55 protein-coding genes, 2 tRNA genes and 4 rRNA genes (1 of these 61 cut by a window edge) are annotated in these 57,167 nt (G+C 54.5%); 26 read left to right on the forward strand and 35 right to left on the reverse strand.

Going from position 1 to position 57,167, the window contains the following annotated elements; all coding sequences use genetic code 11:
* Positions 1-22: 22 nt before the first annotated feature.
* The 8 genes from tldD to csrD all read right to left on the reverse strand — a co-directional run bounded on the left by tldD (position 23) and on the right by csrD (position 12,289).
* Positions 23-1,468, reverse strand: a complete 1,446-nt coding sequence (tldD, locus tag SOM40_RS20920; RefSeq protein WP_166184272.1) for a metalloprotease TldD — start codon at positions 1,466-1,468, stop codon at positions 23-25.
* 86 nt (positions 1,469-1,554) lie between these two features.
* Positions 1,555-5,352, reverse strand: a complete 3,798-nt coding sequence (gene yhdP / locus SOM40_RS20925; protein ID WP_320531063.1) for an AsmA2 domain-containing protein YhdP — start codon at positions 5,350-5,352, stop codon at positions 1,555-1,557.
* 44 nt (positions 5,353-5,396) lie between these two features.
* Complete coding sequence (rng, locus tag SOM40_RS20930; protein ID WP_261644882.1) at positions 5,397-6,866, reverse strand: ribonuclease G; 1,470 nt, start codon at positions 6,864-6,866, stop codon at positions 5,397-5,399.
* Positions 6,856-7,449: a Maf family protein gene (locus SOM40_RS20935; RefSeq protein WP_261644883.1), complete on the reverse strand. Its 594-nt coding sequence runs from the start codon at positions 7,447-7,449 to the stop codon at positions 6,856-6,858. Before SOM40_RS20935 ends, rng begins: the two co-directional genes overlap by 11 nt.
* Positions 7,450-7,458: 9 nt before the next feature.
* Positions 7,459-7,947 carry a rod shape-determining protein MreD gene (gene mreD / locus SOM40_RS20940; RefSeq protein WP_032614566.1) on the reverse strand — a complete coding sequence of 163 codons (489 nt, stop codon included), beginning with the start codon at positions 7,945-7,947 and terminating at the stop codon, positions 7,459-7,461.
* Entirely contained in the window at positions 7,947-8,963 is a 1,017-nt protein-coding gene (gene mreC, locus SOM40_RS20945) for a rod shape-determining protein MreC (RefSeq protein ID WP_106994872.1), read from the reverse strand. The genes mreD and mreC overlap by 1 nt, the downstream gene beginning before the upstream one ends.
* Before the next feature lie 62 nt (positions 8,964-9,025).
* Positions 9,026-10,069: a rod shape-determining protein MreB gene (gene mreB / locus SOM40_RS20950; RefSeq protein ID WP_000913396.1), complete on the reverse strand. Its 1,044-nt coding sequence runs from the start codon at positions 10,067-10,069 to the stop codon at positions 9,026-9,028.
* 279 nt (positions 10,070-10,348) lie between these two features.
* Positions 10,349-12,289, reverse strand: coding sequence for an RNase E specificity factor CsrD (gene csrD, locus SOM40_RS20955; protein WP_320531062.1), 1,941 nt, complete (start codon positions 12,287-12,289; stop codon positions 10,349-10,351).
* Positions 12,290-12,473: 184 nt separating this feature from the next.
* On the opposite strand from csrD, the gene acuI reads away from it, so the two are divergent.
* The 13 genes from acuI to SOM40_RS21020 all read left to right on the forward strand — a co-directional run bounded on the left by acuI (position 12,474) and on the right by SOM40_RS21020 (position 24,590).
* A complete protein-coding gene (gene acuI / locus SOM40_RS20960; RefSeq protein ID WP_320531061.1) occupies positions 12,474-13,448 on the forward strand; it encodes an acrylyl-CoA reductase (NADPH) in 975 nt (324 codons plus the stop codon).
* A gap of 77 nt (positions 13,449-13,525) precedes the next feature.
* Positions 13,526-14,527 carry a protein-methionine-sulfoxide reductase catalytic subunit MsrP gene (gene msrP / locus SOM40_RS20965; RefSeq protein WP_166184284.1) on the forward strand — a complete coding sequence of 334 codons (1,002 nt, stop codon included), beginning with the start codon at positions 13,526-13,528 and terminating at the stop codon, positions 14,525-14,527.
* Positions 14,528-15,127: a protein-methionine-sulfoxide reductase heme-binding subunit MsrQ gene (gene msrQ, locus SOM40_RS20970; protein ID WP_312189184.1), complete on the forward strand. Its 600-nt coding sequence runs from the start codon at positions 14,528-14,530 to the stop codon at positions 15,125-15,127.
* 233 nt (positions 15,128-15,360) lie between these two features.
* Positions 15,361-15,813 carry a type II 3-dehydroquinate dehydratase gene (gene aroQ, locus SOM40_RS20975; protein ID WP_166184288.1) on the forward strand — a complete coding sequence of 151 codons (453 nt, stop codon included), beginning with the start codon at positions 15,361-15,363 and terminating at the stop codon, positions 15,811-15,813.
* Positions 15,814-15,835: 22 nt separating this feature from the next.
* On the forward strand, positions 15,836-16,306 hold the full coding sequence (gene accB / locus SOM40_RS20980; RefSeq protein WP_106994879.1) for an acetyl-CoA carboxylase biotin carboxyl carrier protein: 471 nt from the start codon (positions 15,836-15,838) through the stop codon (positions 16,304-16,306).
* A 10-nt stretch (positions 16,307-16,316) separates the two neighbouring features.
* Positions 16,317-17,666 (forward strand): acetyl-CoA carboxylase biotin carboxylase subunit, encoded by a 1,350-nt coding sequence (gene accC, locus SOM40_RS20985; RefSeq protein ID WP_106994880.1) that lies wholly within the window; start codon positions 16,317-16,319, stop codon positions 17,664-17,666.
* A 109-nt stretch (positions 17,667-17,775) separates the two neighbouring features.
* Positions 17,776-18,021, forward strand: coding sequence for a YhdT family protein (locus SOM40_RS20990; RefSeq protein ID WP_320531060.1), 246 nt, complete (start codon positions 17,776-17,778; stop codon positions 18,019-18,021).
* The gene (gene panF / locus SOM40_RS20995; RefSeq protein ID WP_320531059.1) at positions 18,011-19,462 is read left to right on the forward strand and encodes a sodium/pantothenate symporter; all 1,452 of its coding nucleotides are present in this window, start codon (positions 18,011-18,013) and stop codon (positions 19,460-19,462) included. Before SOM40_RS20990 ends, panF begins: the two co-directional genes overlap by 11 nt.
* Before the next feature lie 11 nt (positions 19,463-19,473).
* Positions 19,474-20,355 (forward strand): 50S ribosomal protein L11 methyltransferase, encoded by an 882-nt coding sequence (prmA, locus tag SOM40_RS21000; protein ID WP_261644888.1) that lies wholly within the window; start codon positions 19,474-19,476, stop codon positions 20,353-20,355.
* Between the two features lie 377 nt (positions 20,356-20,732).
* Positions 20,733-21,698 (forward strand): tRNA dihydrouridine synthase DusB, encoded by a 966-nt coding sequence (gene dusB / locus SOM40_RS21005; RefSeq protein ID WP_106994884.1) that lies wholly within the window; start codon positions 20,733-20,735, stop codon positions 21,696-21,698.
* A 23-nt stretch (positions 21,699-21,721) separates the two neighbouring features.
* Complete coding sequence (gene fis, locus SOM40_RS21010; RefSeq protein ID WP_000462905.1) at positions 21,722-22,018, forward strand: DNA-binding transcriptional regulator Fis; 297 nt, start codon at positions 21,722-21,724, stop codon at positions 22,016-22,018.
* 199 nt (positions 22,019-22,217) lie between these two features.
* Positions 22,218-22,382, forward strand: a complete 165-nt coding sequence (locus SOM40_RS21015; protein WP_166184294.1) for a DUF2556 family protein — start codon at positions 22,218-22,220, stop codon at positions 22,380-22,382.
* Positions 22,383-22,508: 126 nt separating this feature from the next.
* Complete coding sequence (locus SOM40_RS21020) at positions 22,509-24,590, forward strand: putative bifunctional diguanylate cyclase/phosphodiesterase (RefSeq protein ID WP_320531058.1); 2,082 nt, start codon at positions 22,509-22,511, stop codon at positions 24,588-24,590.
* Between the two features lie 14 nt (positions 24,591-24,604).
* Here the strand turns inward: SOM40_RS21020 and envR are convergent, their stop codons facing one another.
* Positions 24,605-25,252, reverse strand: coding sequence for an acrEF/envCD operon transcriptional regulator (envR, locus tag SOM40_RS21025; protein ID WP_312079556.1), 648 nt, complete (start codon positions 25,250-25,252; stop codon positions 24,605-24,607).
* A gap of 394 nt (positions 25,253-25,646) precedes the next feature.
* Between envR and SOM40_RS21030 the strand changes: the two genes are divergently transcribed.
* The 7 genes from SOM40_RS21030 (at position 25,647) to SOM40_RS21060 (ending at position 35,022) form a co-directional block, all read left to right on the forward strand.
* The gene (locus SOM40_RS21030) at positions 25,647-26,786 is read left to right on the forward strand and encodes an efflux RND transporter periplasmic adaptor subunit (protein ID WP_313824603.1); all 1,140 of its coding nucleotides are present in this window, start codon (positions 25,647-25,649) and stop codon (positions 26,784-26,786) included.
* A 10-nt stretch (positions 26,787-26,796) separates the two neighbouring features.
* Complete coding sequence (locus SOM40_RS21035) at positions 26,797-29,910, forward strand: efflux RND transporter permease subunit (RefSeq protein WP_320531057.1); 3,114 nt, start codon at positions 26,797-26,799, stop codon at positions 29,908-29,910.
* A gap of 319 nt (positions 29,911-30,229) precedes the next feature.
* A complete protein-coding gene (locus SOM40_RS21040; protein ID WP_106994889.1) occupies positions 30,230-30,451 on the forward strand; it encodes a lipoprotein in 222 nt (73 codons plus the stop codon).
* A gap of 416 nt (positions 30,452-30,867) precedes the next feature.
* The gene (locus SOM40_RS21045; RefSeq protein WP_106994890.1) at positions 30,868-31,893 is read left to right on the forward strand and encodes an amino acid ABC transporter substrate-binding protein; all 1,026 of its coding nucleotides are present in this window, start codon (positions 30,868-30,870) and stop codon (positions 31,891-31,893) included.
* Positions 31,894-31,961: 68 nt separating this feature from the next.
* Entirely contained in the window at positions 31,962-33,143 is a 1,182-nt protein-coding gene (locus SOM40_RS21050) for an amino acid ABC transporter permease (RefSeq protein WP_320531056.1), read from the forward strand.
* Between the two features lie 9 nt (positions 33,144-33,152).
* Positions 33,153-34,256, forward strand: a complete 1,104-nt coding sequence (locus SOM40_RS21055) for an amino acid ABC transporter permease (protein ID WP_320531077.1) — start codon at positions 33,153-33,155, stop codon at positions 34,254-34,256.
* A gap of 7 nt (positions 34,257-34,263) precedes the next feature.
* Positions 34,264-35,022: an amino acid ABC transporter ATP-binding protein gene (locus tag SOM40_RS21060; RefSeq protein ID WP_106994893.1), complete on the forward strand. Its 759-nt coding sequence runs from the start codon at positions 34,264-34,266 to the stop codon at positions 35,020-35,022.
* Positions 35,023-35,126: 104 nt separating this feature from the next.
* On the opposite strand, the gene rrf (SOM40_RS21065) is transcribed toward SOM40_RS21060, so the two are convergent.
* From rrf (SOM40_RS21065) to SOM40_RS21090, 6 genes are all read right to left on the reverse strand, one after another.
* Positions 35,127-35,242 (reverse strand): 5S ribosomal RNA (gene rrf / locus SOM40_RS21065).
* 38 nt (positions 35,243-35,280) lie between these two features.
* A tRNA-Thr gene (locus tag SOM40_RS21070) sits at positions 35,281-35,356 on the reverse strand.
* 14 nt (positions 35,357-35,370) lie between these two features.
* Positions 35,371-35,486: ribosomal RNA gene (rrf, locus tag SOM40_RS21075) — 5S ribosomal RNA — on the reverse strand.
* Between the two features lie 96 nt (positions 35,487-35,582).
* Positions 35,583-38,490: ribosomal RNA gene (locus tag SOM40_RS21080) — 23S ribosomal RNA — on the reverse strand.
* A gap of 218 nt (positions 38,491-38,708) precedes the next feature.
* Positions 38,709-38,783, reverse strand: a tRNA-Glu gene (locus tag SOM40_RS21085).
* A gap of 87 nt (positions 38,784-38,870) precedes the next feature.
* Positions 38,871-40,410 (reverse strand): 16S ribosomal RNA (locus SOM40_RS21090).
* Together the 16S, 23S and 5S rRNA genes with 2 tRNA genes alongside form the textbook arrangement of a ribosomal RNA operon.
* Before the next feature lie 472 nt (positions 40,411-40,882).
* Here SOM40_RS21090 and SOM40_RS21095 point away from each other — a divergent pair.
* Positions 40,883-41,437: a gamma carbonic anhydrase family protein gene (locus SOM40_RS21095; RefSeq protein WP_106996063.1), complete on the forward strand. Its 555-nt coding sequence runs from the start codon at positions 40,883-40,885 to the stop codon at positions 41,435-41,437.
* Here SOM40_RS21095 and SOM40_RS21100 read toward each other — a convergent pair.
* The 6 genes from SOM40_RS21100 to dprA are packed head-to-tail and all read right to left on the reverse strand — an operon-like array spanning position 41,413 to position 45,196.
* The gene (locus tag SOM40_RS21100) at positions 41,413-41,661 is read right to left on the reverse strand and encodes a DUF1488 family protein (RefSeq protein WP_106996064.1); all 249 of its coding nucleotides are present in this window, start codon (positions 41,659-41,661) and stop codon (positions 41,413-41,415) included. The genes SOM40_RS21095 and SOM40_RS21100 overlap by 25 nt on opposite strands.
* Positions 41,658-42,476 (reverse strand): shikimate dehydrogenase, encoded by an 819-nt coding sequence (gene aroE, locus SOM40_RS21105; protein WP_106996065.1) that lies wholly within the window; start codon positions 42,474-42,476, stop codon positions 41,658-41,660. Before aroE ends, SOM40_RS21100 begins: the two co-directional genes overlap by 4 nt.
* 4 nt (positions 42,477-42,480) lie before the next feature.
* Positions 42,481-43,053 carry an L-threonylcarbamoyladenylate synthase type 1 TsaC gene (gene tsaC / locus SOM40_RS21110; protein ID WP_106996066.1) on the reverse strand — a complete coding sequence of 191 codons (573 nt, stop codon included), beginning with the start codon at positions 43,051-43,053 and terminating at the stop codon, positions 42,481-42,483.
* On the reverse strand, positions 43,046-43,600 hold the full coding sequence (locus SOM40_RS21115; protein WP_225760090.1) for a DNA topoisomerase family protein: 555 nt from the start codon (positions 43,598-43,600) through the stop codon (positions 43,046-43,048). The genes tsaC and SOM40_RS21115 overlap by 8 nt, the downstream gene beginning before the upstream one ends.
* Before the next feature lie 26 nt (positions 43,601-43,626).
* The gene (gene smg / locus SOM40_RS21120) at positions 43,627-44,100 is read right to left on the reverse strand and encodes a DUF494 family protein Smg (protein WP_032614670.1); all 474 of its coding nucleotides are present in this window, start codon (positions 44,098-44,100) and stop codon (positions 43,627-43,629) included.
* On the reverse strand, positions 44,072-45,196 hold the full coding sequence (gene dprA, locus SOM40_RS21125) for a DNA-protecting protein DprA (RefSeq protein WP_320531174.1): 1,125 nt from the start codon (positions 45,194-45,196) through the stop codon (positions 44,072-44,074). Before dprA ends, smg begins: the two co-directional genes overlap by 29 nt.
* 127 nt (positions 45,197-45,323) lie before the next feature.
* Between dprA and def the strand changes: the two genes are divergently transcribed.
* From def to mscL, 5 genes are all read left to right on the forward strand, one after another.
* Positions 45,324-45,833 carry a peptide deformylase gene (gene def / locus SOM40_RS21130; RefSeq protein WP_106996069.1) on the forward strand — a complete coding sequence of 170 codons (510 nt, stop codon included), beginning with the start codon at positions 45,324-45,326 and terminating at the stop codon, positions 45,831-45,833.
* Between the two features lie 25 nt (positions 45,834-45,858).
* A complete protein-coding gene (fmt, locus tag SOM40_RS21135; protein ID WP_106996070.1) occupies positions 45,859-46,806 on the forward strand; it encodes a methionyl-tRNA formyltransferase in 948 nt (315 codons plus the stop codon).
* A 52-nt stretch (positions 46,807-46,858) separates the two neighbouring features.
* A complete protein-coding gene (gene rsmB, locus SOM40_RS21140; protein WP_320531173.1) occupies positions 46,859-48,145 on the forward strand; it encodes a 16S rRNA (cytosine(967)-C(5))-methyltransferase RsmB in 1,287 nt (428 codons plus the stop codon).
* Between the two features lie 22 nt (positions 48,146-48,167).
* The gene (gene trkA, locus SOM40_RS21145) at positions 48,168-49,544 is read left to right on the forward strand and encodes a Trk system potassium transporter TrkA (RefSeq protein WP_320531172.1); all 1,377 of its coding nucleotides are present in this window, start codon (positions 48,168-48,170) and stop codon (positions 49,542-49,544) included.
* A gap of 148 nt (positions 49,545-49,692) precedes the next feature.
* Positions 49,693-50,109 (forward strand): large-conductance mechanosensitive channel protein MscL, encoded by a 417-nt coding sequence (gene mscL, locus SOM40_RS21150; protein ID WP_032614681.1) that lies wholly within the window; start codon positions 49,693-49,695, stop codon positions 50,107-50,109.
* Here mscL and SOM40_RS21155 read toward each other — a convergent pair.
* The 14 genes from SOM40_RS21155 to rplR form a co-directional block, all read right to left on the reverse strand.
* Entirely contained in the window at positions 50,077-50,322 is a 246-nt protein-coding gene (locus tag SOM40_RS21155; protein ID WP_106996072.1) for an alternative ribosome-rescue factor A, read from the reverse strand. The genes mscL and SOM40_RS21155 overlap by 33 nt on opposite strands.
* A 55-nt stretch (positions 50,323-50,377) precedes the next feature.
* Entirely contained in the window at positions 50,378-50,803 is a 426-nt protein-coding gene (gene zntR, locus SOM40_RS21160; RefSeq protein WP_320531171.1) for a Zn(2+)-responsive transcriptional regulator, read from the reverse strand.
* Between the two features lie 2 nt (positions 50,804-50,805).
* On the reverse strand, positions 50,806-51,174 hold the full coding sequence (locus tag SOM40_RS21165; protein WP_320531170.1) for a DnaJ family domain-containing protein: 369 nt from the start codon (positions 51,172-51,174) through the stop codon (positions 50,806-50,808).
* Positions 51,175-51,280: 106 nt separating this feature from the next.
* Entirely contained in the window at positions 51,281-51,664 is a 384-nt protein-coding gene (gene rplQ, locus SOM40_RS21170) for a 50S ribosomal protein L17 (RefSeq protein WP_001216368.1), read from the reverse strand.
* A gap of 40 nt (positions 51,665-51,704) precedes the next feature.
* The gene (locus SOM40_RS21175; protein WP_002919219.1) at positions 51,705-52,694 is read right to left on the reverse strand and encodes a DNA-directed RNA polymerase subunit alpha; all 990 of its coding nucleotides are present in this window, start codon (positions 52,692-52,694) and stop codon (positions 51,705-51,707) included.
* A 25-nt stretch (positions 52,695-52,719) separates the two neighbouring features.
* Entirely contained in the window at positions 52,720-53,340 is a 621-nt protein-coding gene (rpsD, locus tag SOM40_RS21180) for a 30S ribosomal protein S4 (protein ID WP_032614687.1), read from the reverse strand.
* Between the two features lie 33 nt (positions 53,341-53,373).
* Entirely contained in the window at positions 53,374-53,763 is a 390-nt protein-coding gene (gene rpsK / locus SOM40_RS21185) for a 30S ribosomal protein S11 (protein ID WP_003863312.1), read from the reverse strand.
* A 16-nt stretch (positions 53,764-53,779) separates the two neighbouring features.
* Entirely contained in the window at positions 53,780-54,136 is a 357-nt protein-coding gene (rpsM, locus tag SOM40_RS21190; protein ID WP_003031135.1) for a 30S ribosomal protein S13, read from the reverse strand.
* Between the two features lie 146 nt (positions 54,137-54,282).
* Entirely contained in the window at positions 54,283-54,399 is a 117-nt protein-coding gene (rpmJ, locus tag SOM40_RS21195) for a 50S ribosomal protein L36 (protein WP_000868187.1), read from the reverse strand.
* A gap of 28 nt (positions 54,400-54,427) precedes the next feature.
* Positions 54,428-55,762: a preprotein translocase subunit SecY gene (gene secY / locus SOM40_RS21200; protein WP_032614690.1), complete on the reverse strand. Its 1,335-nt coding sequence runs from the start codon at positions 55,760-55,762 to the stop codon at positions 54,428-54,430.
* Positions 55,763-55,769: 7 nt separating this feature from the next.
* Entirely contained in the window at positions 55,770-56,204 is a 435-nt protein-coding gene (gene rplO / locus SOM40_RS21205; protein WP_032614692.1) for a 50S ribosomal protein L15, read from the reverse strand.
* 3 nt (positions 56,205-56,207) lie between these two features.
* Positions 56,208-56,387 (reverse strand): 50S ribosomal protein L30, encoded by a 180-nt coding sequence (gene rpmD, locus SOM40_RS21210; RefSeq protein ID WP_003863301.1) that lies wholly within the window; start codon positions 56,385-56,387, stop codon positions 56,208-56,210.
* A gap of 6 nt (positions 56,388-56,393) precedes the next feature.
* Positions 56,394-56,894: a 30S ribosomal protein S5 gene (rpsE, locus tag SOM40_RS21215; RefSeq protein ID WP_106996075.1), complete on the reverse strand. Its 501-nt coding sequence runs from the start codon at positions 56,892-56,894 to the stop codon at positions 56,394-56,396.
* A gap of 14 nt (positions 56,895-56,908) precedes the next feature.
* Positions 56,909-57,167, reverse strand: the 3' portion of a protein-coding gene (gene rplR / locus SOM40_RS21220) for a 50S ribosomal protein L18 (protein ID WP_032614694.1). 95 nt of this gene lie beyond the right edge of the window; 259 of the gene's 354 nt are visible here — the last part of the coding sequence; its start codon lies beyond the right edge, outside the window — the gene reads right to left on this strand; the stop codon is at positions 56,909-56,911.

The raw sequence follows: 57,167 nt of genomic DNA on the forward strand, positions 1-57,167 counted from the left end.
AGAGGGAATTTCGGAAGGAAAATTACGCGGTACCGCCGACGGTGAGGTTATCCACCTTCAGGGTCGGCTGACCGACGCCCACCGGCAGGCTCTGGCCCTCTTTACCGCAGACGCCAACGCCGTTATCCAGCTTCAGATCGTTACCGACCATCGAGATCTGCTGCATCGCTTCGATGCCGGAGCCAATCAGGGTCGCCCCTTTCACCGCTTTGGTCACTTTGCCCTTCTCAATCAGATAGGCTTCTGAGGTCGAGAAGACAAATTTTCCGGAGGTGATATCCACCTGGCCGCCGCCGAAGTTTGGCGCGTAGATGCCGTACTCCACCGACTCGATGATCTCCTGCGGCGTGGATTTACCCGCCAGCATATAGGTGTTGGTCATACGCGGCATCGGCAGGTGCGCGTAGGATTCGCGACGGCCGTTGCCGGTTGGGGCCACGCCCATCAGGCGCGCATTCAGTTTGTCCTGCATGTAGCCTTTCAGGATCCCGTTCTCAATCAGCACATTGTACTGACCCGGCGTTCCTTCATCGTCGATAGAGACCGAGCCACGACGATCGGACATGGTGCCGTCATCGACTACGGTGCAGAGTTCAGAGGCCACCAGCTCGCCCATATGGCCGCTGAAGACCGAGGTGCCACGACGGTTGAAGTCGCCTTCCAGACCGTGACCCACCGCTTCGTGCAGCAGCACGCCAGGCCAGCCTGCGCCCAGCACTACCGGCAGGGTACCCGCAGGCGCCGCCACGGCAGAAAGGTTGACCAGCGCCATTCGCACCGCCTCTTTCGCCCAGGCATCCGCGCGCACTTCGCCCGCTTCCAGACCGAGGAACCATTCGTAACCAAAACGACCGCCGCCGCCGCTGGAGCCGCGCTCGCGTTTGCCGTCCTCTTCCACCAGCACGCTGACGGAAAGACGAACCAGCGGACGCACGTCGGCGGCCAGGGTGCCGTCGGTTGCCGCCACCAGAATCAGCTCATACACGCCGCTCAGGCTGGCAGAGACTTCCTGCACGCGCTTATCTTCCGCACGGGCTACTTTGTCCACCCGGCGCAGGATATCCAGCTTCTCTTCGCGGCTCATGCTTTGCAGCGGATCGACGCTGGTGTAGAGCGCAGAGTGCTGCACTTCGCCCAGGGTTTTAACGCGACCATCACCGCTGTCGCGCACGATAGTACGTGCCGCCTGCGCGCTCTGCTGCAGGGCAGTCAGGCTAATCTGATCCGCATAGGCAAAACCGGTTTTCTCACCGCTGACTGCACGGACACCGACGCCCTGGTCGATGTTATATGAGCCATCTTTAATGATGCTGTCTTCTAAAACCCAGGATTCGTGATAGCTCGACTGAAAGTAGAGATCGCCGTAGTCGAGACGACGTTCGGTCAGTTGACCAAGAATGGAAAACAGGTCCTGATGGCTCAGGCCGTTCGCTGCCAGCAGATGTTCACTTACCAGGTTCAGACTCATCGTTTTGCTACTCGTTCGTTGCCGTCCACAGGACGTATCTAAGATCTTATCTATTGAGAGTGAGGCAATTAATTGCCCGCGTCAAATCATTGCTGTGCATCTTTGCGTGGCTGACGCAGCACTTCATTAATCTGCGGTTTATCCACCGGGCCGGTGATGTGGTAACGCAGAATGGAGACTTTGCTCCACAGCGGCCCCAGCACTTTACTGGCGGCAAACACCGCCGCACCGACGATCGGGTTCACGGCGAAGGCCGCAGCCACGCCAACGGTGGCGGAAATTTCCGGTGCCACCACCGCTTCCATATCCAGTTCGCGACGCACCAGATTGACGGAGCCTTTCATGGCGATATCCGCTTCCAGCCCGTCGACCAGGGTGTCATCGGTATGCAGGACACCGTCTTTGATCCACGCGGTGCTGCGGATCGAATCGAAGTAGAAGCCTTCGTTAAAGGTATCGCTGAAGTCAAAGCGCAGCTTACGCAGCAGGGCGTCGAAGCTGAGCAGGCGCAGCAGCTGACCCGCATGGCCGGTGCTCAGATCGGCAATTTCACCTCTGCCAAGACGGGTTTTGAGGATGCCGTTCAATGTGGCTTCATCAGGCTTCCACGGCTGGTCGCGCCAGTGCAGATCGTAGTCGAGGTCAAACGACGAACCGCGAATCGGGGTGCTCACACCGAAATAGTTCGATGCCGCATCCAGCTTGTTGCCTTTGATTTGTCCTTTCAGAGAGGTGCGCTGCTCGTTGGCGCCGTTCACCCACTCGCCGTTGGCGGTCAGGCGGCCGAAGCCGGTATCAATCAGCCCGCCCGCCAGGGTAAGGGTGTTGCCCTTAATGGTGAAATCACCGTTGATACGGCCATATTTCTGCCCCCACAGCCAGCACTCGGCACAGCGCAGCTGTAAATCAGGCCAGCCGCTGAAATTGACCCGCGTGGTGCTGGCTAATGGCGAAGCGACGTTGCCTTTCCCGGCAGTAGCGGTCGCCGGATTGAAATAGAGGTAGCGGATCTCCGCCTGCCATGGCGCAGTGTCGCGCATCAGCAGGGTGGCATTGATCTCCCGCCCCTGCGCCTCGACTTTTGAACCGTTCAGGGTGGGCTGCGAGACGATGCTCAGGTTATTCCACTGCTGTCCACCCAGCGCCAGGGCGGGAGTACGCACCGTGATGTGCTGCGGGAATTGCGCCGTATCATCCACATTTTGCCCGACACCACGCTGGAACAGCGCTAGCCATTCAGCACCATCCATCGGCGGCAGGTTGAGTTCGATGCCCGACTGCTCCGGCAGCGGCGGCAGCGTGCGGCTGTCGGAGGTCCAGATAGCGCGATCCAGCGTCAGCTTGCGGTTAAGCAGCCAGCGGCTGTTAAAGTGATTCTTGCCGCCAGCGTTGCCCGTCAGGGTAAAGCTGTTGAGATCCCCGTCGACGTTCAGCTTCACCGGCAGCGGCTCGCCCGCGCTCTTCTCCAGCGGCGACGGCAGGTCGCTGCTGACGTTCTTCAGATCGCCGCTGATATCCACCTTATACCGGGCATCGCCACGATAGGGCAGCTCAATCGCCACCTTACCCTTCCACGGCAGGCGGCCTTCCAGCGACTGGCTGATGGTTTTTGGCAATACATCCATCCGCGAAGGCTGCCAGCTGGCATCCAGATTGATCCCAACCTGATAGGCTTTCTCGCCCTCGGTGGTAGAGAAATCGATATTCACCGGCTGATTAAACCAGCTTGCGGTCAGCGGCCCGCTTTTCAGATCGCCATTCACGAAGCTGAACTGCCCGCTGAGATTGTTAATGGTGCTGTTCAGCGGCTTAATGAACAGGCTGTTATTTTTCAGTCTGACGTCGCCTTCAGCGGTGGTCATGGTGCCGTCCAGCGGGATATCCAGATGTAAGCGAGCATTCACATCGCCATCCAGCTGGAGCTGCTGGAGCGTGGCACCCAGAGAGTCATCCAGCGGCGTCTCGTCAAAGTACGGCCCAACGGCTTTCCCGGGCCCGTTGATATCGGCATCGATCAGCAGCTTTTCTTTCGAATAATCCGGGATCACCGCCGTCAGGTTACTGGCTTTCACTCCGCCCAGCGCCACGCCGTCGGTCTTCATCCACAACCCGTCATTGATAAAGTTAAGCTCAATATCGAGGTTTTTCAGCGCCGGCCACTCGGGCTGGAAGGCGTAGGTGGCATTGCGTAACGGCACCAGAACCTGGAACTGGCCTTCGTTGTACTTATAGGGGAACAGGTGCGGGTTGCCGCCGTAGACCAGGGTGGCGTTATCGGCCTGCCCACCCTGAATCGCGCCGCTCAGGTAGTCCACCAGCGCTTTGCCCATCAGGTTTTCAGGAAAATAGCGCCAGGCCTGTGACCCGTCGTCGGTGCTGATGCCCGCCAGTATCCCCAGCCAGGGCTCATCGCCCGCCGGCTGCAGATAGCGGAAATCCCCCCGGGCATGTACCGCTTTGGCTTTGACGTCGATGTTACGCCCGTCGAGCTGGAAACCTTTCTCGTTCTTCAGCCAGTGGAGGGTGGCGGTACCTTTCTCCACCTCCAGCGGGGCGCGGAAGACGGTTTCATAAGGCATTTTCGCATCGCGAATGTTAGCCACCAGGCGGCCATCTTCCACGCTGCCCTGCAGCGTGCCGCTGAAATGCTCTGCCCCCGGCAGCAGCTCCCACTGCTTCCAGGCAAGATCGGTCCAGGCGATGTTGAAGCGGGTCTTTTCTGTCGCCTGCAACGGAATATCCAGCGCCAGGGTGTTGATTGCCCCTACCGGCTGGGTGGCCTGCCAGACGTCGCCCAGCGCCGGGGAGAGCTTCGCCGCGATGGTTCGCAGCCCTTCCAGGCCTGACAACTCCAGATTGCTGGCGCGAATACGCAGCTCGTCGCTGCGTTTACTGTCGACGCCGCCGACGTCCTGCGCCGGGATCCAGGCCAGGGCCAGGGCTCCACGCGGCCACGCCTTATCGTCCATGGTAATGCGGGTATCCGGGATGGCAAACTGCCAGCCCTCTTTCGCACGGGTGACGTGCGCGGTGAGATTATCAACCGAAAGCTGATGCTGACGCGCCTTTCCCGGCCAGCTGGCGCCGCCCTGTTTCAGCCAGATATCGCCACTGGCGAACTGGCCGTTGGTGAGGGTCATCCAGCCTTCAATACTGAAACGCGCGGTTTCCAGCTGCATGTTCTGTTGCACCCATTCACCCAGCCAGGGTTTGACGTCAACGTCATCGGCCTGCATCCACAACTTGCCGTTATTCAGCAGGCCATTGTCGTCGCGCAGATCCATCCGCACCTGCATCACGCCATGCTGTCCGTTCAGGCTGGAGAGGCTGACCTGACCTTCCGCACGGTGCCGCTCTTTGCCGTTGAGCCAGGTGAGCTGCGGGATCGCCAGTTCGGCGCGCTGCCCGGAGAGGGTAATAAAGCTGATCTCACTGTCGCGCAGATCGAAATGATCGAACTGGCGCAGGAACAGATCGCTGATGCGGTTGGCTTCGAAGCCTTCGCCCTGGTCGTCGCTGCGTAGCGGGGTGTTGGTCAGAAATTGCAGCTGATAAAAGGTGAGATCGCGAAACTGCCAGCGCAGGTGCAGCAGGCTCTGCCACACGTCCAGGGCCAGGGTCACGCGCTTGATTTTCAGATGGCCGCCGTCATTCAGCTGCGCATTGATATCGCGCACTTCCAGGGTCGGGCCGAAGTTCTGCCAGCTCGCGTTGAGCTGGCTGGCCGCGACGGGCATGCCGGTCGCGGATTCGATTTTTGCCAGCAGCTCAGGGCGCCAGCTATCCAGATGCGGCAATATGAGACGCAGCCCGCTTACGAGCAGCGCGACAATCACAATCAGCGTTGCCCCTGTAAGCAGTAAAATCCCCGGCAATCGCCTCACGCGTCTCTCCTTGTCAGCCGTTCTTGTCTCGCAGTACCTGCGGATTACATCATCACCACGTCAAACTGCTCCGGGTTATAGAGCGGCTCTATCTGCACTTTTACCTGTTTGCCGACAAAGATTTCCACTTCTGCCAGCGCGTGGGACTCTTCCCCTTTCAGGGCTTCCGCCACCGAAGGAGAAGCATAGACCAGGAAGCGGTCGGAGTCGTAGGCGTGATGCACACGAACGATCTCACGCATGATCTCGTAGCAGACGGTCTCCACCGATTTCACCGTACCGCGGCCATGGCAGGTCGGGCACTCGTTGCACAGCACATGCTCAACGCTTTCACGGGTGCGCTTGCGGGTCATCTCAACCAGGCCCAGCTGGGAGAAGCCGTTGATGCTGGTTTTCACGCGATCTTTACTCAGAGCCTGCTCCAGGGAGTGCAGCACGCGGCGGCGGTGGTCTTCGTTACTCATATCGATAAAGTCGATGATGATGATGCCACCCAGATTGCGCAGACGAAGCTGACGCGCAATGGCCTGCGTCGCTTCGATGTTGGTGTTGAAAATGGTGTCGTCCAGATTGCGGTGACCAACAAACGCCCCGGTGTTGATATCCACGGTGGTCATCGCTTCGGTCTGGTCGATAATCAGATAACCGCCGGACTTGAGCTCGACCTTGCGCTCCAGCGCGCGCTGGATTTCATTTTCAACATCGAACAGATCAAAAATAGGCTGCTTGCCGGTGTAGTGCTCAAGCAGGCCCGGCATTTCCGGGATGTACTCCGCGGTAAACTCGAGCAGCGCGTCATAGGTCAGACGGGAATCAACGCGGATGCGGTCCAGCTGGGCATCGGCGAAGTCGCGCAGAACGCGCTGGGCCAGTGCCAGCTCTCCGTACAGCTGATAGCGGGTCTGGTTGCGTTTTTTACGCTCCATCACTTTGGTCCAGACGCGTTTCAGGTAGGCGGCATCCGAAGCCAGATCGTCTTCGCTGATCCCCTCCGCCGCGGTGCGAATAATGAATCCGCCCTGCTCATCACAGTACGCGCCCACCACCTTTTTCAGGCGCTCGCGCTCGCTTTCGCTCTCGATACGCTGGGAGACGCCAACGTGCGATGCGCCAGGCATAAAGACCAGATAACGGGAAGGTAAGGTGATGTCGGTAGTCAGTCGCGCGCCTTTGGTGCCCAGCGGATCTTTCACCACCTGCACCATCAGATCCTGGCCCTGACGCACCAGCTCGGAGATATCACGAACGGTAAACTGTTTTTGCTCTTCACCCGCCACGCATTCGGTGTGCGGCATGATGTCGGAGGCATGCAGAAATGCCGCTTTATCGAGGCCAATATCTACAAATGCCGCCTGCATACCCGGCAGGACACGACTGACACGACCTTTGTAGATATTGCCTACTATTCCGCGCCGCGCTTCACGCTCGATGTGAATTTCCTGGAGAATTCCGCCATCGATATAGGCCACACGGGTTTCCGAGGGCGTTACGTTTACCAACAATTCAGCCGTCATAATTATCCCTTCCCTCACGCAGTGAGTTAAAATTGCTCAGCAACTCATACGTTTCCACCAGCGGTAAGCCGACTACGGCGTGATAGCTGCCATTGATCTTCCTGACAAAACAGCCACCCAACCCTTGAATACCGTATGCACCTGCTTTATCCATAGGTTCACCGCTGGCGATATAACCGGCGATATCTTCTTCTGTGAGTACTCTGAACGTGACATCAGTAACCACCAGGCAATCGAGCACGTGCTGGCGGTCTGCCAGCGCGACGGCGGTCATGACCTGATGCGTATGGCCGGACAATTTGCGCAGCATCGTAAACGCATGCTCAGCGTCGTGTGGTTTCTCGAGGACTTCACCATTGAGGATCACGATAGTATCTGCGCCCAGCACCGGTAAATCACGCGGCACCTGCGCCACGCCGGCCTGCGCTTTCTCCCGTGCCAGACGGGAAACATACTGTTGTGCGCTTTCGCCCTCGGCACGTTGCTCTTCAATGCCGGTGACGATGCGTTCAAAAGATACCCCTAACTGCGTCAGGAGTTCCTGACGGCGCGGGGAGCCGGAAGCGAGATACAAAGACGTCATAGAAACCTTTTATTGCACGGCAAATTGCTGGCGAACCTTACGCATCAGCAGGAACAACCATGGCCAGAGCACACCGTTAACTACACTACTCCAGAACACTTCCGGACGGAAAGAGACGTTGATCACTAAAAACTCTGCCCAGAAAACAATGATATCCGCGGCCATGGATAACAACATCACCACCAGCGCCTGTTGCCAGAGCGCCAGATTACGAAAGAGCTGGAATTTCAGAGCGACCAGGTATGCGATGATACTCATGGACAGGGCGCGTACGCCAAGCGTTGAGCCACTAATCAGATCCAGTATGGCACCCATCACAAAACCTGTGCCCACATTTACGCGGTGCGGCAGAGCGAGGATCCAGTAGAGCAGAATCAGCAGCACCCAGTTTGGCCGGAAAACGAGAATGTCGTCCGGCCAGGGCATCACTTGCAGTAACAGCGCGATCAAAAACGAGAGCCAGATAACCCAGCGTCCCTGGCTACGGTAGCTTGCCACTATTGCCCTCCCGGGGAGAGTTGCGGTGGCGGTGGCGCATCAGGCAGCGGCTGGGTCAGCCCGGTTGCCGGCGCAGGTACTGGCGCAGGCGGCCCCATTGAGTTTGGCGCAGGCAGAACCTGCGGCATCATCTGCATCAGACGTTCATTTGCCACGCGATGCACATCTTCCGGGGTCATCGGGTTAGTCCCGTTACGGTCGGCGCCCCACAACAGCAACAGATAGCGCAGACGCTGCAGACCCGCCGTTGGACGGGCCTGAATCACGGTATAGGCGCGCTGAGTGTCCAGCTTCACGGAGGAGACTACCCCAACCGGATACCCTTCCGGGAAACGACCGCCCAGACCTGACGTCACCAGCACATCGCCCACGCGAATATCGGTATTCGCCGGCAGATGTTCCAGCTGCAGATCGTCCGTACAGCCGTTACCGGCCGCAATCACGCGGATATCGTTACGCAGCACCTGGATCGGCAGCGCATGAGTGGCATCGCAAATCAGCAGCACGCGGCTGGTCAGCTTGGCGACCGCGACCACCTGACCGACAACGCCTTTATCGCTGATCACCGGCTGGCCTTCGTACACGCCATTGACGCTGCCCTTGTCGATCACCACCTGATCGCTATAGGGATCGTTAACGGTGGAGATCACCTGGGTCACCATCTTCTGCTCGTCCTGACGCAGCGGGGAGCCCAGTAGCTCACGCAGACGGGCGTTCTCCTGCTTGTACTGGCCCAGCATCAGTATTTCGCTGTTTTTCAGCAGCAGTTCCTGGCGTAACGCGCGGTTTTCAAGTTCGAGTTGATCGCGTGAGGACAGGGTTTGCGAGACGCTGTCGAGCAGTTCACGGGGACCATTTGATACAAAGTAGAAAGGACTGACGGCGGTATCCATGTACGTTCGGATCTGGCTGAACGTACCGAGGCGGCTATCGGCAATAATGACACCAAGCGCTACCAACACCCCAAGGATCAGGCGAAACTGTAGCGACGGGCCACGGCTAAAAATTGGCTTCATAGGCTATGCGTACTCTCGCGTCAGAGAGAAAGGGTAGCCATCCGCTACCCTTTCACACCTGACTACTCTTCGCTGAACAAGTCGCCGCCGTGCATGTCGATCATTTCCAGCGCCTTGCCGCCGCCACGGGCTACGCAAGTCAGTGGATCTTCAGCAACTACGACAGGAATACCTGTCTCTTCCATCAACAGGCGGTCGAGGTTACGCAGCAGCGCACCACCACCGGTCAGAACCATACCGCGCTCGGAGATATCGGAAGCCAGTTCCGGCGGGCACTGCTCGAGGGCAACCATGACGGCGCTCACAATGCCGGTCAACGGCTCTTGCAGCGCTTCGAGGATTTCGTTGGAGTTCAGGGTAAAGCCACGTGGAACGCCTTCTGCCAGGTTACGGCCGCGCACTTCGATCTCGCGCACTTCGTCACCCGGGTAAGCAGAACCGATTTCGTGCTTAATACGCTCTGCGGTGGCTTCACCGATCAGAGAGCCGTAGTTACGGCGAACATAATTAATGATGGCTTCGTCGAAGCGGTCACCACCAATACGTACGGAAGAGGAGTAAACCACACCATTCAGGGAGATAACGGCCACTTCAGTGGTACCGCCACCGATATCCACCACCATGGAGCCGGTCGCTTCGGAAACCGGCAGGCCGGCACCGATGGCGGCAGCCATTGGCTCTTCAATCAGGAAGACTTCACGCGCACCAGCGCCCTGAGCGGATTCACGAATAGCACGACGTTCAACCTGGGTAGCGCCAACCGGCACACACACAAGAACACGTGGGCTCGGACGCATAAAGCTGTTGCTGTGCACCTGTTTGATAAAGTGCTGAAGCATTTTCTCGGTCACGAAGAAGTCAGCGATAACGCCGTCTTTCATCGGACGAATGGCAGCGATATTACCCGGCGTACGACCAAGCATCTGCTTAGCGTCATGGCCGACGGCCGCTACGCTTTTCGGTGAACCAGCACGATCCTGACGAATGGCCACAACTGAAGGCTCATTCAGTACGATGCCTTGTCCTTTTACATAAATGAGGGTATTCGCGGTACCCAGGTCAATGGACAGGTCATTGGAAAACATGCCACGAAATTTTTTCAACATACTAAGGGATAATCCTGAAAGCTGGGGCGGAAAACAAAATCCGCTTACTTTACCAACCACACGCAGCAGCGACAAGGCGCAAAAATCGCCTGCTACGGTGAAAATTTGTGCAGCACGCTTCCTTTGTTACAAATCGTCGCCTGACTCCCTCAGGGCTGAGAAAAAACAGCGTTCCTCACGTTCATTTGTAACCCGATAAAGGTCGTTTACTGTCGTGTTGTGCGTCATACATCACGCTACAGGCGCGATATTCTACGTGAAAACTTACCAAACGGCAGGTTAAACAGAGTATCTTTGCGAATATTTTTTCACATTGCTGTCAAGAGGCTGAGAGGCTGCAAAAAAATCGCCTTGACCCCCTGTAACTCCGCGCTCTGTCAATGTCTGCCATTCGGTTCGGGACCTCAGACCTGTGGCAAAAACATGGGTTTGCGTTCCCTTGCAGGCTTCAACCAGACTCTGCACCAGCAGCTGGTTTTCCGTACGTTTTTCGATATTCCTTACCAGCCCCGGATGTAGCTTCAACAGCTCTACCTCCAGCGCCTTGATCCAGCTGGTGCTGACCAGCGTCAGACCCGCCTGCGTCACCGCCACACGAGCCCCCAGCGCATTGATCAACCGAACCACCGGCTGTAACCGACTGATGTGTTGACAAACATCCGCCTCTGCAAGTTCAAAAATAATGCGTTTACGCTGCGATTTTTCACATTGCATCAGCACATCGCGTAGCCAGCGCTGGAAACGCGGGCGGATAAGCGACTCCACCGTCACCTGCAGCGCCAGATGCTCTTCGGGCCAGTAGGATAAGAATGGCATCAATCGGGAGATTTGCTGACGGTCGTACTCTTCCGACAGGCCAAACTGCAGCACCATTGGCAGATACTCCGCCGAGCCCACCTCTTCATTGCCGTCAAAGATGCGGCACAGCAGCTCCCGATGGTGAACCTGGCCGTTAACCAGCACCGATGGTTTTTGATAGATCCGCGGCCCGCCGCGGGTGAGCATCTGCTCAATCAGGGTGCGCCAGCGCACGTTGCCGCGCCCTTTCTCTGGCAAGGAGTCATCATAAATCGCCCAGCCATTAGCCCCCTGCAGCACGGCATTGCGGGTGGCGGCCTCAGCGTGCTCCATCACCTGCTCGGTGGTCTGGCCGCCGCGCCAGGCGCAAATGCCAATATGCACCATATCATCACGATCGAGCATTTTGCTGGGGGGTAGCGCATCCACCGACTTTAACAGCAGGCTGGCAATGCTTTCTGACTCTTTCAGGGAGCGATGCGGCAGCAGCACGGCGTAATCACTGCGGTGATAGCGCGCCAGCAGTGCGCCGGGATAGCGCATCATAAAGGTGGAGAGCATGTTGATGAGCATAAACAGATGCTCCTCCGCCACCGCCCGTCCCCAGTTGTCCTTCAGCAGATCGAAGTCCGGCAGACGGACAAGCATCACCACCCCGTGCGATCCCACTTTCTCGGTATCTTCCAGCAGGGTAGCCAGCTGATTATCAAAGAAAAGACGGTTATTAAGGCCGGTTTTGTTGTCCTGGGCGGCATAGGAGCGGATCAGCGTGTCTATCCGGCTGCGCTGGTCGCTGGCAAACTGAATTTCGGACAGCAGAACGTCCAGCGCGCTGCTGGTGCGGGACGGCCATTCATAGACGGAGCCGCGCACCTGAGGCCCACGTTCACCGTTAAGGATCCGTACCGAGCGCGACTCCAGCAGCTCCTGCCCCGAGAGCTGGCGACGCAGCCAGCGCACCGCCAGAAAGATCAGCACCACCACGAAGATCACCGCCACCGTCAGGGGCGCGGTGGTCATCAGTGAGCGATAATAACTGTCCATGGGGTCCAGATAGGCCAGGCTTATGGTCATCCCGGGGTTTTTCAGGGAGGAGACGGTCAGTTCCAGATGCTGGGGTGGCGCACCGGCCGGTCGATAACCCTTTTGCCCGCTGTGGCTGAAGAGGGTTTTTCCGCCCTGGGTAATCTCGACACGCGTGATATCAACCGGAGCCATCAGCTCATCCAGTTGACGAGACAGTTCCGGAAAGGGCGTACTGACAAGGCGGGAATCAATTACCGACGCTACGGAATGGACGCGGTTCACCAGCTTTCCCTGGATCGCATTATAAAAACTGAGCGAGCAGCCAATCAGGGTGACAAAGATAGTCAAACCGGTTAGCAAGGCAATAAAAGCGGAGAACTTCGTCGATAATCGCATCCTTGAGATTACTCCGTGAGTTGATGAGGATAGCAAGTGAGCACTAACTCGCAATACGGCATCGGCATACTACCAAATCCGGTGTATCTGGCAATTTATTGCGTTAAATCGGCATTGCATGTCAATGAGCGAGTATAGTCTTCAAAAATTTTTTTCCAATCATCATGCTGAGTAAGGAATTCGTATGCAGGCTTTGATCTTAGAACAGCAGGAAGGCAAAACTCTTGCATCAGTGCAATCTATCGAAGAGAGCCGCCTGCCGGAAGGGGCCGTGACCGTTGATATCGACTGGTCCAGCCTGAATTACAAAGACGCGCTCGCCATTACGGGCACCGGCAAGATCGTGCGTAATTTCCCAATGGTTCCAGGTATCGACTTTGCGGGCCGCGTACATGCCAGCGAAGATCCACGTTTCCATGTCGGCCAACAGGTGCTGCTGACCGGCTGGGGCGTGGGCGAGAATCACTGGGGCGGGCTGGCCGCGCAGGCACGCGTCAACGGCGACTGGCTGGTGCCGATGCCGAACGGGCTCGATGGCCGTAAAGCGATGATCATCGGCACCGCCGGTTTCACCGCCATGCTGTGCGTGATGGCGCTGGAAGAAGCCGGCGTTACGCCGCAGTCCGGTGAGGTAGTGGTGACGGGCGCCAGCGGCGGCGTCGGCAGCACCGCGGTCGCCCTGCTGCATAAGCTGGGCTATCAGGTAGCGGCAGTCTCCGGGCGTGAAAGTACCCATGACTATCTGCGTAGCCTTGGTGCCAGCCGCATTCTGGGCCGCGATGAGTTCGCTGAGACCCGCCCGCTGGAGAAACAGATCTGGGCCGGTGCCGTCGATACCGTGGGAGACAAAGTGCTGGCAAAACTGCTGGCGCAGATGAACTACGGCGGCTGCGTGGCGGCCTGCGGCCTGGCGGGCGGTTTTGCCCTGCCGACCACGGTAATGCCGTTTATTCTGCGTAACGTCCGTCTGCAGGGTGTCGATTCCGTGATGACCCCGCCAGAGCGCCGGGCCAAGGCCTGGGAACGACTGGTTCGCGACCTGCCTGCCTCCTTCTATGATCAAAGCGCCACCCAGATTAGCCTTGAGCAGGCCCCGGAGTATGCCGCGAAGATCATCAATAATCAGATCCAGGGCCGTACTCTGGTGAAGCTGGCGTAATCTTCAAATTTTCGTGACATATTCGCTTTAACCCTGCTCCTCCGTCATGCTTAGAAAAACGCATGACGGAGGATGCCATGAAAGTGAAACCCCTGACGGAAGCCGATATCACCGCGGAATCCGTTTTTATGCTGAAGCGCCGCCAGATCCTGAAAATGCTGGGGATCGGTGCCGGTGCGCTGACGCTATCTCCCCTCGCCCAGGCCGACCTGCTGGACTGGTTTAAGGGTAACGATCGTCCTAAAGCGCCCCCCGGGAAGCCGCTTACTTTTACCCAACCCGCCCAGTGGCAGAGCACGCTCGCCAAAACCCCCGAAGAGAAAGTGACAGGCTATAACAACTTCTACGAGTTCGGCCTGGATAAAGCCGATCCGGCAGCCAATGCCGGCAGCCTGAAGACCGATCCCTGGACGCTGACCATCGACGGCGAAGTGGCGAAGCCCCTGACCCTCGATTACAACGATTTGACCACCCGCTTCCCGCTGGAAGAGCGAATCTACCGCATGCGTTGCGTCGAGGCCTGGTCGATGGTGGTGCCGTGGATTGGTTTCCCGCTACATAAGCTGCTGGCGATGGTGGAGCCCACCAGCGACGCGAAGTATGTCTCCTTCCAGACCCTTTACGCACCGGAGATCATGCCCGGCCAGAAAGACCGGTTTATTGGCGGTGGGCTCGACTATCCGTACGTGGAGGGATTGCGCATTGACGAGGCTATGCACCCGCTGACGCTGCTTACCGTCGGCGTGTACGGCAAAGCGCTGCCGCCGCAAAATGGTGCACCCATCCGCCTGACCGTGCCGTGGAAATATGGCTTTAAGGGCATCAAATCGATCGTCAGCATCAAGCTGACCCGTGAACGCCCACCCACCACCTGGAACCTTGCCGCACCGAATGAATACGGTTTTTACGCTAACGTAAACCCGCACGTCGATCACCCGCGCTGGTCGCAGGCGACTGAGCGGTTTATTGGCTCGGGCGGGGCGCTGGACGTTAAGCGTCAGCCGACGCTGCTGTTCAATGGCTATGCCGACCAGGTCGCATCGCTCTACCGCGGCCTCGACTTACGGGAGTTTTTCTAAGTGCGTCTGACGGCAAAACAGATTACCTGGCTGAAAGTCGCCCTGCATCTTGCAGGGTTGCTTCCTTTTATATGGCTATTCTGGGCCATCAACCACGGCGGCCTGAGTGCCGATCCGGCTAAAGATATCCAGCATTTCACCGGCCGCACCGCGCTGAAGTTTTTACTGGCGACTCTGCTGGTTTCGCCCCTGGCACGCTACGCGAAACAGCCTTTATTGATCCGTACCCGCCGCCTGCTTGGGCTATGGTGTTTCGCCTGGGCGACGCTGCATCTCACCAGCTATGCGTTTCTGGAGCTGGGCATTAACAATCTGGCCCTGCTCGGAAGCGAACTGGTTACCCGCCCTTACTTAACTCTGGGGATTATCAGCTGGGTGATTTTACTCGCGTTGACTCTCACCTCTACGCAGTCCGCTCAGCGAAAACTGGGAAGGCGCTGGCAACTTCTGCATAATTTTGTCTATCTTGTCGCGATCCTCGCCCCCATCCACTACCTTTGGTCAGTGAAAATTCTCTCACCGCAGCCGATCATCTATGCCGTGCTGGCAATAGTGCTTCTGGCATGGCGTTATAAGAAGTTTCGTCAGTGGTGGCGATAATGGGCGAAAGTGTGCAGATCCCCGCAGAACGCTTACCCTTCCCGGGCGTTTATCCGAATGCTGTTGATAATCTTCCCTGATAAGACCAGTATTTAGCTGCCAAATGCTACGAAATCGTTATAATGTGCGACTTTGGTTTCCCCGATGGGTTTTTCATAGCCAGAAAGGGTGACAATCGCGCATCGAAGGTATATTTTGTTTTTTACCGGAGAATCGCAGGAGATAGCGGCACAATGGCTGACAAGTTTCACATCTTAGTTTTAAACGGACCGAACCTGAATATGCTCGGCACCCGTGAACCCGAGAAGTACGGCACGCTGACGTTAACCGAAATTGTTAACCGTTTGGGTAGCGAAGCGGCGGCACTCAATGTGGAACTTGACCATTTTCAGTCAAACGCGGAGTACGCACTCATCGACCGCATTCATCAGGCTAAAGACACCACGGACTATATCCTGATTAATCCGGCCGCGTTTACGCACACCAGTGTTGCTATTCGTGACGCGCTGCTGGCAGTGAGCATCCCGTTTATCGAGATCCACCTCAGCAACGTGCATGCGCGGGAGCCGTTCCGCCACCACTCCTACCTGTCGGATATCGCCGCTGGCGTCATCTGTGGACTGGGGGCTGACGGTTATTCATTCGCTTTACAGACAGCGGTAAAACGCCTGTCACAATCACACTAAACAAAGAGTACGGAACCCACTCATGGATATTCGTAAGATTAAAAAACTGATCGAGCTGGTTGAAGAATCAGGCATCTCCGAACTGGAAATTTCTGAAGGCGAAGAGTCTGTACGCATCAGCCGTGCCGCGCCAAACGCAGGCTACCCGGTTATGCAACAAGCTTATGCTGCACCAATGATGCAGCAGCCAGCTCTGTCTAACGCTGTCGCGCCGGCGACGACTCCAGCAATGGAAGCACCAGCAGCAGCGGAAATCAGTGGTCACATCGTACGTTCCCCAATGGTTGGTACTTTCTACCGCACCCCGAGCCCGGACGCTAAAGCGTTCATCGAAGTGGGCCAGAAAGTTAACGCGGGCGATACCCTGTGCATCGTTGAAGCCATGAAAATGATGAACCAGATCGAAGCTGACAAGTCAGGTACTGTGAAAGCGATTCTGGTCGAAAGTGGTCAGCCGGTTGAATTTGACGAGCCGCTGGTCGTCATCGAGTAACGAGGCGAACATGCTGGATAAAATTGTTATCGCCAACCGCGGCGAGATCGCACTGCGTATTCTTCGTGCCTGTAAAGAGCTGGGCATTAAGACTGTCGCTGTGCACTCAAGCGCGGACCGCGATCTGAAACACGTATTACTGGCGGATGAGACGGTCTGTATTGGCCCGGCTCCGTCCGTCAAAAGCTATCTGAATATCCCGGCTATCATCAGCGCCGCTGAGATCACTGGCGCGGTGGCGATTCACCCGGGTTATGGCTTCCTCTCTGAGAACGCCAACTTTGCTGAACAGGTAGAACGCTCTGGCTTTATCTTCATCGGCCCGAAAGCTGACACCATCCGCCTGATGGGCGACAAAGTGTCTGCGATCACCGCAATGAAAAAAGCCGGTGTTCCAACCGTACCGGGCTCCGACGGTCCTCTGACCGACGACATGGATGCTAACCGTGCTCATGCGAAACGCATTGGCTACCCGGTTATCATCAAGGCGTCCGGCGGCGGCGGCGGTCGCGGTATGCGCGTTGTGCGCAGCGATGCTGAACTGGCTCAATCCATCTCCATGACCAAAGCGGAAGCGAAAGCAGCTTTCAGCAATGACATGGTGTACATGGAAAAATACCTGGAAAACCCACGCCACATCGAAATTCAGGTGCTGGCTGACGGTCAGGGTAACGCGATCTATCTGGCAGAACGTGACTGCTCCATGCAGCGTCGTCACCAGAAAGTGGTCGAAGAGGCACCAGCACCGGGTATCACTCCGGAACTGCGTCGCTACATCGGCGAGCGTTGCTCTAAAGCCTGTGTCGATATCGGTTATCGCGGGGCGGGTACGTTTGAGTTCCTGTTCGAAAACGGCGAGTTCTACTTCATCGAGATGAACACCCGTATTCAGGTTGAACACCCGGTTACCGAAATGATCACCGGCGTTGACCTGATCAAAGAGCAGCTGCGTATCGCGGCGGGTCAACCGCTGTCCATCAAGCAGGAAGAAGTTGTGGTTAAAGGCCATGCGGTGGAATGCCGTATCAACGCCGAAGACCCGAACACCTTCCTGCCGAGCCCGGGTAAAATCACGCGTTTCCACGCGCCGGGTGGCTTTGGTGTGCGCTGGGAGTCCCATATTTACGCCGGTTACACCGTACCGCCGTACTATGACTCCATGATCGGCAAGCTGATCTGCTACGGCGAATCCCGCGATGTGGCGATTTCCCGCATGAAGAACGCCCTGCAGGAGCTGATCATCGACGGCATCAAAACTAACGTTGATCTGCAGATGCGTATTATGAGCGACGAGAACTTCCAGCATGGTGGGACTAACATCCACTATCTTGAGAAGAAGCTCGGTCTCAATGAAAAATAAGCCTGCGTAAGCGTAAAAAGGTCGGTTAATCCGGCCTTTTTTTATTTCTGGGGATCGCCAGGCCCCATAAGGTACAATCCCCGCTTTCTTTTTCCACAAGGGACAAAAAATGGACAAGCGTTTTGTTCAGGCCCACAAAGAAGCGCGCTGGGCGCTGTGGTTAACCCTTCTCTATCTCGCCGCGTGGTTAGTAACTGCTTACATACCTGACACTGCCATTGGCATTACCGGTCTGCCGCACTGGTTTGAGATGGCCTGCCTGCTGCTCCCGCTGGTGTTTATTCTGCTCTGCTGGGCGATGGTGAAATTTATCTATCGCGATATTCCGCTGGAGGATGACGATAATGCAGCTTGAAGTGATCCTGCCCCTCGTCGCGTATCTGTTTGTTGTTTTTGGCCTGTCCGTTTACGCCATGCGCAAACGAACGACGGGCACCTTCCTGAACGAGTATTTCCTTGGTAGCCGCTCGATGGGCGGTATTGTGCTGGCGATGACCCTGACCGCCACCTACATCAGCGCCAGCTCCTTTATTGGTGGCCCGGGTGCGGCCTATAAATACGGGCTGGGCTGGGTACTGCTGGCGATGATCCAGCTGCCTGCCATCTGGCTCTCGCTGGGTATTCTCGGGAAAAAATTCGCGATTCTGGCGCGCCGCTATAATGCGGTGACCCTCAACGATATGCTGTTTGCCCGCTATCAGAGCCGGCTGCTGGTCTGGCTGGCCAGCCTGAGCCTGCTGGTGGCCTTTATCGGTGCCATGACCGTGCAGTTTATCGGTGGCGCGCGCCTGCTTGAGACCGCCGCCGGGATCCCTTACGAAACGGGCCTGCTGATTTTTGGTATCAGTATCGCGCTCTACACCGCCTTTGGTGGATTCCGCGCCAGCGTGCTCAACGACACCATGCAGGGCATGGTGATGCTGATTGGCACCATTGTTCTGCTGGTGGGCGTAGTGCATGCGGCGGGTGGTTTAACCCATGCAGTGGAAACCCTGCAGACTATCGATCCGAAGCTGGTATCGCCTCAGGGTGCGGATGACATCCTCTCCCCCACCTTTATGACCTCCTTCTGGGTGCTGGTCTGCTTCGGGGTGATTGGCCTGCCGCATACGGCCGTGCGCTGCATCTCCTATAAAGACAGCAAGGCGGTGCACCGGGGAATTATTATCGGCACCATCGTCGTGGCGATCCTGATGCTCGGCATGCACCTTGCCGGGGCGCTCGGCCGGGCGGTGATCCCGGACTTAACCGTGCCGGACCTGGTGATCCCGACCCTGATGGTAAAAGTCCTGCCGCCGTTTGCGGCCGGGATCTTCCTTGCCGCACCAATGGCAGCGATCATGTCGACAATTAACGCCCAGCTGCTGCAAAGTTCCGCTACGATCATTAAAGATCTCTACCTGAACATGCGCCCAGCGCAGATGAATAATGAGCGACTTCTGAAGCGGATGTCGGCTGTGATCACGCTGGTGCTGGGGGCGTTGCTGTTGCTGGCCGCGTGGCGGCCGCCTGAGATGATCATCTGGCTGAACCTGCTGGCGTTTGGTGGCCTGGAAGCGGTGTTCCTCTGGCCGCTGGTGCTGGGCCTGTACTGGGAGCGCGCCAACGCGGCGGGTGCCCTGAGCGCAATGATCGTCGGTGGCGTGCTCTATGCCGTGCTCGCCTCCTTTAATATTCAGTACCTGGGCTTCCATCCGATTGTGCCCTCGCTACTGCTAAGTTTGCTGGCGTTTGTGGTGGGGAACCGTTTCGGTCAATCCATACCGCAGACGGCCGTCATTTCTACTGATAAATAAAGAGTTTTGCCATGCCGTGGATCCAATTAAAACTGAATACGACCGGCGCTAATGCCGAAGCGCTGAGTGATGCCCTGGTAGAGGCCGGTGCGGTCTCTGTCACCTTCCAGGACACGCATGACACCCCGGTGTTTGAACCGCTGCCGGGTGAAACCCGCCTGTGGGGCGATACCGATGTCATCGGCCTGTTTGATGCCGAAACGGATATGGCCGAGGTGGTCGCAATTCTGGAGAATCACCCGCTGCTGGGCGCCGGTTTTGCGCACAAAATTGAGCAGCTGGAAGACAAGGACTGGGAACGCGAGTGGATGGATAACTTCCACCCGATGCAGTTCGGCAAGCGTCTGTGGATCTGCCCGAGCTGGCGCGACGTGCCGGATGAAAATGCTGTCAACGTGATGCTCGATCCGGGCCTGGCCTTCGGGACCGGCACCCACCCGACCACCTCCCTGTGCCTGCAGTGGCTGGATGGTCTGGATCTGGACGGTAAGACGGTGATCGACTTTGGCTGCGGGTCCGGGATCCTCGCCATCGCTGCCCTGAAGCTGGGCGCGGCAAAAGCGATCGGGATCGACATCGATCCGCAGGCAATCCAGGCCAGCCGCGATAACGCGCAGCGCAACGGCGTCTCCGACCGTCTTGAGCTGTATCTGCCGAATGACCAGCCTGCGGTGATGAAAGCCGATGTGGTGGTCGCCAACATCCTGGCCGGCCCGTTACGCGAGCTGGCACCGTTAATCAGCGTCCTGCCCGTTGAGGGTGGCCTGCTGGGGCTTTCCGGTATTCTTGCCAGCCAGGCAGAAAGCGTATGCGAAGCTTATACCGACCTCTTTACACTCGACCCGGTGGTCGAAAAAGAGGAGTGGTGCCGCATTACCGGTCGTAAAAAGTAAGGGTTTAGACAGGTGCCTGTTTTTTAAACTGCCCTTTTGGTTAAAGAACAGGCGATCCATTGCTAACGATCATGTTCTAAAATGCGACGCAGATCGCAAAGAACCGCGGAAATCTGCTGGTTAAAACAGCAGATTATTCGGCTTAAGGTTTCATTCTTTAAGAAAAAACGAGAAGTTTTGGGAAATTGTAAGCGGCCATAAAATCATCACACTCATTTAAGTGAATGATTTATATCGCATATAATTTTACTGGCTATGCTTTGTGTCTGATTCCATGATCTGCAACAGGTGATTGTTCAAAGTTTGGCCTTTCATCTCGTGCAAAAAATGCGTAAGATACGCCGCCTTGCAGTCACAGTATGGTCATTTCTTAACTCATGCGCATCGGAAACCACCAGCTTAGAAATCGCCTGATCGCAGCACCTATGGCAGGTATTACCGACCGGCCCTTCAGGACGCTGTGCTATGAGATGGGAGCAGGACTCACCGTTTCCGAGATGATGTCGTCTAACCCGCAGGTTTGGGAAAGCGATAAATCCCGTCTTCGGATGGTGCATGTTGACGAACCAGGTATCCGCACCGTGCAAATTGCCGGAAGCGTGCCTGAAGAGATGGCAGACGCCGCGCGTATCAACGTGGAAAGTGGTGCCCAGATTATTGATATCAATATGGGGTGCCCGGCCAAAAAGGTGAATCGCAAGCTGGCAGGTTCAGCCCTTCTGCAATACCCCGACCAGGTGAAGTCAATCCTGACGGCGGTTGTCAGCGCAGTGGACGTTCCTGTTACGTTGAAGATTCGCACGGGTTGGTCGCCGGATCACCGTAACTGTGTAGAGATTGCCCAACTGGCTGAAGACTGTGGCATTCAGGCCCTGACCATACATGGACGCACCCGCGCCTGTTTGTTCAACGGCGAAGCTGAATACGACAGCATTCGGGCAGTTAAGCAGAAAGTTTCCATTCCGATTATCGCGAATGGCGACATTACTGACCCGCTTAAAGCCAGAGCTGTGCTCGACTATACGGGAGCTGATGCTCTGATGATAGGACGTGCGGCTCAGGGAAGACCCTGGATCTTTCGGGAAATCCAGCATTATCTGGACACTGGGGAGCTGCTTGCCCCGCTGCCGCTGGCAGAGGTTAAGCGCTTGCTTTGTTCGCACGTTCGGGAATTGCATGGCTTTTATGGTCAGGCAAAAGGGTACCGAATTGCGCGTAAACACGTATCCTGGTATCTCCAGGAGCACGCTCCAAATGACCAGTTTCGGCGCACATTCAACGCCATAGAGGATGCCAGCGATCAGCTGGAGGCGTTGGAGGCATACTTCGAAAATCTTGCGTAATGAAATAAAGAGCTGACAGAACTATGTTCGAACAACGCGTAAATTCTGACGTACTGACCGTTTCCACCGTTAACTCTCAGGATCAAGTAACACAAAAGCCCCTGCGTGACTCGGTTAAACAGGCACTGAAGAACTATTTTGCTCAACTGAACGGTCAGGACGTTAATGACCTGTATGAGCTGGTACTGGCTGAAGTTGAACAGCCCCTGTTGGACATGGTGATGCAATACACCCGCGGTAACCAGACCCGTGCTGCCCTGATGATGGGCATCAACCGTGGTACGCTGCGTAAGAAATTGAAAAAGTACGGCATGAACTAATTTCGATTAGCTAAATGCTTGTATAAAAAGGCGCAAACCGGCATGGGGACGCGCCTTTTTTTATGCCCGCTTTTCCCGCCTTTTGCTCCCCTCATCACACCGCTAACAGCCGAAACGTAAACATCCGTCTGCCCACTTCTCAGCCGCTATTTTTCGTGTATATTTCCTGCACTCTTTTCCTTTGTTCCCGGAACTCCGAATGATCCGTAAGTATGGGTGGTTAGTCGTCTTCGCGATTAGCGCTTTCCTTTTTGATGCACTGTTAATGCAGTGGATCGAGTTGATGTCTACGGAAACGGACAAATGCCGCAACATGAACTCGGTGAATCCACTCAAGCTGATCAACTGCGCGGATCTGGATTAAACCCTTACTTTCCCTCGAAAAATGTGCGGACTTAAAAGCCTTTGAGGCATCTCTGTTGGATGATAATGTCTCAGCCCGTCACATCCGGTATCACGTAATACCCCCTGCGTTTGAGTTGATGAGATCATGCTGGTTAGCCAATACGACCAACTTCTTGTGGTTATCTCTTTTGTTGTCGCCATTCTTGCCTCCTACACCGCCCTGAATATGGCAGGCCGGGTTGTCGGCAGTACGGGCATCGCGGCACGCGTCTGGCTGACGGGCGGCGGTATTGCCATGGGCATCGGCATCTGGGCCATGCACTTTATCGGCATGCTGGCGATGGATGTCTCCATGCGTCTGAACTACGACCTGATACAAACGGCTCTGTCGATGTTCATTGCCATCGGCGCCTCGCTGTTCGCCCTCTGGCTGGTAAGCCGGGATCACCTGCGCAGGCGTCGCCTGTTCACCGGTGCCGTGATTCTGGGCAGCGGGATTGTCGCGATGCACTACACCGGGATGGCGGCATTACAGGTTGAGCCCGCTATCGTCTGGGATATGCGCTGGGTTGCGCTGTCGGTGGTGATCGCCCTGCTCGCCTCGCTGGCCGCTCTGTGGCTCACGTTTCGTCTGCGTCGCGATGCCGGCCAGGTTGCGCTGATGCGCGCGGGCGCCGCCGTACTGATGGGCATGGCGATTGCCGGCATGCACTATACCGGGATGAAGGCCGCCCAGTTCCCGGTTCAGGTCCATATGCACCATCAGGGAGTGAACGGCAGCTGGCTGGCGGTACTGGTGAGCGTCGTGGCGCTCTCTATTCTTGGCATTACGCTGCTGGTCTCGATGTTTGACGCCAGGCTGCAGGCCCGCACCGCCCTTCTGGCCTCGTCGCTGGCGGAAGCGAACCGTGAGCTGGCGCAGTTGGCGCTGCACGACACGCTGACGCGCTTGCCAAACCGCGTGCTGCTGGAGGACCGTCTCGATCAGGCGATCAACAAAGCCGATCGTGAAGGAAAGTTATTCGCGCTGCTGTTTATGGATCTGGACGGCTTCAAAGCCGTCAACGATGCCTACGGGCATGACACCGGCGATAAGCTGCTGATTGCCGTTACGGAACGTCTGGAGCAACCGCTGAAAGGTCAGTACACCCTCGCCCGTATTGGCGGCGACGAGTTTGTTCTGCTGGCCGAGATCGATACCCCCAACGACGCCGCTTCACTGGCCAGCGCGCTGGTGCATGTGATCGATCAGCCCTTCAGCCTTGAGCTGTACGATCTGGTGGTGACCCTCAGCGTGGGGATTGCTATCTATCCACACGATGGCAAAAACCAGCGGGAGCTGATGTTTAACGCCGATGCGGCGATGTACCACACCAAGCATATGGGGCGTAACGGCTACCACTTCTTCCAGCCGTCGATGAACACCCTGGCGCAAAAACAGCTGCAGCTGATGAACGATCTGTGGCTGGCGCTGGATCGACAGGAACTGCATCTGGTTTATCAGCCGAAGTTCCAGGCCCCGGTGGGCCCTATCGTCGGTTTTGAGGCCCTGCTGCGCTGGCAGCACCCTTCCCAGGGGCTACTCTGCCCTGACCAGTTCCTGCCGCTGGCGGAAAAAAGCGGGCTGATCATTCCTATCGGCAACTGGGTGATTGATGAGGCCTGTCGCCAGCTCCGCGTCTGGCATCTTGAAGGGCATACCGAGTGGTCGATGGCGGTGAATCTCTCCACGCTGCAGTTTGAGCAACCCCTGCTGGTTGAGACGGTGATGAGTAGCCTGGCGCGACATCACATTCCGCCCCACACCCTGATCCTGGAAGTGACCGAAACGACGGCCATGAATAATCCTGATGAGAGCGTGCGGGTGCTGACCGAACTGACGCAGGCGGGGGTGAAAGCCTCCATCGATGATTTTGGTACGGGCTATTCCAGCCTGCTGTACCTGAAAAAGCTGCCAGCCTGTGAGCTGAAGATCGATCGGGCGTTTGTTAAAGATCTCAAGGGCGAGGGGGACGATGCCACTATTGTTGCCGCCATTGTTGCGCTGGCAAAGACCCTCAATCTTAAGGTGGTAGCAGAAGGGGTGGAAACGCAGGAGCAGCAGGCGTTTTTGACCAGGCTCGGGTGTAACACCTTACAAGGTTATCTGCTGGGTAAACCGGTTTCGGCGCAGACCATCAAGGCCATGAGTCATGATCCGCAAGCCATGCTGACCCAGCAAATCTGACCGGGCCGATGCCGCTATGAGGCGGCGTCGTAGAAACGGTGCGGCGCAAGAGCAAGCGGTAACGTCGAGAGGATGTTATCCACCAGCTCCGGGGCCTGTTGATACAGGTCCAGCCTTTCCGGGCTCATTAACCAGTTTTTAATCAATCCACAAAAAAAGCCATGGAAAACAATTAAGGTCGTGTCGATATTGATCTGCGCGGAAATAGCGCCTGTCGCAATGCATTTCTGCAGGATCTGACGAACGTTTTCATAGTTGAAGCCGATCCTCTCCCGAATTTCATATTCTGAAATCATGCCCGGTTCAAATTCACATTTGTGATAGAGGATCTGCAATAGCGTACGCTGGCGGCGATCCCGGGCAATATATTGCAACGCGGTAACAAACAGTTCACGTAAAATAAATAACGGCTTGTCCTCTTCTCCCTGCGACAACAGACCGCGAATAATCTCCCGCAGCGGACATTGCTCCTGCCAGATAGCATTAAATATCTCCGCCTTACTGCTGAAATGCCAGTAAACAGCCCCCCGGGTCAGACCCGCGGCATCAGCAATATCGGTCAGCGTGGTGCTTGCCACACCCCGTGCGGCAAACTGCTCTATCGCTGCCTCAATCAACAGCTGGCGTGTCTTCTGCGCCTCGGCCTTCGTTTTACGCGCCATAGGGAGTCACTCTTTTAACGGATTAATTACATTTATCAAACAACGGTGATAATTGTCAGGTCGTCAATTATCCATCACTGCAAAAAATAATTTTGAACAAAAAACGTCAACACGCTTAATTTATTAATCTCAATGATGTTTAAACATCATTTTATTCATTAAACACATATATGTGTCTAAAGCATAATGCCGTGAAATAGATAATCGGGAATGCTATCCCGTTGTTTAATCACATTCAGCCTCGTTTTTTTTCTCTTCGATTCTTTCTTCGCACTTATAAATCAAAAACCCGCCCGGCCATTCTTTATTATGGCGCCCGCCGTTTTCTGTTTACCTCTCCTTAACGCTTAACCGCTGTCGGTTAATGCGGGTTGATGATTTTGAAGGAATAGCCATGACGCCTCATTTCAGGTTTTTACCCTTATCCGGTTTTATCATCGGTGCCGCATTACTCGTGGGTTGTGATGATCACAGCGAGCAAGCCCAGCAGCCGCCATCACCACAGGTTGTGGTTCATGTCGTAAAAAGCGCACCGCTGGTCGTCACCACCGAACTGCCGGGCCGCACCGATGCGTATCGCGTTGCAGAAGTTCGCCCTCAGGTGAGCGGCATTGTTCTGAAGCGCAACTTCACCGAGGGCAGCGACGTCAAAGCGGGGGAATCGCTGTATCAGATCGATCCGGCCACTTATCAGGCGGCCTTTGACAGCGCGTCAGGGGAGCTGGCCAAAGCTCAGGCGGCAGCCAACATTGCCCACCTGACCGTAAAACGCTATTTACCGCTGATGGGCACCCAGTACGTCAGTAAGCAGGAGTACGATCAGTCCGTTGCTACCGCCCGTCAGGCCGATGCGTCGGTGATTGCAGCCCAGGCAGATGTTGAGACCGCGCGCATTAATCTGGCCTACACCAAAGTGACCTCACCTATCAGCGGGCGCATCGGCAAATCCAGCGTCACCGAGGGGGCGCTGGTGGCGAACGGCCAGGCGTCAGCACTGGCGACGGTGCAGCAGCTGGATCCGATCTATGTCGATGTGACCCAATCCAGCAACGATTTTATGCGCCTGAAGCAATCCAGCCTGCAGACGGGCGAAAGCACCAGCAGCGTGCAGCTGCTGATGGAGAACGGTCAGCCGTACCCGCTGAAAGGCTCGCTGCAATTTTCCGATGTCACGGTGGACGAGAGCACTGGCTCCATTACTCTGCGGGCGATCTTCCCTAACCCGCAACATGTCCTGCTGCCGGGTATGTTTGTCCGGGCGCGTATTGATGAAGGCACCCAGCCCCACGCCATCCTGGTACCGCAGCAGGGGGTTACTCGCACCCCGCGCGGTGAAGCCAGCGTGATGGTGGTGAACGAGAAGAATCAGGCCGAAGCACGGAACGTCGTCGCGCCGCAGGCGATTGGCGATCAATGGCTGATCACCGACGGCTTGCAGGAGGGCGATCGGGTGATCGTCAGTGGGCTGCAAAAAGTGCGCCCTGGCATCGCGGTTGTCGCCACGCCAGACACCGCCGCGCAGAAAGCGGGATAAGGGACAGAGCATGGCCAACTTCTTTATTCAGCGCCCGGTTTTTGCGTGGGTACTTGCCATTATCCTGATGATTGCGGGCGGGCTGGCGATCCTCAAGCTGCCGATCGCCCAGTATCCCACCATTGCCCCGCCAGCCGTGGCAATCTCCGCGACCTACCCTGGTGCCGACGCGCAGACGGTGCAGGATACGGTGACCCAGGTTATCGAGCAGAACATGAACGGCATCGATAACCTGATGTATATGTCCTCCACCAGCGATTCGGCGGGCAGCGTGACCATCACCCTGACCTTCCAGTCGGGTACCGACCCGGACATTGCCCAGGTGCAGGTGCAGAACAAACTCCAGCTGGCGATGCCGCTGCTGCCGCAGGAAGTGCAGCAGCAGGGGATCGGCGTGGAGAAGTCGAGCAGCAGCTTCCTGCTGGTGGCGGGCTTTGTCTCGGACAATAAAGACCTGAGCCAGGACGATATCTCTGACTACGTCGCCTCTAACGTGAAGGATGCCATCAGCCGCACCTCCGGGGTAGGCGATGTGCAGTTGTTCGGCGCCCAGTATGCGATGCGTATCTGGCTGGATGCCAATAAGCTGAACGCCTATCAGCTGACGCCGCTGGATGTCATCAATCAGCTTAAAACCCAGAATAACCAGATTGCCGCCGGTCAGCTGGGCGGTACGCCGTCGGTGCCGGGACAGCAGCTCAACGCCTCGATCATCGCCCAGACGCGCCTGAAAACCGCCAAAGAGTTTGGCAACATCACTCTGAAGGTCAATCAGGACGGGTCGATGGTGCATCTGAAAGATGTGGCCCGAATTGCGCCTGGCGGTGAAAACTACAATATGGTGACCAAAATCAACGGCCAGGCGGCGACCGGGCTGGGGATCAAGCTCGCCACCGGCGCCAATGCCCTGGATACCGCCGCGGCGATCAAGAGCAAACTGGCGCAGCTGCAAGCCTTCTTCCCCCAGGGGCTGAAGGTGGTCTATCCCTACGACACCACGCCGTTTGTGAAGATCTCCATCCATGAAGTGGTGAAGACGCTGTTTGAAGCCATCATCCTCGTCTTCCTGGTGATGTACTTGTTCCTGCAAAACCTGCGCGCCACGCTGATCCCGACTATCGCCGTGCCGGTGGTATTGCTGGGCACCTTTGCAGTACTGGCGGCGTTTGGCTTCTCCATCAATACCCTGACCATGTTTGGTATGGTGCTGGCGATAGGCTTGCTGGTGGATGACGCTATCGTGGTGGTGGAGAACGTCGAGCGCGTAATGGTGGAGGAGAAGCTACCGCCCAAAGAGGCGACGCAGAAATCGATGTCGCAGATCCAGGGGGCGCTGGTCGGCATCGCCATGGTGCTGTCGGCGGTATTTATCCCGATGGCCTTCTTCGGCGGGTCCACTGGGGCGATTTACCGTCAGTTCTCCCTGACGATTGTCTCGGCCATGGCACTGTCCGTGCTGGTAGCGCTGATCCTGACCCCGGCGCTGTGCGCCACTCTGCTCAAAGCGCCGGACGAGGATCATGGGCATAAAAGCGGGTTCTTCGGCTGGTTCAATGCCCTCTTCGACAGGAGCGTGGCGCACTACAGCAACAGCGTTAGCCATATTCTGCGTAAGACCGGTCGCTACCTGGTGGTCTATGTCCTGATTGTCGGCGGCATGGCGGTGCTGTTCCTGCGTCTGCCAACCTCGTTCCTCCCGGAAGAGGACCAGGGCGTCTTTATGACCATGGTGCAGCTCCCGGCGGGCGCTACACAAACCCGTACCCAGCAGGTGCTGGATCAGGTTGAGCACTATTATCTCACCACGGAAAAAGCCAACGTGGCGTCGGTCTTTACCGTTAACGGTTTCAGCTTCAGCGGCCAGGGGCAAAATGCCGGGGTGGCGTTTATCAGCCTTAAACCCTGGGAGGAGCGCACCGGTGCCGCTAACAGCGTGGGGGCTATCGTCAGCCGTGCCACCCGGGCCTTCAGCCAGATCAAAGATGGGCTGGTGTTCCCCTTTAACCTGCCCGCCATTATCGAGCTGGGTACCGCAACAGGTTTCGATTTTGAGCTGATCGACCAGGCCAACCTGGGCCACAATAAGCTGACGCAGGCCCGAAACCAGCTGTTGGGCATGATCAAAGCCCATTCCGATCTGCTGGTTCGCGTGCGGCCTAATGGTCTGGAGGATACCCCGCAGTTCAAGCTGGATATCGATCAGGAAAAAGCCCAGGCGCTGGGCGTCAGCGTATCGGACATCAACCAGACCATCTCCACCGCCCTGGGAGGCACCTACGTCAACGACTACATTGACCGTGGTCGGGTGAAGAAAGTCTATGTCCAGGCAGATGCACAATTCAGGATGCTGCCTGAGGATATCAATCGCCTGTACGTGCGCAGCGCCAACGGTGAAATGGTTCCGCTTTCGGCGTTCAGCGAGTCGCACTGGATCTATGGTTCACCGCGCCTCGAACGCTATAACGGCACCCCCTCTATGGAGATCCTCGGCGAGGCCGCCCCAGGGAAAAGTACCGGTGAAGCGATGGTGTTAATGGAGCAGCTGGCGGCGAAACTCCCTGCGGGTATTGGTTTCGACTGGACGGGCATGTCATACCAGGAGCGGCTGTCCGGCAACCAGGCCCCTGCCCTGTATGCCATCTCACTGGTGGTCGTGTTCCTCTGCCTGGCGGCACTCTATGAAAGCTGGTCGATTCCGTTCTCGGTGATGCTGGTGGTGCCGTTAGGGGTGGTCGGTGCCCTGCTGGCCGCCTCCCTGCGGGGGCTGAACAACGATGTCTATTTCCAGGTGGGGCTGCTCACTACCATCGGCCTGTCGGCAAAGAACGCCATTCTGATTGTCGAATTTGCCAAGGACCTGATGGAGAAAGAGGGGAAAGGGATTGTTGAAGCCACCCTCGAGGCAGCGCGCATGCGCCTGCGTCCGATTCTGATGACCTCGCTGGCGTTTATTCTTGGCGTGATGCCGCTGGTCATCAGTCACGGCGCAGGCAGTGGTGCACAAAATGCTGTAGGCACCGGGGTGATGGGCGGCATGCTTTCGGCCACCCTGCTGGCCATCTTCTTCGTGCCGGTCTTCTTTGTCGTGGTACGCAGACGCTTTACGCGTCATCACGAAGAGTAATAGATAAAGGCGCTTCGGCGCCTTTACTGATGATAATAAACGGAAATTTATTCTTATCCATTAATTTAACTTATTAATTAGCGCACCAATGAATTGTTTGCTTGCGATTTTTAGCTTGCACACTTAATCAATTCGCCTCCCTAATCTCTCCATTATTAGCGTGCAGAAAGAGAGATTTCTCCATCTTTTTTACAATCCAAATAATTTGAGATTATTCACTCTTCATGGCTGTTTTTAAGCGGTGGTAATATAACCATCAGCTTTGCAGAAGACCGTACTGACTATATCGCAAAGTTAGATTTCATTTTGAGGTAACACCATGAAAAGACTCATTTCGGTTGCACTCCTTACCGCGCTACTTGCGGGTTGCGCGCATGACTCTCCGTGCGTACCGACATACGACGATCAGGGCCGACTGGTTCATACCAATACCTGTATGAAAGGCACCACGCAGGATAACTGGGAAACTGCAGGGGCGATCGCCGGTGGCGCAGCAGCCGTTGCAGGTCTGACGCTGGGCATCATTGCCGTGTCCAAGTAATCTACAAAGCGCGAATTCGTTCGCGCTTTTGCTTTTCCGATTTAGGTTAATAATTAAACCTGAATCTGCTCACATCTTTTTGCTTTTTTATATTCCTTTCAATTTGGCGACGTGACGTTATTCACACCTTGCTGGCTTACGATATTTACGCCATAAATTCTCCCTCTATGCATTCGTTTCTTAATCAGACTTTTGCTCTGATTTGTGGCGCAGGTTGTAATTTCGCACCATTTCAGGGCGCTCAATTTAATTATCACTGTCTACACTCAGCTTTACGCGTTGCGTAATCGTTTATTACGTTGAATGCAAAAACTGGCATCACGTTTGCTTTATTAACGTCGGCCACAGCCACAGACAGGTTAAAGCGTTTATAAACGCTTCACTATAACGATAATTTTCGCCACACAGGATGCATTATGAAAAAGATGATGATGGCCAGCCTCGCCGCTGCAGGTGTGCTTCTTGCGATCGCCGGCCAGGCTCAGGCGGGTGCCACGCTGGATGCCGTTAAGCAGAAAGGTTTTGTGCAATGTGGGATCAGCGACGGCCTGCCAGGTTTCTCCTACGCAGACGCCAACGGTAAATTCTCCGGTATCGATGTCGACGTGTGCCGTGGCGTTGCTGCCGCGGTATTAGGTGACGATACCAAGGTGAAATACACCCCACTGACGGCGAAAGAGCGTTTTACCGCCCTGCAGTCTGGCGAAGTGGATTTGCTTTCACGTAATACCACCTGGACCTCGTCACGTGATGCCGGCATGGGCATGTCCTTCACCGGCGTGACCTATTACGACGGTATTGGTTTCCTGACGCACAATAAAGCGGGCCTGAAGAGTGCAAAAGAGCTGGATGGCGCGACGGTCTGTATTCAGGCGGGTACCGACACCGAACTGAACGTCGCCGATTATTTCAAAGCCAATAACATGAAATATACGCCGGTGACCTTCGATCGCTCTGACGAATCGGCCAAAGCGCTGGAATCGGGCCGCTGTGATACCCTGGCATCGGATCAGTCCCAGCTGTACGCACTGCGGATCAAGCTGAGTAATCCGGCTGAATTTATCGTTCTGCCAGAGGTGATCTCTAAAGAGCCGCTGGGCCCGGTAGTGCGCCGTGGGGATGATGAATGGAACGCCGTGGTGCGCTGGACGCTGTTCGCCATGCTCAACGCCGAAGAGATGGGCATCAATTCCAAAAACGTCGATGAGAAAGCCGCCAATCCATCCACACCGGATATGGCCCACCTGCTGGGTAAAGAGGGTGATTACGGCAAGGATCTGAAGCTGGATAACAAATGGGCGTACAACATCATTAAAAAGGTGGGTAACTACGCTGAAATCTTCGAGCGTAACGTTGGCTCTGAAAGCGCGCTGAAGATCAGCCGTGGTCAGAACAACCTCTGGAACAATGGCGGCATTCAGTACGCTCCGCCAGTACGCTAAGCAGCTTGCTGTAACGGGCACTGCCGGTGCGGTGCCCAGTCCAGAGTCATGGTTACCCGAGGTTTTTTATGTCCCATCGCCGCTTAGCCCTGAAAGGAGCCCTCTCCTTTTCTAATCCTGCGGTTCGCGCCTGGCTGTTTCAGATCCTCGCTGTTCTCGCTGTCCTGGCCGTCGCGATCTACTTGTTCCACAACACCGTTACCAACCTGAGTACACGCGGCATTACTTCGGGCTTTGCCTTCCTTGACCGCAGTGCGGGATTTGGCATTGTTCAGCATTTAATTGCTTACGATGAAGGAGATACCTACGGTCGCGTCTTCCTGGTCGGCCTGATGAATACGCTGCTGGTCTCCGGATTATGCATTGTCTTTGCTTCTCTGCTGGGCTTTTTCCTCGGTCTCGCACGCCTGTCTGATAACTGGCTGCTGCGTAAGCTCTCCACGTTGTATATCGAGACCTTCCGTAATATTCCGCCGCTGCTGCAGATCTTCTTCTGGTATTTCGCCGTCCTGCGCAACCTGCCCGGGCCACGTCAGGCGGTGGATGCGTTCGATCTGGCCTTTTTAAGCAATCGTGGTTTGTATATCCCGGCGCCGCAGATTGCCGAAGGGATGCTGGCGCTGCTGGCGGCTCTGGCCTGTGTCGCAGTGATTACCGTCGGGCTGTTTCGCTACAACCGCAAGCATCAGATGAAAACCGGACAGCTGCGACGCACCTGGCCCGTCACGCTGGCCTTGCTGGTGATCCTGTCGGGGCTGGCACATATCATTGCGGGCCCGGCGATGCACTGGGATATTCCGACGTTGCAGGGGTTTAACTTCCGCGGCGGCATGGTTCTGATCCCGGAACTGGCAGCCCTGACCCTGGCACTGTCGATCTATACCTCGGCCTTTATCGCAGAGATTATTCGCGCCGGGATCCAGGCCGTTCCTCATGGTCAGCATGAAGCCGCCCGCTCGCTCGGCCTGCCGAACCCGGTCACGCTGCGTCAGGTCATCATCCCTCAGGCCATGCGGGTCATCATTCCACCGCTGACCAGCCAGTATCTCAATATTGTGAAAAACTCGTCCCTTGCGGCTGCGATTGGCTATCCCGATATGGTTTCCCTGTTTGCCGGCACCGTGCTCAATCAGACGGGCCAGGCCATCGAAACTATCGCCATCACCATGTCGGTCTACCTGATTATCAGCCTGACCATTTCCCTGTTGATGAATATCTATAACCGTCGCATCGCGCTGGTTGAACGCTAAGGAACCATGATGACAAAAGCCGTCTTGTCTCACCCTGTGCGTCCGGCCACTACCGGCAACGGTCGCATTATTCTCTGGGCACGTAAAAACCTGTTCTCAAGCTGGAGTAACAGCTTACTCACTCTGCTCTGCTTCTGGCTGATGTGGGAGCTGATCCCGCCGCTGCTCAATTGGGCGTTTTTGCAGGCTAACTGGATCGGCACTACCCGTGCCGACTGTACGAAAGAGGGAGCCTGCTGGGTCTTTATTCATCAGCGTTTCGGCCAGTTCATGTATGGGCTCTACCCTCACGACCAGCGCTGGCGCATCAATCTTGCGCTGCTCGTCGGGCTACTCTCCATCATCCCGATGTTCTGGAAAGGGATGCCGCAGCGGGGACGGTACATCGCCTGCTGGGCGGTGGTCTATCCGCTTATCGTCTGGTTCCTGCTGTATGGCGGGATGCTGGGACTGGAGCGGGTGGAAACCCGGCAGTGGGGTGGCTTGACGCTGACGCTGATCATCGCCTCGGTCGGGATCGCCGGCGCATTGCCTTTAGGCATTTTACTGGCCCTGGGCCGTCGCTCAACCATGCCGGTCGTACGCATCCTCTCGGTGATTTTTATCGAGTTCTGGCGCGGCGTTCCGCTGATCACCGTGCTGTTTATGTCGTCGGTAATGCTGCCGCTGTTTATGGCGGAGGGCACCACCATCGACAAACTGATCCGCGCCCTGGTTGGCGTCATTCTGTTCCAGTCTGCCTATGTGGCTGAGGTCGTACGCGGCGGGCTGCAGGCGCTACCCAAAGGCCAGTACGAAGGCGCCGAATCGCTGGCGCTGGGGTACTGGAAAACGCAGGGACTAGTGATCCTGCCACAGGCGCTGAAGCTGGTGATCCCCGGACTGGTGAACACCATTATCGCGCTGTTCAAAGATACCAGTCTGGTGATCATCATTGGATTATTCGATCTTTTCAGTAGCGTGCAGCAGGCTACCGTCGACCCGGCGTGGCTGGGCATGTCGACAGAAGGCTATGTTTTTGCTGCGCTTATCTACTGGATTTTCTGTTTTAGCATGTCGCGCTACAGCCAGCATCTGGAAAAGCGCTTTAACACCGGGCGTACACCGCACTGAGGAACCTATGAGCCAGATAACTATGACCCCCGCTGACGCGATGATTACGCTGGATAATGTGAATAAGTGGTACGGACAATTTCATGTTTTGAAAGACATTAACCTGAAGGTGAAACAGGGCGAGCGTATTGTTCTTTGTGGGCCGTCAGGCTCGGGTAAATCCACGACTATCCGCTGTATTAACCATCTGGAAGAGCATCAGCAGGGACGGATTGTTGTTGATGGTATTGAGCTAAACGATGACATCCGTAACGTGGAGCGTGTCCGCCAGGAAGTCGGCATGGTTTTCCAGCATTTCAATCTGTTTCCCCATCTGACCGTTCTGCAAAACTGCACTCTGGCCCCAATCTGGGTGCGCAAAATGCCGAAAAAGGAAGCCGAGGCGCTGGCCATGCACTATCTGGAACGCGTGCGCATTGCAGAACATGCGCATAAGTTTCCGGGACAGATCTCGGGTGGACAGCAACAGCGCGTGGCAATCGCCCGCTCTTTATGCATGAAACCTAAAATCATGCTGTTCGATGAGCCGACCTCAGCGCTGGATCCGGAGATGGTAAAAGAGGTTCTGGATACCATGATAGGGCTGGCTGAATCGGGCATGACGATGCTGTGTGTGACGCATGAGATGGGTTTCGCCAGAACCGTCGCGGATCGGGTGATCTTTATGGATCGCGGGGAAATCGTCGAGCAAGCAGCGCCGGAAGAGTTCTTCTCCCACCCAAAATCAGAGCGTACGCGCGCGTTCTTATCACAGGTTATTCACTAATAATTACCCTGCCCGGTGGCGCTTTGCGCGCCGGGTCTGGCATTTTTATGCCCGCGCAAACGCAAAAAGGCCATCCTTGCGGATGGCCTTTTCACTTATTTGATGTCTGGCAGTTCCCTACTCTCGCATGGGGAGACCCCACACTACCATCGGCGCTACGGCGTTTCACTTCTGAGTTCGGCATGGGGTCAGGTGGGACCACCGCGCTACAGCCGCCAGACAAATTCTTTTCTACGCGCCGAACTTTAACCTAAAAACTGGTGCTGATACCCAGAGTCGAACTGGGGACCTCACCCTTACCAAGGGTGCGCTCTACCAACTGAGCCATATCAGCACACTTAATTTGATGCCTGGCAGTTCCCTACTCTCGCATGGGGAGACCCCACACTACCATCGGCGCTACGGCGTTTCACTTCTGAGTTCGGCATGGGGTCAGGTGGGACCACCGCGCTACAGCCGCCAGGCAAATTCTGTTGTCAGGACGCAGCGTGTGCGGCCTGAGTAATCTGTATCAGCTGAAAATCGTCTTCTCAAGTCCGCCGAAACAGCTTCGGCGTTGTAAGGTTAAGCCTCACGGTTCATTAGTATCGGTTAGCTCAACGCATCGCTGCGCTTACACACCCGACCTATCAACGTCGTCGTCTTCAACGTTCCTTCAGGACTCTCAGGGAGTCAGGGAGAACTCATCTCGGGGCAAGTTTCGTGCTTAGATGCTTTCAGCACTTATCTTTTCCGCATTTAGCTACCGGGCAGTGCCATTGGCATGACAACCCGAACACCAGTGATGCGTCCACTCCGGTCCTCTCGTACTAGGAGCAGCCCCCCTCAATTCTCCAGCGCCCACGGCAGATAGGGACCGAACTGTCTCACGACGTTCTAAACCCAGCTCGCGTACCACTTTAAACGGCGAACAGCCGTACCCTTGGGACCTACTTCAGCCCCAGGATGTGATGAGCCGACATCGAGGTGCCAAACACCGCCGTCGATATGAACTCTTGGGCGGTATCAGCCTGTTATCCCCGGAGTACCTTTTATCCGTTGAGCGATGGCCCTTCCATACAGAACCACCGGATCACTATGACCTGCTTTCGCACCTGCTCGAGCCGTCACTCTCGCAGTCAAGCTAGCTTATGCCATTGCACTAACCTCCTGATGTCCGACCAGGATTAGCTAACCTTCGTGCTCCTCCGTTACTCTTTAGGAGGAGACCGCCCCAGTCAAACTACCCACCAGACACTGTCCGCAACCCGGATTACGGGTCCACGTTAGAACACCAGCCATTAAAGGGTGGTATTTCAAGGTTGGCTCCACGCAGACTGGCGTCCACGCTTCAAAGCCTCCCACCTATCCTACACATCAAGGACCAGTGTTCAGTGTCAAGCTATAGTAAAGGTTCACGGGGTCTTTCCGTCTTGCCGCGGGTACACTGCATCTTCACAGCGATTTCAATTTCACTGAGTCTCGGGTGGAGACAGCCTGGCCATCATTACGCCATTCGTGCAGGTCGGAACTTACCCGACAAGGAATTTCGCTACCTTAGGACCGTTATAGTTACGGCCGCCGTTTACCGGGGCTTCGATCAAGAGCTTCGCGTTGCCGCTAACCCCATCAATTAACCTTCCGGCACCGGGCAGGCGTCACACCGTATACGTCCACTTTCGTGTTTGCACAGTGCTGTGTTTTTAATAAACAGTTGCAGCCAGCTGGTATCTTCGACTGATTTCAGCTCCACGAGCAAGTCGCTTCACTTACCATCAGCGTGCCTTCTCCCGAAGTTACGGCACCATTTTGCCTAGTTCCTTCACCCGAGTTCTCTCAAGCGCCTTGGTATTCTCTACCTGACCACCTGTGTCGGTTTGGGGTACGATTTGATGTTACCTGATGCTTAGAGGCTTTTCCTGGAAGCAGGGCATTTGTTGCTTCAGCACCGTAGTGCCTCGTCATCACACCTCAGCGTTAGTAAGGTTCCGGATTTACCTGGAACCTCCGCCTACATGCTTAAACCGGGACAACCGTCGCCCGGCCAACATAGCCTTCTCCGTCCCCCCTTCGCAGTAACACCGAGTACAGGAATATTAACCTGTTTCCCATCGACTACGCCTTTCGGCCTCGCCTTAGGGGTCGACTCACCCTGCCCCGATTAACGTTGGACAGGAACCCTTGGTCTTCCGGCGAGCGGGTTTTTCACCCGCTTTATCGTTACTTATGTCAGCATTCGCACTTCTGATACCTCCAGCAGACCTCACAGTCCACCTTCGACGGCTTACAGAACGCTCCCCTACCCAACAACGCATAAGCGTCGCTGCCGCAGCTTCGGTGCATGGTTTAGCCCCGTTACATCTTCCGCGCAGGCCGACTCGACCAGTGAGCTATTACGCTTTCTTTAAATGATGGCTGCTTCTAAGCCAACATCCTGGCTGTCTGTGCCTTCCCACATCGTTTCCCACTTAACCATGACTTTGGGACCTTAGCTGGCGGTCTGGGTTGTTTCCCTCTTCACGACGGACGTTAGCACCCGCCGTGTGTCTCCCGTGATAACATTCTCCGGTATTCGCAGTTTGCATCGGGTTGGTAAGCCGGGATGGCCCCCTAGCCGAAACAGTGCTCTACCCCCGGAGATGAATTCACGAGGCGCTACCTAAATAGCTTTCGGGGAGAACCAGCTATCTCCCGGTTTGATTGGCCTTTCACCCCCAGCCACAAGTCATCCGCTAATTTTTCAACATTAGTCGGTTCGGTCCTCCAGTTAGTGTTACCCAACCTTCAACCTGCCCATGGCTAGATCACCGGGTTTCGGGTCTATACCCTGCAACTTAACGCCCAGTTAAGACTCGGTTTCCCTTCGGCTCCCCTATACGGTTAACCTTGCTACAGAATATAAGTCGCTGACCCATTATACAAAAGGTACGCAGTCACCTGACGAATCAGGCTCCCACTGCTTGTACGTACACGGTTTCAGGTTCTTTTTCACTCCCCTCGCCGGGGTTCTTTTCGCCTTTCCCTCACGGTACTGGTTCACTATCGGTCAGTCAGGAGTATTTAGCCTTGGAGGATGGTCCCCCCATATTCAGACAGGATACCACGTGTCCCGCCCTACTCTTCGAGTTCACAGCAGGTGTATCTTCGTGTACGGGAGTATCACCCTGTACCCTGCGACTTTCCAGACGCTTCCACTGACACACATGCTGATTCAGACTCTGGGCTGCTCCCCGTTCGCTCGCCGCTACTGGGGGAATCTCGGTTGATTTCTTTTCCTCAGGGTACTTAGATGTTTCAGTTCCCCTGGTTCGCTTCGTTAAGCTATGTATTCACTTAACGATAGTGTGACGAATCACACTGGGTTTCCCCATTCGGAAATCGTCGGTTATAACGGTTCATATCACCTTACCGACGCTTATCGCAGATTAGCACGTCCTTCATCGCCTCTGACTGCCTAGGCATCCACCGTGTACGCTTAGTCGCTTAACCTCACAACCCGAAGATGTCTCTTTCGATCCATCATCGTTTTGCGAAAATTTGAGAGACTCGAACACACCTTCATCTGCTCTTATTACGGAGAGCAGACACAGTGTGTCGTTTCAATTTTCAGCTTGATCCAGATTTTTAAAGAGCAAATATCTCAAACATGACTTAACAGTCAGTTTTGAGATACTGATTGGTTGTGCCTTTCACTCACACCCAGCAAGTGGCGTCCCCTAGGGGATTCGAACCCCTGTTGCCGCCGTGAAAGGGCGGAGTCCTAACCGCTAGACGAAGGGGACACGATGTGTCGCGACTTCGCAGCCGTCTTGCTCGTTACTTTTCATCAGACAATCTGTGTGGACACTGCAAAGGCAGGTTCTTTAAGGTAAGGAGGTGATCCAACCGCAGGTTCCCCTACGGTTACCTTGTTACGACTTCACCCCAGTCATGAATCACAAAGTGGTAAGCGCCCTCCCGAAGGTTAAGCTACCTACTTCTTTTGCAACCCACTCCCATGGTGTGACGGGCGGTGTGTACAAGGCCCGGGAACGTATTCACCGTAGCATTCTGATCTACGATTACTAGCGATTCCGACTTCATGGAGTCGAGTTGCAGACTCCAATCCGGACTACGACGCACTTTATGAGGTCCGCTTGCTCTCGCGAGGTCGCTTCTCTTTGTATGCGCCATTGTAGCACGTGTGTAGCCCTACTCGTAAGGGCCATGATGACTTGACGTCATCCCCACCTTCCTCCAGTTTATCACTGGCAGTCTCCTTTGAGTTCCCGGCCTAACCGCTGGCAACAAAGGATAAGGGTTGCGCTCGTTGCGGGACTTAACCCAACATTTCACAACACGAGCTGACGACAGCCATGCAGCACCTGTCTCAGAGTTCCCGAAGGCACCAAAGCATCTCTGCTAAGTTCTCTGGATGTCAAGAGTAGGTAAGGTTCTTCGCGTTGCATCGAATTAAACCACATGCTCCACCGCTTGTGCGGGCCCCCGTCAATTCATTTGAGTTTTAACCTTGCGGCCGTACTCCCCAGGCGGTCGACTTAACGCGTTAGCTCCGGAAGCCACTCCTCAAGGGAACAACCTCCAAGTCGACATCGTTTACGGCGTGGACTACCAGGGTATCTAATCCTGTTTGCTCCCCACGCTTTCGCACCTGAGCGTCAGTCTTTGTCCAGGGGGCCGCCTTCGCCACCGGTATTCCTCCAGATCTCTACGCATTTCACCGCTACACCTGGAATTCTACCCCCCTCTACAAGACTCTAGCCTGCCAGTTTCGAATGCAGTTCCCAGGTTGAGCCCGGGGATTTCACATCCGACTTGACAGACCGCCTGCGTGCGCTTTACGCCCAGTAATTCCGATTAACGCTTGCACCCTCCGTATTACCGCGGCTGCTGGCACGGAGTTAGCCGGTGCTTCTTCTGCGAGTAACGTCAATCGATGAGGTTATTAACCTCACCGCCTTCCTCCTCGCTGAAAGTACTTTACAACCCGAAGGCCTTCTTCATACACGCGGCATGGCTGCATCAGGCTTGCGCCCATTGTGCAATATTCCCCACTGCTGCCTCCCGTAGGAGTCTGGACCGTGTCTCAGTTCCAGTGTGGCTGGTCATCCTCTCAGACCAGCTAGGGATCGTCGCCTAGGTGAGCCATTACCCCACCTACTAGCTAATCCCATCTGGGCACATCTGATGGCAAGAGGCCCGAAGGTCCCCCTCTTTGGTCTTGCGACGTTATGCGGTATTAGCTACCGTTTCCAGTAGTTATCCCCCTCCATCAGGCAGTTTCCCAGACATTACTCACCCGTCCGCCGCTCGTCACCCAGGAGCAAGCTCCCTGTGCTACCGCTCGACTTGCATGTGTTAGGCCTGCCGCCAGCGTTCAATCTGAGCCATGATCAAACTCTTCAATTTAAGTTTGATGCTCGTGAATTAAACTTCGTAATGAATTACGTATGTTCACTCAGAGACTTTGGTATTCATTTTTCGTCTTGCGACGTTAAGAATCCATGTCACTTTGAGTGCCCACACAGATTGTCTGATAAATTGTTAAAGAGCAGTGCAACGCGGCTTTCGCTCACCGTTGCGAGGTGGCGTATATTACGCTTTCCTCTTTCAGAGTCAAGCGTTTATTTTCGCTTTTCTCTTCAACCGACCCGGCTGTTTGTGTGAAGTGATTCACATCTGCCGTGTCGATGGAGGCGCATTATAGGGATCCCAGTTTTTAGCACAAGCATTTTTTCGATCTTTTCTGCTGACTGTTCTTTTTTCGTTCTTTTCGCCGAAATCCCACGCGATCCGCTCAAATAATGACGTAATTCTCCCTTGATCAAGCCGAATAACAGGCTCACAGTCTTCTATATAGTGCTCATTAGTAGAGGTTGATATGTCCGCAGTACTCCGTCCCTATAAAGATCTTTTCCCTAAACAAGGCGATCGCGTCATGATCGACAGCAGTAGTGTGGTCATTGGCGATGTCCGAATGGACGACGACGTCAGTATCTGGCCCCTGGTCGCTATACGCGGCGATGTTAACTATGTCTCTATTGGCGCACGGACCAATATTCAGGATGGCAGCGTCCTGCATGTCACCCATAAATCGGCTTATAACCCTGAAGGCAACCCACTGGTCATCGGTGAAGAGGTGACAGTCGGCCATAAAGTGATGCTGCACGGCTGCACGATTGGCAATCGCGTTCTGGTGGGTATGGGATCGATTTTGTTGGATGGTGTAGTAATAGAAGATGAGGTGATGATTGGTGCCGGGAGTCTGGTTCCGCAAAATAAGCGGCTGGAAAGTGGCTTTCTCTATTTAGGAAGCCCGGTCAAACAGATCCGCCCCCTGACGGAAGCGGAAAAGGAAGGTCTGAAGTACTCAGCCAATAACTACGTTAAATGGAAGAATGACTATCTGGATCAAGAGAGCCAGAACCATCCCTGATCGTCCTCGTCACCCTCGCGGATCGCATCGCTGGCTTCTTCTTCCAGATCCCAGCGATGTTCGCGAAAGATATTGAGCGGAAAGCCTTCGCCAAAACGACGAACCAGCGTTGTCCCTTCGATCGCACACATCATTTGCATACCATTCACCAGAGCGGGAAAACAGACGGCCTGCTTTTCGTCGTCCCACGTTTCCCGATCCGGAAACTGGATCGCCTGGTTCATGCCGACAACTCCTGTTTAAGCTTTTCAATGACCGGCTCTACTGCCGGCAATACACCATGCCAGAGCATTACGGCGTGTGCCGCCTGCCCCACCAGCATTCCCAGCCCGTCAGCAACATGTTTTGCGCCTTTCTGTTCACACCAGTTCAGAAAAGGCGTTTTGCCTTTTTGGTAGAACATGTCATAGCAGTGAACCTGGGCGTTAACTAATGAAGAGGGTATAGCGGGAACGTCACCGGCTATACCACTGGAGGTCGCATTAATAATCAGATCAAATTCATGGCCGCTCAGCGCGTCCAGAGCTACTGCATGAATACTCCCGGTATGGGCAAATAGGGTGGCCAGCTCTACTGCACGGGAATAAGTACGATTCGTAATGGTCACGGCGCAATCCAGAGAGAGTAGCGGCAGAATCACGCCCCGCGACGCACCACCCGCACCGATCAACAGAATACGCGCGCCAGGTTTGATAAATGACAGTCGTTCCAGATCGCTTAGCAAGCCAATGCCGTCCGTGTTGTCTCCGAGAATCCGACCATCTTCAAGCCGTTTAAGGGTATTCACAGCGCCTGCAAGAGCCGCGCGTTCCGTTAACTCATCGGCGCGTTCAAATGCCTCTTCTTTAAAAGGCACAGTGACATTCGCTCCTTTTCCGCCACCAGCAAAGAAGCTATCCAGCGTTGTCACAAATGCGTCGACAGGCGCAAGTACGCGACCATAAGGGTGCTCGATGCGCAGCTGCTGCGCAAATTGCTGATGAATAAACGGCGACTTGCTGTGAGCAATTGGATTACCAAAAACGGCGTACGCTTCCATTTGATTACCCCTGGCGAAAACGTTCGCCGGTCAACGCATCACGAATTTCAGACGGGTTCAGGCGGCCACCGGTTTCACCGATAACTACCGGGAAATCGTCACCAAACTGCGCTAATACCTCTTCTGAGGTGCGGCAAGGGGGCAATCCCGTCAGATTGGCACTGGTTGAGACCAGCGGTTTACCAAAACGATTACAGAGTTCGATAACCAATGGATGGTCGGTCACGCGAACGGCGAGTGAATCAAACCGTCCCGTCAGCCATCGCGGCGTGGTTGGCAGCGCGGGAAACACAAAGGTCACGGGTCCGGGCCATGCGGCATCGATGGCCTCACGCTGCGCTGACGTCAACATGGAATCATCAATATAAGGTTTAAGCTGTTCGAAACTGGCTGCGATGAGAATCAGGCCTTTTTCAACCGGTCTCTGCTTAAGTGTTAACAGGCGCGATACGGCCATTTCGCTGTCGGGATCGCACCCAACCCCAAAAACAGCTTCTGTTGGATAAGCGATGACGTCTTCTTTATTCAGTACGTCCACCGCATGCGCGATGGAGCCTGACTGCAGGTTATTATTCACTTTTTTGATCCGCCGAAACCGGCTTTCCACATTGTTTACTGGCGCAAAAACGCTTCATGCCTTGCGCCGTTTTCTTCTCGATAAGTAGCGGGTAGCGGCATTCAGGACAGCTCCCCGCCACCGGTTTGAAATTGGTGACGAACTGACATTCAGGATAACGATCGCAGGAGTGGAATGTCTTACCGTAACGTGAACGCCGTTGAACAAGATGACCGCTATCGCATTGTGGACAGGCCAACGCTGTTTCATCGGGTTTATCTATCTGTTCAGTGTGCTCACATTCAGGATAGCGGCTGCAGCCGATAAACATGCCATAACGACCCTGACGCAACGCCAGATCCGCGCCACATTGTGGGCACGGCTGCCCCTCCAAAACTTTAACAATATGTCCGTCCGCCTGATTCTTCAGGGGACGGACATAATCACAGTCTGGATAGTGTGAACAACCGAGAAACGGCCCGTGCTTACCGGACCGGATAACAAGCTCTGCTCCACACTGTGGGCAGGGCTCATTTTTATGCACCGTAAATAGTGCTGATTTGGCCATAACAACTCTTGGTGCTGCATGATGAATTAATGCAGCATACCTTCATTCACTTCAAAGAGTAATTCTTCCATTTGTTGATAGGCATTTTCACAGCCTGGAATGTTGAACAGAACCATCAGGATGACCCATTTCAGATCTTCCAGTTCAAATTCTGCCGTATCCAGCGCCATGACGCGCTCTATCACCATTTCTCGCGTTTCGAGGTTCAGCACCTGAATCTGCTCCAGGAATAAAACAAATCCCCGGCAACTGGCATCCAGCCTTTCACATTCTTCAGCCGTATAAATGCGTACAGACAGCGGATCGGAAGCTAACTGCATCGGTTCGGCGAGGCCTTCCTGATAATCAGCCAGTTTTTCGAGCCATATTAACGCGTTGTAAATATCTTCCCGTTCGAAACCTGCATCGGTGAGATCGCGTGTAAGTTTGTCCTGATCCACGCGTGCTTCAGCTTCGTTATGGATGTAAGTCTCAAACAAATACATGAGTACGTCGAACATGGCTTGCCCTCCTTAATCGGACATAGCCGCCGGGTACAGCTGCGATCCATCCTGCTAACTCCAGTTCCAGTAGCTGTGCTACCGTTACTGGCACAGGTTGGCCGGCACGTTCAGCGACAACGTCAACAGGTGTTACCTCATCTCCTACGTTAGCCAGGAGCTCAGGAAATGGCAATGCTACCTGGTCCTGATCTGATGAATAAAGCCCATTTTCGGGATCCTGTGGCAGCCAGTTAAGGCCATAACGCAAACTTTCCAGAATATCATCTACCGCCGTCACTGGCGTGGCACCCTGCTTTATCAACCAGTGAGGTCCCTCGCAACCCGGGTTTCCAATCGCCCCTGGTAGCGCAAAGACTTCGCGCCCCTGTTCGAGTGCACATTTCGCGGTAACGAGTGAGCCGCTCCTTAACAATGCTTCGATGACGAATACCCCCTGACTCAGGCCGCTAATGATGCGGTTACGCCGGGGAAAATTACCGGGCCAGGGAGGCGTAGCGAGAGGAAACTCCGAAATCACAGCGCCACCGCTCTCAACAAGACGCGTGGCCAGCGAGGTATGGCGTCGGGGATAGACTTCGGACAAACCATTGCCTAAAACCGCCACGCTCTTCCCCTTTACGGTAAGTGCGGCGCGATGCGCGACCCCATCGATTCCGCAGGCCAGGCCGCTGGTAATCGTCAGGCCCGCCTGGGCCAGCTGCTCGCACAGGAGGGTTCCCCACCGCTCTCCATACCAGGAGTGGGAACGGCTACCAACGACGGCCAGCTGCAGGCTCGACAGCACCTGCACAGCCCCCCTGACGAACAGGGCGCCCGGATAATCCGTAATGGCGCGTAGCTGGACGGGATAGAGAGCACTATCAGCACATATCAGGTGATGATCCGGTTCTGCCAGCCACTGCATGCTGCGATCAAGTTCACGCGGCGAAAATGTAAGAAACCGCGCCTTTTGCTTTTGGGTCAGCCCCATTCCTGTCAGCACAGCACCATCAATATGGGGTTGGCGCTGTAACTGCTGCGCTATCGCCACCATCTTATCGCCGTACAATTCTCCAGTGCTGATCAGGCGTAACCATATCTCTGTGGATGTCATCCTTTCCCCTGCCACAAGCCGCTATAGCAATCTTTGCGATTGGTCACTGATGCTGTCAATCAGAGGGGGTTTTGTCTAGAATAGAGGGTATATTCTTATCAACTCCTGAACACGACTCTGGAAAAATATGGCAGTTTTGCAAGTGTTACATATCCCGGACGAGCGCCTTCGCAAAGTCGCCGAGCCGGTAAAAGAAGTGAATGCAGAAACTCAACGTATCATTGATGATATGTTCGATACGATGTACGCCGAAGAAGGCATTGGTCTCGCGGCGACGCAGGTTGATATTCACCAGCGCATTATCGTGATCGACGTTTCCGAAAACCGTGAAGGACGCCTGGTGTTAATTAACCCGGAGTTACTGGAAAAAAGCGGCGAAACCGGAATCGAAGAAGGCTGTCTCTCTATTCCTGAGCAGAGAGCGCTGGTTCCTCGTGCAGAAAAAGTTAAAATCCGCGCGCTCGATCGCGACGGTAAGCCTTTTGAACTGGAAGCAGACGATCTGCTGGCGATCTGCATTCAGCATGAGATGGATCATCTGGTCGGTAAACTGTTTATCGATTACCTCTCTCCACTGAAGCAGCAACGTATTCGTCAGAAAGTAGAGAAACTGGATCGCATGCGCACCCGCGCATAACGTGACCCCGGATACAAGGAATAACGTGTCTACATCACTACGTATCATCTTCGCAGGAACACCTGACTTTGCAGCGCGTCATCTGGACGCGCTGTTGTCGTCTGGCCATAAGGTTGTGGGCGTTTTTACTCAGCCCGATCGCCCGGCAGGCCGTGGTAAAAAATTGATGCCGAGCCCGGTTAAAGTGCTGGCGGAAGAACATGGCTTACCGGTGTTTCAGCCTGCTTCGTTACGTCCGCAGGAAAACCAGCAGCTGGTCGCTGATTTAAATGCGGATGTCATGGTGGTTGTGGCATATGGCCTCATCCTGCCAAAAGCGGTGCTTGATATGCCGCGCCTGGGTTGCATTAACGTCCACGGCTCACTGCTTCCGCGCTGGCGCGGGGCGGCGCCGATTCAACGCTCTTTGTGGGCCGGCGATGCCGACACTGGCGTGACGATCATGCAGATGGACGTGGGTCTGGATACTGGCGACATGCTTTATAAGCTTTCCTGCCCCATTACTGCCGAAGACACCAGCGCCACGCTGTATGACAAACTGGCGGAACTTGGACCAAAAGGGCTTATCGATACGCTGCAACAGCTGGCGGATAACCGTACTCAGCCAGAAGTCCAGGACGAAGCCCTGGTGACCTACGCCGAAAAGCTCAGCAAAGAAGAGGCCCGCCTCGACTGGTCACTTTCCGCAGCCCAGCTTGAACGTTGCATCCGGGCATTTAATCCCTGGCCAATGAGCTGGCTGGAGATAGACGGGCAGCCGGTGAAAGTCTGGCAGGCCTCCGTGATTGACGGACAGGCAAACGCCGCGCCCGGAACGATTATTGAAGCCAGTAAGCAGGGTATTCAGGTCGCAACTGTTGAAGGGATCCTCAATCTGGAATCCTTACAACCTGCAGGTAAAAAAGCCATGAGCGCGCAGGACCTTCTGAACTCACGCCGCGAATGGTTTACGCCTGGTAATAGTCTCGCCTGAAATCATCTCCATTTAAGGCCCGGTGTTTCCGGGCATTTTTATTTTTGCGGTTATGAAAAAACAAAATTTACGCAGCCTGGCAGCACAGGCGATTGAACAAGTGGTCGAACAGGGCCAATCCCTGAGCAATGTCCTGCCACCGTTACAGCAAAAAGTTTCCGATAAGGATAAAGCACTGCTTCAGGAATTGTGCTTTGGCGTTCTGCGCACCTTACCTCAGCTGGAATGGCTAATCGGCAAACTGATGGCGCGCCCGATGGCGGGCAAACAGCGCGTACTTCATTATCTGATCATGGTCGGCTTCTATCAGTTACTGCATACCCGCATTCCGCCTCATGCCGCACTGGCTGAAACGGTAGAGGGTGCGGTTGCGGTTAAGCGTCCGCAGCTTAAGGGGCTGATTAACGGCGTATTACGTCAGTTTCAGCGCCAACAGGATGAGTTGCTGGCTGAATTTTCCCGCTCCGAGAAACGTTTCCTGCATCCCGACTGGTTATTAAAACGTCTGCAAAAAGCCTATCCTCAGCAGTGGGAAACGGTGGTTGAGGCCAATAACCAGCGGCCGCCAATGTGGTTACGCGTCAACCGCAACCACCACTCCCGCGATGGGTGGCTGGCCCTACTGGAAGAAGCCGGGATGAGTGGTTTTCCGCATCCGGATTATAGTGATGCGGTTCGTCTTGCCGCACCAGCGCCGGTACTTGCTCTTCCGGGATTTGAACAAGGCTGGGTTACCGTTCAGGATGCCTCCGCTCAGGGTTGCATGACCTGGCTTGAGCCGAAAAACGGTGAGCGTATCCTCGATCTGTGTGCCGCACCTGGCGGTAAGACAACGCATATTCTGGAAGTTGCGCCACAGGCAAGCGTGATGGCCGTCGATGTTGATGAACAGCGTCTGTCCCGGGTCTACGATAATCTTAAGCGTCTGGGCATGAAGGCTGAGGTTAAGCAGGGCGACGGGCGCACGCCTGCTCAGTGGTGCGGGGATGAGCAGTTCGATCGTATTTTACTGGACGCCCCATGTTCAGCTACCGGGGTGATTCGCCGTCATCCGGATATTAAATGGCTACGCCGCGACCGGGATATTAATGAGCTGGCACAGCTGCAGTCAGAGATCCTTGACGCTATCTGGCCACATCTGAAAACAGGTGGGACGCTGGTTTATGCCACCTGTTCCGTACTGCCAGAAGAGAATAGTCAGCAGATTGCGGCGTTCCTGAAGCGTACGCCAGATGCGCGTCTACATCTGACCGGTACGCCAGAGCAGCCCGGCAAACAAAACCTGCCTGGGGCAGAAGAAGGCGATGGCTTCTTTTACGCTAAGCTAATCAAAGCGTGATGTTGATAACGGGTCACAAGATATGAAGATAATCATTCTGGGCGCGGGACAGGTGGGCGGTACGCTGGCAGAAAACCTGGTCGGTGAGAATAATGACATCACTATTGTTGATACCAATAGCGATCGTCTGCGCAGCCTGCAGGATAAATTCGATCTGCGGGTGGTTCAGGGGCATGGCTCCCATCCCCGGGTGTTACGTGAAGCCGGTGCGGATGATGCCGATATGCTGGTTGCCGTTACCAGTTCCGATGAAACCAATATGGTTGCCTGTCAGGTGGCCTATTCGTTATTCAACACGCCAAACCGCATCGCGCGTATCCGTTCTCCGGATTATGTGCGTGATGCCGATAAGCTGTTCAATTCCGATGCGGTTCCGATCGACCATCTCATCGCGCCAGAACAGCTGGTTATTGACAGTATCTACCGGCTGATTGAATACCCGGGTGCACTGCAGGTAGTGAATTTCGCGGAAGGCAAAGTCAGTCTTGCAGTGGTAAAAGCCTATTATGGTGGCCCGCTGATTGGTAACGCGCTCTCCACCATGCGCGAACATATGCCGCACATCGACACCCGCGTTGCCGCGATTTTCCGTCATGACCGCCCTATCCGTCCGCAAGGCTCCACCATTGTCGAAGCCGGAGATGAAGTGTTCTTTATCGCCGCGTCGCAACATATTCGCGCGGTGATGAGTGAGCTTCAGCGACTGGAAAAACCCTATAAGCGGATCATGCTTGTCGGGGGCGGTAATATCGGTGCCGGTCTGGCTCGCCAGCTGGAAAAAGATTACAGCGTTAAGTTGATCGAACGCGATCAACAGCGTGCTTCTGAGCTGGCCGAAAAACTGCAGAATACGATCGTTTTTTATGGCGATGCGTCGGATCAGGAGCTGCTTGCCGAAGAGCATATCGATCAAGTCGATCTTTTCATCGCGGTTACCAACGATGACGAAGCCAACATCATGTCAGCGATGCTGGCAAAAAGGATGGGGGCGAAAAAGGTAATGGTGCTTATCCAGCGCCGCGCCTATGTAGATCTGGTGCAGGGAAGCGTTATCGATATTGCGATTTCGCCACAACAGGCCACCATTTCTGCCCTGCTGAGCCATGTGCGTAAAGCGGATATCGTGGGCGTATCTTCTCTACGTCGTGGGGTGGCAGAAGCTATCGAAGCCGTGGCGCACGGCGATGAGAGCACGTCTCGTGTGGTTGGACGTTCCATTGATGAGATTAAGCTCCCACCGGGTACCATCATTGGCGCAGTAGTGCGGGGCAATGACGTGATGATCGCCAATGATAATTTACGTATTGAGCAGGGGGATCATGTGATTATGTTCCTCACTGATAAAAAGTTTATTACCGACGTCGAACGCCTCTTCCAGCCGAGTCCTTTCTTCCTGTAATACCTCAAAGGTGCTGTTATCAGCACCTTTACTTATTTAACCCAATAATATGTAAGGGTTATATTTCTGTGACGCATATCTCTCTTCAATGGCAATCCGCTAATGATTTGTTAGACTTGTATTTGTCAGCTGGCACAAGGAGAACAAAATGAGTTTTATTAAAGAATTTCGCGAATTTGCGATGCGCGGGAATGTAGTGGATTTGGCTGTGGGTGTAATTATTGGTGCAGCGTTTGGTAAGATCGTTTCATCACTGGTTGCTGATATCATCATGCCCCCGCTGGGATTGTTAATTGGCGGGATTGATTTCAAACAATTCGCCATAACCCTGCGTGAAGCACAAGGTGATATTCCTGCAGTAGTAATGCATTACGGCGTGTTTATTCAGAACGTATTTGATTTTGTGATTGTTGCTTTTGCCATCTTCATGGCTATAAAGCTCATCAACAGATTGAACCGTAAGAAAAAAGAAGAACCTGCTGCACCGGCAGCCCCATCCAAAGAAGAAGTATTGCTGACAGAAATTCGTGACTTACTGAAAGCGCAGAACAACCGCACTTTGTAAGGCTCTGAAAGCAAGAAGGCCAGTGGTAAGAAAGCGATTCGCTTGCTTGCCACTGGCCTCCCAGTTACCCCGTTTTGCATGTTTAGTTTTACGCAGATAACTTCCTTTCCCTTTCTTATTCTTCTCGATCCGCTGTCTGAATAATGGATCATGTAATAATGCCTCGATAGCGTTATCGTTGATTTGACCTTTCTTATGCTGATAATGGCTCATAAACTCTCCGGTATATAAAATATCCACGCGAGTGTAAAAGCTGAAGGCAATAAAATCAACAGCCGCGATTTTCCCCGTTTGCTCCCTGCTCGAGGGTTTCCAGTATCGAGCAGTAGACGCTGCTGTGCCCGGTGCCACAACAGGCATCATTCAATCGCTGCAGTGACAGGCGCATCGTTTGTAACTCTTCAATACGCGCTTCGACCTCACTCAGCCTCGCCTGCACAATACTTTTTGATTCCTGGCAGGTATGGTGTTCGGGATCGATACGGATCGACAGCAGTTCCCGGATCGACTCCAGCGTAAATCCCAGCTGCCGGGCATGGCGAATAAACTTCAGACGCTGAAGATCCTTATCGGTATACAACCGAAAGCCACCTTCCGTGCGAATTTCATGCTCCATCATCTGCTGCTTTTCGTAATAACGGATGGTGTCAGGGGTGACGTCAGCCAGCTTCGCAATCTCACCAATACGATACATCGTTATTCCTCATTCATTTTTGACGCTAACCGATCGGCATAGTCGCCACGCAGGAAATCTGTGTTCACTCCCGCCTGACGAAGCTTAAGTTCGAGCAGTGCGAGACGACGGCTGTAATCCGTGTGCTCGGCAGTGCCCTGTCTGACCGAATTGAGTAATTGAGCGAGTTCGACTGCCTCTTTACGCTGCTCAAGCTCTGGCGGCAGGCAACCTGCATTTTTCAACATCCGATAACCCGCTCTCAGTTCAGCAGGAACATGAGAATCATCGTCCAGCATCAACGGTTGCCCACTCCCGGGCAGATTATCGAATTCACCCTGGCGTTGAGCGTCAAGAATGTGTCGTTCTGCCCACAGGTCAAGTAACCACATAGCAAAACTCCGCAGAGAATAAAATGAATACGACTATTGTAGGAAAGTGGGGATCCAGCAGATATAAAAAAACCCGCCGAGGCGGGTTTTTTTACGTTGCTACAGATTACTCTGCAGCAGCTTCTGCTTTCTCTGAACGATCAACCAGCTCGATGTAAGCCATCGGCGCGTTGTCGCCTGCACGGAAGCCACACTTTAGAATACGAGTGTAACCACCGGCACGGCTCGCGAAACGCGGGCCCAGTTCGTTAAACAGTTTTGCCACGATCTCGTTATCACGAGTACGGGCGAATGCCAGACGACGATTAGCAACGCTGTCAGTCTTGGCAAGAGTAATCAGCGGCTCAACTACGCGACGCAGCTCTTTCGCTTTAGGCAGGGTCGTCTTGATGATCTCATGACGAACCAGTGAACCTGCCATGTTGCGGAACATAGCCTGGCGATGGCTGCTGTTGCGGTTCAGTTGACGACCACTCTTACGATGGCGCATGACCTTATCCTTCTCAGTAAAACCTTAACCTGTGATCCGGTTACTCGTCAGCAATGCTTGCCGGTGGCCAGTTTTCCAGGCGCATGCCCAGAGACAGACCACGTGAAGCCAGCACGTCTTTAATCTCAGTAAGAGATTTTTTACCCAGGTTCGGCGTTTTCAGCAACTCAACCTCGGTACGCTGTACCAGATCACCGATATAGTGGATAGCTTCTGCCTTGAGGCAGTTAGCAGAGCGGACAGTCAATTCCAGATCGTCAACAGGGCGCAGCAGGATCGGATCGAATTCTGGTTTCTCTTCTTTCACTTCCGGCTGACGTACATCACGTAAGTCAACGAAAGCTTCCAGTTGTTCTGCCAGGATGGTTGCCGCACGACGAATCGCCTCTTCAGGATCGATTGTGCCGTTGGTTTCCATTTCGATGACCAGCTTGTCCAGGTCGGTACGCTGTTCTACACGCGCTGCTTCAACATTGTAGGCAATACGCTCTACAGGGCTGTAACATGCGTCGACCAGCAGACGGCCGATTGGGCGCTCATCTTCTTCCGAATGAATTCGGGCAGAAGCCGGCACATAACCACGACCGCGCTGAACTTTGATACGCATGCTAATAGCTGCGTTCTCATCGGTCAGGTGGCAGATCACGTGCTGCGGCTTGACGATTTCAACATCACCGTCGTGGGTGATGTCGGCTGCAGTCACAGGGCCAATGCCAGATTTATTCAGAGTAAGAATAACTTCATCTTTACCCTGAACTCTCACCGCCAGCCCTTTCAGGTTGAGCAGGATTTCAAGGATATCTTCCTGAACGCCTTCTTTGGTGCTGTACTCATGAAGTACACCATCAATCTCAACCTCGGTCACCGCGCAACCCGGCATCGATGAGAGCAGAATACGGCGCAGTGCGTTACCCAGAGTATGGCCAAAGCCACGCTCTAAAGGCTCAAGGGTCACCTTGGCGTGCGTCGAACTCACTTGCTCGATATCTACCAGGCGCGGTTTTAGAAACTCTGTCACAGAACCCTGCATTGTGTCCTCTCTTTGGTACTAAGCTTTACTTGGAGTAAAGCTCGACGATCAGGTGTTCGTTAATGTCCGCAGACAGATCAGAACGTTCCGGCTGACGCTTGAACGTGCCTTCCATCTTGCCAGCATCAACTTCCAGCCAGGTTGGCTTTTCACGCTGCTCAGCCAGCTCCAGAGCGGCTTTCACGCGAGATTGCTTTTTCGCTTTCTCACGAATGCTAACAACGTCATTCGCTTTAACCTGATAAGAAGCGATGTTAACAACACGACCGTTTACCATGATTGCTTTATGGCTAACCATCTGACGTGCTTCAGCACGAGTGGCGCCAAAGCCCATACGGTATACAACGTTGTCCAGACGACCTTCCAGCAGAGCCAACAGGTTTTCACCGGTGTTGCCTTTCAGACGTGCTGCTTCTTTATAGTAGTTACGGAACTGACGCTCCAGCACACCGTACATACGGCGAACTTTCTGCTTTTCACGCAACTGCACACCATAGTCAGACAGACGCGGTTTACGCGCACCGTGCTGGCCAGGAGCTTGTTCAATTTTACACTTGGTATCGATCGCGCGAACGCCAGACTTAAGGAATAAGTCGGTACCCTCGCGACGGCTAAGCTTGAGCTTAGGACCCAAATATCTTGCCATTTTCTATCTCCAACAATCCTAGAAACGAACGCGTTATACGCGACGTTTTTTCGGCGGACGACAACCGTTATGAGGGATCGGAGTCACATCAGTAATATTAGTGATGCGGAAACCAGCGGCGTTCAGAGCACGAACAGTAGATTCGCGACCCGGACCCGGACCTTTTACCATAACTTCCAGATTCTTGATGCCGTATTCTTTTACGGCTTCAGCGCAACGCTCTGCTGCAACCTGAGCTGCGAACGGAGTGGATTTGCGTGAACCACGGAAACCGGAACCACCGGCTGTTGCCCAACCCAGTGCGTTACCCTGACGATCAGTAATAGTAACGATGGTGTTGTTGAAAGAAGCATGGATATGAGCCACGCCGTCAGAGACTTGTTTTCTTACACGCTTACGTGCACGAACTGGTGCCTTTGCCATTATTCAATCACCCCGATTATTTCTTGATCGGTTTGCGCGGACCCTTACGGGTACGTGCGTTGGTCTTGGTGCGCTGGCCGCGAACCGGGAGACCACGACGATGACGCAAACCGCGATAGCAACCAAGGTCCATAAGGCGCTTGATGCTCATGCTAACTTCACGGCGCAGATCACCTTCAACGACAAATTTGGCAACTTCGTCACGCAGCGTGTCGATTTGTTCTTCAGACAGCTCACTGATCTTAACATCTTCAGCGATACCCGCTGCAGCCAAAATGGCTTTTGAACGGGTCTTGCCGACGCCGTAGATCGAAGTTAATGCGATCACAGCATGTTTCTGATCAGGAATGTTAATGCCTGCTATACGGGCCACTATGCACTCCTACTATTTAATATGTACGCACCATGCTGAAAAGCCCGTTTTCAGGATACTCAAATGGAAACGTACAGACATACAAAAGATTGGCTGGCTAATCTAGCCAGCTCAACCCAACTTTGCAAGAAAAATATGCGAAATAATCAGCCTTGGCGCTGTTTATGCTTCGGCTCGGCACTGCAAATCACACGGATGACACCATCACGCTTAACGATTTTGCAGTTACGGCATAATTTCTTGACGGAAGCACGAACTTTCATTTTTACTCTCCGTAACTTCTCGAGCGACCTATTGTCGGCCGTAGCCTTTAAGGTTCGCCTTCTTCAATGCAGACTCGTACTGACTCGACATCATCAGAGTTTGCACTTGAGCCATAAAGTCCATAATCACGACAACAACGATAAGCAGTGAGGTCCCACCGAAGTAGAACGGTACTTTCATTGCATCACGCATGAACTCCGGGATCAGGCAAATAAAAGTAATATAAAGCGCACCAACCAAAGTCAGGCGAGTCATTACTTTATCGATATACTTCGCCGTTTGCTCTCCCGGACGAATTCCTGGTACAAATGCACCGGACTTCTTCAGGTTATCTGCTGTTTCACGCGGGTTGAAGACCAACGCCGTGTAGAAGAAACAGAAGAAGATGATCGCAGACGCATAGAGTAACACATAAAGTGGTTGCCCAGGCTGCAAATACAGCGAAATTGTTGTCAGCCAGTTCCAACCAGTCCCGCCCCCGAACCATGACGCGATGGTCGCCGGGAACAGAATAATACTGGAAGCGAAGATTGCCGGGATTACCCCTGCCATATTCACTTTCAGCGGTAAATGTGTGCTCTGTGCAGCATACACACGACGACCTTGCTGACGTTTAGCGTAGTTTACCACAATGCGGCGTTGACCACGTTCAACGAAAATAACAAAGAACGTCACTGCAAATACTAATACTGCAACCAACAGCAACAGGAGGAAGTGCAGGTCGCCTTGACGCGCTTGCTCGATAGTATGGGCAATGGCTGGCGGGAGTCCCGCAACAATACCAGCGAAAATAATGATCGAAATACCGTTGCCGATACCACGTTCAGTAATTTGTTCGCCGAGCCACATCAGGAACATGGTTCCTGAGACCAGACTTACAACAGCGGTGAAATAGAATGCAAAGCCTGGGTTAATAACCAGGCCTTGCATACCAGGCATATTCGGTAGACCGGTAGCAATACCGATCGACTGGAATATTGCCAGCACCAGAGTGCCGTAACGGGTGTACTGGCTGATCTTACGACGACCAGACTCCCCTTCTTTCTTCAGCTCTGCCAGGGTCGGATGAACGACCGTCAGCAGCTGGATAATAATCGATGCCGAAATGTACGGCATGATACCCAGAGCAAAGATTGAAGCACGGCTGAGAGCACCACCAGAGAACATGTTGAACATTTCAATGATGGTGCCACGCTGTTGCTCAAGCAGTTTGGCAAGTACAGCGGCATCAATACCAGGGATCGGAATGAAAGAGCCAATACGGAACACAATAAGCGCACCGATTACAAACAACAGTCTGCGTTTCAGCTCGCCTAAGCCACCTTTGGCACTTTGAAAATCTAATCCCGGTTGTTTAGCCATCTGCTACTTATTCCTCGATTTTACCGCCAGCAGCTTCGATAGCAGCACGAGCACCTTTAGTAACACGCAGGCCACGAACAGTTACCGGAGTAGAAACTTCACCAGCCAGGATCACTTTCGCGAACTCGATCTGGATACCGATAATGTTTGCTGCTTTCAGCGTGTTCAGGTCTACAACGCCGCCTTCAACTTTCGCCAGGTCAGACAGACGAACTTCGGCTGTGATCGCTGATTTGCGAGAGGTGAAGCCGAACTTCGGCAGACGACGGTACAGTGGCATCTGGCCACCCTCGAAACCGCGACGTACGCCACCGCCAGAACGAGAGTTCTGACCTTTGTGACCACGACCACCGGTTTTGCCGAGGCCAGAACCGATACCACGACCCAGGCGTTTACCCGCCTTTTTAGAGCCTTCGGCCGGAGACAGAGTATTTAAACGCATCTCTTACTCCTCAACTTTAACCATGAAGTAAACCGCGTTGACCATACCACGAACAGCAGGAGTATCCTCGCGCTCAACGGTATGACCAATACGACGCAGACCCAGGCCAAGCAGCGTTGCCTTATGTTTCGGCAGACGTCCGATTGCACTGCGGGTTTGTGTAATTTTAATAGTCTTTGCCATGGTCAATTACCCCAGAATTTCTTCAACGGATTTACCACGCTTGGCAGCGACCATTTCTGGAGATTTCATATTTTCCAGGCCATCAATAGTTGCACGAACCACGTTAATCGGGTTGGTGGAACCATATGCTTTAGCCAGAACGTTATGAACTCCAGCAACTTCCAGAACGGCGCGCATTGCACCACCGGCGATGATACCGGTACCTTCGGAAGCTGGCTGCATGAAGACACGAGAACCCGTGTGAGTACCCTTAACAGGGTGCTGCAGGGTGCCGTGGTTCAGCGCGATGTTAATCATATTGCGACGGGCTTTTTCCATCGCTTTCTGGATCGCTGCTGGAACTTCACGCGCTTTACCGTAACCAAAACCAACGCGGCCATTACCATCACCAACAACAGTCAGAGCTGTGAAGGAGAAAATACGACCACCTTTAACGGTTTTAGATACGCGGTTAACCGCGATCAGCTTTTCCTGCAGTTCGCCAGCCTGTTTTTCGATGTGAGCCATCTTACACCTCTACCTTAGAACTGAAGGCCAGCTTCACGGGCAGCATCTGCCAGTGCCTGGACGCGACCATGATATTGGAACCCGGAACGGTCAAAGGACACAACTGTGATGCCTTTTTCCAGAGCGCGTTCAGCAACAGCTTTACCTACAGCTGCAGCGGCGTCTTTGTTACCGGTGTACTTCAATTGTTCAGTAATAGCTTTTTCTACAGTAGAAGCAGCTACCAGAACTTCAGAACCGTTTGGTGCAATTACCTGTGCGTAAATATGACGC

This window comes from Leclercia sp. CFBP8987, from assembly GCF_034044995.2.
Lineage (GTDB): Bacteria > Pseudomonadota > Gammaproteobacteria > Enterobacterales > Enterobacteriaceae > Enterobacter > Enterobacter tamurae.

Coding starts and splice junctions, on each gene's coding strand:
- rpmJ (WP_000868187.1), bottom strand. CDS start 54,399: ATGAAAGTTCGTGCTTCCGTCAAGAAATTATGCCGTAACTGCAAAATC.
- mreC (WP_106994872.1), bottom strand. CDS start 8,963: ATGAAGCCAATTTTTAGCCGTGGCCCGTCGCTACAGTTTCGCCTGATC.
- SOM40_RS21175 (WP_002919219.1), bottom strand. CDS start 52,694: ATGCAGGGTTCTGTGACAGAGTTTCTAAAACCGCGCCTGGTAGATATC.
- SOM40_RS21055 (WP_320531077.1), top strand. CDS start 33,153: ATGACAAAAGCCGTCTTGTCTCACCCTGTGCGTCCGGCCACTACCGGC.
- rpsD (WP_032614687.1), bottom strand. CDS start 53,340: ATGGCAAGATATTTGGGTCCTAAGCTCAAGCTTAGCCGTCGCGAGGGT.
- dprA (WP_320531174.1), bottom strand. CDS start 45,196: ATGACATCCACAGAGATATGGTTACGCCTGATCAGCACTGGAGAATTG.
- csrD (WP_320531062.1), bottom strand. CDS start 12,289: ATGCGATTATCGACGAAGTTCTCCGCTTTTATTGCCTTGCTAACCGGT.
- SOM40_RS21155 (WP_106996072.1), bottom strand. CDS start 50,322: ATGAGCCATTATCAGCATAAGAAAGGTCAAATCAACGATAACGCTATC.
- aroE (WP_106996065.1), bottom strand. CDS start 42,476: ATGGAAGCGTACGCCGTTTTTGGTAATCCAATTGCTCACAGCAAGTCG.
- dusB (WP_106994884.1), top strand. CDS start 20,733: ATGCGCATCGGAAACCACCAGCTTAGAAATCGCCTGATCGCAGCACCT.
- rplQ (WP_001216368.1), bottom strand. CDS start 51,664: ATGCGCCATCGTAAGAGTGGTCGTCAACTGAACCGCAACAGCAGCCAT.
- zntR (WP_320531171.1), bottom strand. CDS start 50,803: ATGTATCGTATTGGTGAGATTGCGAAGCTGGCTGACGTCACCCCTGAC.
- secY (WP_032614690.1), bottom strand. CDS start 55,762: ATGGCTAAACAACCGGGATTAGATTTTCAAAGTGCCAAAGGTGGCTTA.
- SOM40_RS21050 (WP_320531056.1), top strand. CDS start 31,962: ATGTCCCATCGCCGCTTAGCCCTGAAAGGAGCCCTCTCCTTTTCTAAT.
- panF (WP_320531059.1), top strand. CDS start 18,011: ATGCAGCTTGAAGTGATCCTGCCCCTCGTCGCGTATCTGTTTGTTGTT.
- SOM40_RS21035 (WP_320531057.1), top strand. CDS start 26,797: ATGGCCAACTTCTTTATTCAGCGCCCGGTTTTTGCGTGGGTACTTGCC.
- tldD (WP_166184272.1), bottom strand. CDS start 1,468: ATGAGTCTGAACCTGGTAAGTGAACATCTGCTGGCAGCGAACGGCCTG.
- SOM40_RS20935 (WP_261644883.1), bottom strand. CDS start 7,449: ATGACGTCTTTGTATCTCGCTTCCGGCTCCCCGCGCCGTCAGGAACTC.
- smg (WP_032614670.1), bottom strand. CDS start 44,100: ATGTTCGACGTACTCATGTATTTGTTTGAGACTTACATCCATAACGAA.
- accB (WP_106994879.1), top strand. CDS start 15,836: ATGGATATTCGTAAGATTAAAAAACTGATCGAGCTGGTTGAAGAATCA.
- SOM40_RS21030 (WP_313824603.1), top strand. CDS start 25,647: ATGACGCCTCATTTCAGGTTTTTACCCTTATCCGGTTTTATCATCGGT.
- rpsK (WP_003863312.1), bottom strand. CDS start 53,763: ATGGCAAAGGCACCAGTTCGTGCACGTAAGCGTGTAAGAAAACAAGTC.
- fis (WP_000462905.1), top strand. CDS start 21,722: ATGTTCGAACAACGCGTAAATTCTGACGTACTGACCGTTTCCACCGTT.
- envR (WP_312079556.1), bottom strand. CDS start 25,252: ATGGCGCGTAAAACGAAGGCCGAGGCGCAGAAGACACGCCAGCTGTTG.
- SOM40_RS20990 (WP_320531060.1), top strand. CDS start 17,776: ATGGACAAGCGTTTTGTTCAGGCCCACAAAGAAGCGCGCTGGGCGCTG.
- SOM40_RS21045 (WP_106994890.1), top strand. CDS start 30,868: ATGAAAAAGATGATGATGGCCAGCCTCGCCGCTGCAGGTGTGCTTCTT.
- rpmD (WP_003863301.1), bottom strand. CDS start 56,387: ATGGCAAAGACTATTAAAATTACACAAACCCGCAGTGCAATCGGACGT.
- SOM40_RS21040 (WP_106994889.1), top strand. CDS start 30,230: ATGAAAAGACTCATTTCGGTTGCACTCCTTACCGCGCTACTTGCGGGT.
- mreB (WP_000913396.1), bottom strand. CDS start 10,069: ATGTTGAAAAAATTTCGTGGCATGTTTTCCAATGACCTGTCCATTGAC.
- aroQ (WP_166184288.1), top strand. CDS start 15,361: ATGGCTGACAAGTTTCACATCTTAGTTTTAAACGGACCGAACCTGAAT.
- mscL (WP_032614681.1), top strand. CDS start 49,693: ATGAGTTTTATTAAAGAATTTCGCGAATTTGCGATGCGCGGGAATGTA.
- acuI (WP_320531061.1), top strand. CDS start 12,474: ATGCAGGCTTTGATCTTAGAACAGCAGGAAGGCAAAACTCTTGCATCA.
- prmA (WP_261644888.1), top strand. CDS start 19,474: ATGCCGTGGATCCAATTAAAACTGAATACGACCGGCGCTAATGCCGAA.
- trkA (WP_320531172.1), top strand. CDS start 48,168: ATGAAGATAATCATTCTGGGCGCGGGACAGGTGGGCGGTACGCTGGCA.
- rplO (WP_032614692.1), bottom strand. CDS start 56,204: ATGCGTTTAAATACTCTGTCTCCGGCCGAAGGCTCTAAAAAGGCGGGT.
- SOM40_RS21100 (WP_106996064.1), bottom strand. CDS start 41,661: ATGAACCAGGCGATCCAGTTTCCGGATCGGGAAACGTGGGACGACGAA.
- rng (WP_261644882.1), bottom strand. CDS start 6,866: ATGACGGCTGAATTGTTGGTAAACGTAACGCCCTCGGAAACCCGTGTG.
- accC (WP_106994880.1), top strand. CDS start 16,317: ATGCTGGATAAAATTGTTATCGCCAACCGCGGCGAGATCGCACTGCGT.
- SOM40_RS21165 (WP_320531170.1), bottom strand. CDS start 51,174: ATGTGGTTACTTGACCTGTGGGCAGAACGACACATTCTTGACGCTCAA.
- msrP (WP_166184284.1), top strand. CDS start 13,526: ATGAAAGTGAAACCCCTGACGGAAGCCGATATCACCGCGGAATCCGTT.
- def (WP_106996069.1), top strand. CDS start 45,324: ATGGCAGTTTTGCAAGTGTTACATATCCCGGACGAGCGCCTTCGCAAA.
- SOM40_RS21095 (WP_106996063.1), top strand. CDS start 40,883: ATGTCCGCAGTACTCCGTCCCTATAAAGATCTTTTCCCTAAACAAGGC.
- rsmB (WP_320531173.1), top strand. CDS start 46,859: ATGAAAAAACAAAATTTACGCAGCCTGGCAGCACAGGCGATTGAACAA.
- SOM40_RS21020 (WP_320531058.1), top strand. CDS start 22,509: ATGCTGGTTAGCCAATACGACCAACTTCTTGTGGTTATCTCTTTTGTT.
- SOM40_RS21115 (WP_225760090.1), bottom strand. CDS start 43,600: ATGGCCAAATCAGCACTATTTACGGTGCATAAAAATGAGCCCTGCCCA.
- SOM40_RS21015 (WP_166184294.1), top strand. CDS start 22,218: ATGATCCGTAAGTATGGGTGGTTAGTCGTCTTCGCGATTAGCGCTTTC.
- SOM40_RS21060 (WP_106994893.1), top strand. CDS start 34,264: ATGAGCCAGATAACTATGACCCCCGCTGACGCGATGATTACGCTGGAT.
- rpsE (WP_106996075.1), bottom strand. CDS start 56,894: ATGGCTCACATCGAAAAACAGGCTGGCGAACTGCAGGAAAAGCTGATC.